We start from the raw sequence: 41,599 nt of genomic DNA, 5'->3' as shown, positions 1-41,599 counted from the left end.
CTGCGCCCGACCGGCCTGCGCCCGACCGGCCTGCGCCCGACCGGCCTGCGCCCGACCGGCCTGCGCCCGACCGGCCTGCGCCCGACCGGCCTGCGCCCGACCGGCCTGCGGCCGCCCCTGACGGGCGCGGCGCCGACGGGGGCCTGCCGGCCGCTCCGGCACCCTGGCCGTGGGACGAGGAGGACCAGGATCCGCTGGACGCGGACGACGACACCCCGCCCTCCACCCCGGTCCCACCAGGAACCGTCCCGGCCGACCCACCGCCCCCGACCCGCGCTCAGCCGCCCGTCCGCCCCCCGGAGCCGCCCTACTCGGCGCCTTACGCCGAGGCTGCCCCGGTGCCGTCACCGGTCACCCCGGACGATTCGTGGCCCGCGACACCGGCTTCGCCGCCCGCAGTTCCGGCAGAGCCGCCCTCCTCGGCTCCGGGCTCGGCTCCGTCGTCACCCCTCGCCGCCTCCGCCCCTGCCTCCTCCGTCGAGTACGTCGGTTCCGGGCCGCCCACCTATGACGCGGAGCCCACCGCGATGCCCGTCGCCGATCCGGACGGGCTCGGCGATCTGGTGGCCGACACCGTGCTGGACGGTGCCCGGTACGGCGCCTGCACCCTGCGGGCCGTCTCCCAGCGCGGCGACTCCGCCCGGTACCGGGGCGAGCCGCGCCGCGACGCGCTGCTCACCGCCCGGTTCGGGTCCGGCGACCAGGCCCTGATCCTCGTCGCGATGGCCACCGGCGCCCGGGCCACCCCCGGCGCGCACCGGGCCGCCGCCGAGGTGTGCGAGCTGATCGCCCGAGCGGTGGGCCGCAGCCACCAGCGGCTCACCGAGGACATCCAGGCCGCCCGCCGCGGCGACCTCAAGTCCGGGCTGCACCGGCTCACCGACCGCAGCCTCGGCAAACTCCGCGCCAGCGCGGCCGAACAGGGCGTCGCCCCCGAGGAGTACACGGCCAGCCTGCGGTGCCTGCTCCTCCCCGGCCACCCCCAGTGCCGTACCCGCGTCTTCTTCGGCGTAGGCGAGGGCGGGCTGTTCCGGCTCCGGGACGGCGAGTGGCAGGACATCGAACCGCGGACCGACACCGACGCCTCCGGCGAACCCGTGCTCGGCTTCGGCTCGCCGCCCTCCGAGACCCCCTCGGGCGACCGGCTCACCATGGACCTCGGCATCCCCACCCCGCCGAGCCCCTACGAACCGGCCCCCGAGCCGCCCCGTGACCCGTTTCTCTTCCGGGCCTCGGTAGCCCGCCCGGGTGACGCCCTCGTGATGTGCACCGGCGGCCTCGCGGAGCCGTTGCGCGGGGAGCCGGCCTTCTGCGCCTACCTGGCCCGACGCTGGTCCGGCCGCACCCCGCCGGGTCTCGCCGCGTTCCTCGCGGACGCCCAGGTGCGGGTCAAGGGCTATGCCGACGACCGTACGGCGGCGGCCGTCTGGGAGGCGTGACCGCGGCCGCTGTGGATACATGGAAGGGCAATCGCCGGGGAGTACCGGAGATCCGCGGAGCCGAAGGGTGCCCGACCGCCATGGCCAAGCAGAACGTCGCCGAACAGTTCGTCGACATCCTCGTCCGCGCCGGGGTGCGCCGCCTCTACGGCGTCGTCGGCGACAGCCTCAACCCGGTCGTCGACGCCGTGCGGCGCAACTCCGCCATCGACTGGATCCACGTCCGCCACGAGGAGACCGCCGCCTTCGCGGCCGGCGCCGAGGCCCAGATCACCGGCACCCTCGCGGCCTGCGCCGGCTCCTGCGGCCCCGGCAACCTGCACCTCATCAACGGCCTGTACGACGCGCACCGCTCGATGGCCCCGGTGCTCGCCCTCGCCTCCCACATCCCGTCCAGCGAGATCGGCCTCGGCTACTTCCAGGAGACCCACCCCGACCGGCTCTTCCAGGAGTGCAGCCACTACAGCGAGCTCATCTCCAGCCCGAAGCAGATGCCCCGGCTGCTCCAGACCGCCATCCAGCACGCGGTCGGCCGCAGCGGGGTGAGCGTGGTGAGCCTGCCCGGGGACATCGCCGACGAGCCCGCCCCGGAGCGGTCCGCCTCCGCCGCCCTCGTCACCTCCCGTCCGACCGTCCGCCCAGGTGACGACGAACTGGACGAGCTGGTCCGGATGATCGACGCGGCGGACAAGGTCACCGTGTTCTGCGGCAGCGGCACGGCGGGCGCGCACGCGGAGGTCATGGAACTCGCGGAGAAGCTCAAGTCCCCGGTGGGCCACGCCCTGCGCGGCAAGGAGCACATCCAGTACGACAACCCGTACGACGTCGGCATGAGCGGGCTGCTCGGCTACGGCGCCGCCTACGAGGCCACCCACGAGTGCGACCTGCTGATCCTGCTCGGCACCGACTTCCCCTACAACGCCTTCCTCCCCGACGACGTGCGCATCGTCCAGGTCGACGTGCGCCCCGAGGTGCTGGGCCGGCGCTCCCGCCTCGACCTGGCGGTGTGGGGCGACGTACGGGAGACCCTGCGGTGTCTCGTGCCGCGGGTACGGGCCAAGGAGAACCGGCGGTTCCTCGACCGGATGCTGAAGAAGCACGCCGACGCGCTGGAGGGCGTGGTGAAGGCGTACACAAGGAAGGTCGAGAAGCACGTCCCGATCCACCCGGAGTACGTGGCCTCGGTCCTCGACGAACTCGCCGACGACGACGCGGTGTTCACCGTGGACACCGGGATGTGCAACGTCTGGGCCGCCCGCTACATCTCGCCCAACGGCCGCCGCCGCGTGATCGGTTCCTTCTCGCACGGCTCGATGGCCAACGCGCTGCCGATGGCGATCGGCGCCCAGTTCACCGACCGGCGACGGCAGGTGGTGTCGATGTCCGGGGACGGCGGGTTCAGCATGCTGATGGGCGACTTCCTGACCCTGGTCCAGTACGACCTGCCGGTCAAGGTCGTCCTTTTCAACAACTCCTCCTTGGGCATGGTCGAGTTGGAGATGCTGGTCGCGGGCCTGCCCGCGCACGGCACCCACAACATCAACCCCGACTTCGCCGCCGTCGCCCAGGCCTGCGGCGCCTACGGGGTGCGGGTGGAGAAGCCCAAGCAGCTGGCGGGTGCGCTCAAGGACGCCTTCCGGCACAAGGGCCCGGCCCTGGTCGACGTCGTCACCGACCCCAACGCGCTCTCCATCCCGCCGAAGATCAAGGCCGACATGGTCACCGGCTTCGCGCTCTCCGCGTCCAAGATGGTCCTGGACGGGGGCGTGGGCCGGATGGTCCAGATGGCCCGCTCCAACCTCCGCAACGTGCCGCGGCCGTGATCCCGTGACTCAGTCGTCGGTCGGCACCCACTGGCGGACCCCGTCCACGAACCCGTACCAGTAGTGCGGCAGGCCCTTGATGGAGCTGGTGCGGAACGGCTGCCCGTGGTCGTCGATCCGCACCGTGCCGGAGCGGCCCTGTGAGGACCAGTCGAGTTCGAGATACCAGCGGCAGTCGCAGCCGACGGTGCTCGCCTGCACCCGCAGCACCTCCGGGTCGGTGGCGGAGACCCGGTAGGGCAGGTGCATGGTGGAGACGGTCTTCCCGTCCGGGCCCTCCCCGGCCACGGGGCGGGCGATCGGCCGGTCCTTGTCCAGGTCCACGTCGAAGTAGCGCGGGGTGAGTCCGCCGCCGCAGCCGTCGGCCATGGAGTAGGCGATGCCCGGGGCGGGCGTCGTCCGGCCGACGACCCGTACCCGCAGGTCCTCCAGGACCACGGCGGTCGACGAGCGGCCCTGCACCGAGACCTCCACGATGGTGTCGCCGCCGTGCACCGCGTTCTGGGTGGCCGCCCAGGTGCCCGCGTCCTGCGGGGCGGGCGGCGGCGGGACCTGCGCAGGCTGTTTGTCGATGACGTAGTGGTGGAGGCAGCCCAGCTCCCACAGCTGGGAGTTCGCGGTCCAGGTGAGCGGGACGCCGGTCGCGCCGCTCGGCGCGGAGGGGGTGGTCCCGCCCGAGGGGGACGCGGAGGGCCGCGCGCCGCCCGCTGTGCGGGACGGCGAAGGGGCGGCGGAGGTGGTGCGGTCGGGGGACGGACCGGTGGACGCGGTGGTCGTGGGGCGCCCGGTGTGTCCGGCAGGGGGCGTGGGCGTGGCGGAGCCGGGGTGTCCGGCGCCGGCGTCGGCGGGCGGCCGGTCCTCCGGGAGCGCGGCCAGGGTGCCCCACGTCGACAACAGGACGGTGGCCACGGCGGCGGCGACCACGGTGCGCCGCCGCCGGTACCAGCGCCGCGAGCCGCCGGCCACCACCGGAGCCACCACTCCGGCGTTCGAGTCGGAGTTCGGGGCGGCGTCGGTGGCCGTGCCCGAGGGCCCCGGCCCGCCTCCCGCCGAGCGCGCCGCTGCGCCCTCCGCCGAGCGCGCCGCTGCGGCCTCCGCCGAGAGCGCCGCTGCGGCCTCCGCCGCGAGGTCGGTCTCCGGGTGTGCTTCCCGCGTGGGTGCCGGGGGTGGCTGTTCGTCGTCCGTGCCGCGCGGGCGTCGGCGGGCCGCCACCGCTCGCAGCCAGCGTTCGTGGAGGTCGAGGCGTTCCCGGGGGGTCGCTCCGCAGAATGCCGCCAACCGCTCGACCGGGGCGAAGTCCAGCGGCACCGCCTCGCCCGCGCAGTAGCGGTGCAGGGTGGAGGTGTTCATGTTCAGCCGACGGGCCAGCGAGCCGTAGCTCCGGTCCGTACGGTCCTTCAACTGCCGCAGCAGCGCCGCGAACTCCTCGACGTCGTCCACATCGTCGCCCACGCGCACCGTCCCCCGCTCGTCGCCGTCCCAGGCACTCATATACCTGCACGTCAACAGGGCTGGGATGGTTCCAGGGCGGGGAAACGGGCGCCCGCCGTTGCGGTCGCCGCCGGTGACGCCCGATGCTCTTGGTGTCGCACCGAGCGGGGCCGGACCGACCAGTCGGCCGCGTCGGCGACAGCCCACACCCATGCACCGACCCACGGGGGATCACCCATGCCCAAGCGCACCCGAGCAGGCGCGCTCACCGCACTCGCCGGCGCCGCACTCGTCGCCGGCACCGCGCTCGCCGCTCCCGCGGCGGCCGCACCCAAGGCGCCCGGCTTCCTCAAGGCGGCCGACCTGCCGCCGCGGGCCGGCACGTCCTGGACGGCCGGCAAGGTCACCGCCGGCATTCCGGAGGAGGTCAAGGAGGACATCTGCATCGGTGTCGGGCTCGGCGGCGGCCAGGACTCCTGGTACCGGAAGTTCCGGACCGACCTCGACACGAGTGCCCGTCAGGTCACCGCGGTCCTGCCCAGCGTCCGCCTCGCGAAGGGCCGGTTCGCGAAGCTCGACGAGGACATCGTGTCCTGCGCGGACCGGATCGAGATGGCGGACCCGCAGATGCGGGCCACGTTCCAGGACCACGGCACCCTGCCGGTCGGGGACGGCGCCCATGTCTACGCCCTGCGCACCATCACCGCCTGGGGCACCAGCGACATCCGGCTGATCTCCCTCGGCCGGGAGGGGCGCACCGTCACCGTCGTGGACTGGGGACAGCTCGGCGGCTTCGTGGACGCGCCGGTGAAGGCGTTCAAGAAGACCACCGCCACGGCCGTGAACAAGCTCCACTGACCCACGGCCACCACGTACGACCACCCGGCACGACCACCACACCAACCGGGGCCGTCCTCTCGCTCGGGGGAGGAGAGGACGGCCCCAGACCAAGGAAACGGGGAACAGACATGAGCAGCAAGACCCGCGCCGTCCTCACCGCCGGCGTCCTCGCCGTGGCCCTCGGCCTCGGCGCGACCGCGCAGGCCTCGGCCGGCGCTCCGCGCAGCGTGAGCGGCAACCCGTCCGACAACATCACCCGCATCTCCGACTTCTACGGCGCCTACATCGACGCCGAGAGCGACCTGGACGGCAGCGGCAAGCTCCCCACCGCGCTGCGCGCCTACTACATCGCCCCGGCCTACCTGAAGAAGCTGCGGGCCTGGGAGGAGCGCGAGCACGCGGACGGGGTGCTGCGCGCCCAGAACACCCCGCTCAAGTGGAAGGTCACGGACAACGGCACCAGGAAGTACACGGAGGCCGTCATCACGCTCACCTGGAGCCGCAACACCACCACGAAGCTGGTCGTCGACATGACCCGTGACACCCACAAGATCGTCAACATCGGCACCAAGGGCCTCGGGAACAAGTAGGCGGAAGGTCAGGTTTCGGCCAGGTTCGCCGGTGCCGCGGACCGCGTGAATCAGCTCGGGGGGTTGTGCGAGGGGCTGATTCACGCCGGGTCCACGGCACCGGTGGCGCGTACGGGACGGTCCTGGCGGCGGCGTACGTGCCGGGGCCGATCCGGGACATGGCCGAACACCCGGTCGTCATCGACGTGACATGACTGGCGCGTGCCCGAGCGGGCATGGATCCCCGTGAACCTGTTCGATCAGGAGGGGAACCGGATACAGCGTGCGGGCGGGGGTCATGAACAGTCAGGCACGAGGGGGCGGTCCCGTGGCCATCGGGGCCTCCTCGGCGCAGACGGCGGGGGAAGAGACCGACACGACGGAACGGGGACACCCGCCGCAGCTCAGACGGCGGCTGGGACGGTCGGACCTGCGGGCGGTGCCCGAGGCGCGCAGGGAACTGCGGGAACTGCTGCGGCACTGGGGGCGGCCCGGCCGCTCCGAGATCGCGGAACTGCTCACCAGCGAACTGGTCACCAACGCGCTCGTCCACACCGACCGCGAGGCGGTCCTGACGGCCGTCGTGGAGCCGGGCCAGCTGCGGGTGGAGGTCCGCGACTTCGTGGCCCGCAGGCCCCGGGTGTGCGCCCCGGAGACCGGGGACGGCACCCACGGCCGGGGCATGGTGCTGGTGGACTCCCTCGCGGACGCGTGGGGAGTGCAGGCGCACGAGGTCGGCAAGTCGGTGTGGTTCGAACTGGACGCCGAGGCCGCCTAGCAGCCCCACGACAGACGGGACGGGGGCGTGACCTTCGAGGTCACGCCCCCGTCCCGAGGTGTCTTCGCGGCAGCGGGCGATCAGCCGAACTGCTGCTCCAGGTCCTTGAGCTTGCGCTCCAGGGAGTCAAGGCGCGGCAGGGCCATTGTGTCGTCCTCCGCGGTCAGGTCGACGGTGATCTCAGACCCTTTGCGGGCGGGCTGAAGGGACGGCCGAGAGCGCACGGGCAGCTGTTCCGGCGCCGCTATGGCAGGCTCCGCGGAGGCCTGGGCGGGCGCCCGCTCGACCTGGTGCACCTCGTCCTGCCGGCCGGCCCGTCCGACGAAGCCCCGGTGGCCGCGGCTTATGGCCTTGAGCTGGGCCCGCTCCAGACGGTCCTGCTCGCGGCGGCGCATGCGGTTCTCCTCCTTCTGCCGCTTGTCGTCGCGCACCTCCTCGACCGCCTCGTCCAGGCTGCGCACGCCCTCCAGGAGCATCAGCGACCACGCCTTGTAGGTCTCACGGGGGGCACGCAGCCAGCGCACGATGCGGATCTGCGGCAGCGGACGCGGCACCAGGCCCTGCTCGCGCAGGGCGGCCTTGCGGGTCTGCTTCAGGGCGCGGTCGAAGAGGACGGCCGCGGACAGCGACATGCCGGCGAAGAACTGCGGAGCGCCGTCGTGGCCCCCGCCCCTAGGCGCGTGCACCCAGTTGAACCAGGCGGATGCGCCCGCGAACGTCCACACGAGGATCCGGGAGCCGAGCGCGGCGTCACCGTGGCTCGCCTCGCGCACCGCGAGGACGGAGCAGAACATCGCGGCGCCGTCCAGACCGAACGGCACCAGGTACTCCCAGCCGCCGGAGAGGTTGAGGTTCTGCTGGCCGAAGCCGACCAGCCCGTGGAAGGAGAGGGCGGCGGACACCGCCGCGCAGCAGAACAGGAGGACGTAGGCGGCGGTGGCGTAGATGGCCTCCTTGCGCCGGCGCCGCTCCTCGCTGCGCTCCCACGAGTCGTCCTTCGCGTGCTCCCCGCCGGACCGCTTGGAGCGCGTCAGCACCGCCACCGCGACCAGCATGCCCAGGAGCAGTACGGCGCCGGGAAGCAGCCAGTTCAGCGATATGTCGGTCAGTCTCATCTAGGGGTCCCTTGCATTGGGATAGGGCGTAACGCCCGCCATAGTGGCCCAATCCCAGCGGCCCTCAAGGGGTTTCGGGGCAAGAGGCCGCCAAGGAAGTGCAAGGGGATGCTCCAGGGCAGCATTCTGCTCGAACTGCCGCGTGAGGGGCGGGAGTTGAGTTCGAGTAAGACTACCCATACGGGTGGTTCCTCGGAAAGTTCCTGCGGCAAGTGGGGAAGTTGTGAATTCCCTGTCGACGCAGCGGTGCTCCCGTTCCCCGCGATCTTAGTGGATGCGGGGCGGTGCTTCGCACCCTGGGCGCCCCTGAGGGCGCATCAGGCCGCCGCGGCCGACGTGAGTTTGGCGATCCGTTCGTCGTCGCGGGTCCGCGGGCAGGTGACGCAGGTGTCCTCGGGGCGCAGGGTGTAGTACATGCAGCAGCTCACCCGGTCCCGGGTCGGCAGTGGCTCGCCGGCCGGCCCGGTCAGCACCCGGAAGGCCGCGGAGCCGGCGTACGGCCCGGTGGTCCCGGGGAGCAGCGCCGCCAGCTCCCGGACGGCCCGCTCCTCCTCGCCGAGCAGGCCGGCGACGTACCAGAGCCCCTCCACGATCTCGTCGGTCGCCATGCCCCACAGGGCGCGACCGCGCCGCCGCATCCGGGGGCCGAAGCCGCCGAGCACCGGTTCCAGGTGCTCGGCCAGCGCCGCCCTGACCTCGGCCCGCAGCGCCTCCTCGCCGCCGACGACGACCGCGCCGGGCAGCGCCGCGGCCGGGTCCTGCGGGAGGCAGGCGAAGGAGGCGACCTGCACGGCCATCCGGCCCGCCGTGCGGTCGTACGACACCTCGGTGACGGGGAGGCGGGGGACCCGGCGGTCCAGGAACCAGGGGAGGGTGATCAGCAGGCAGGCGGCCCAGCCGTAGCGGTGCAGGCCGAAACCCGCGACCACGTCGGGGCGGCCGGGCCGTCCGTGATCCCGCAGGATCTGGTCCGCGTCCCAGGCGAGGAAGGTGTCCAGGGCGGGGCCGCCCGCCGCGAGCTCGGCCGCGCCGACCCAGCCGCCGCCCCTGGGTGCCGCGTCCCCGGGTGCCAGCTCCGTGACCGCCAGGCCGGGGCAGACCTCGGCGAGGCGGGCGTAGGCGGCGGAGACGGGGGAGGGCATGGGTGACCACCGATCGGATGCGGCCGCAGGCCGACTGCCGGATAAGTAAGGCTTACCTTACTCGTTCGTTCGTGAGTTTGAACCAGCGCCTTGTGCGCCTAAGGTGCTTGACGGACAAGTAACAACCCGCCGTTAATGACCCGAGTGCCGACGACCCGAGGAGGGCCCGTGGACCAGCGCGCGCACGCGGCTCCCGCCGAGACGGCCCGGGTGCCCGCGCAGTCGCGGTCCGGGGAGACGCGGCTGGAGGCGGTGGTGCGGGAGGCGGGTGGACACCCCGCCGGTACGTCGGCCGTGCGCGGTGAGCACACGCACGGCGAACGGCCCGTCCCGCAGCCCCGGCCCGCCGTGCAGCGGGCGTCCGTGCGCGGGCAGATCCTCGACGCGCTGCGCACCGCGCTGATGGGCGGGGAGCTGCTGCCCGGCGAGGTGTACTCGGCGCCGGTGCTGGGGGAGCGGTTCGGGGTGTCCGCGACGCCCGTGCGCGAGGCGATGCAGCAACTGGCCCTGGAGGGCGCGGTCGAGGTCGTGCCCAACCGGGGCTTCCGGGTCGTGGAGCGGGGCGCGCGGGAACTGGCCGAACTGGCCGAGGTGCGGGCGCTGATCGAGGTGCCGGTGATGATGCGGCTGGCGCGCAGTGTGCCGGCCGAACGGTGGGCCGCGTTGCGGCCGTTGGCCGAGGAGTCGGTGCGGGCGGCGGCGACGGGGTGCAGGGCGACGTACGCGGAGGCCGACCGGGCGTTCCACCGGGCGGTGCTGGGGCTCGCGGGCAACGAGCAGCTCGTGCAGATCGCGGAGGACCTGCGGCGGCGGGCGGTGCCGCTGCGCGGGGCGCGGGCCGAGATGATGTCGGACGCGGCGGAGCACTCGGCGTTGCTGGAGGCGCTGGTCGCGAGGGATCTGGAAGCGGTGCGGGCGCTGGTGGCGGGGCATTTCGCCGACGCGTGGTGAGTTGGCGGGGGCGGTTGCGGAGTCTCGCCGTGGGGGTGCGGGTGACGTCCGGGTGCGGGTGCGTCGTGGCTCGTCGCGCAGTTCCCCGCGCCCCTGAGGGGGTTGCTCGGCTGGTGTGTCGGGTGGGGGTGGGCGGTGGCTGGTTGCGCGGTTTCCCGCGCCCCTGAGGGGGTTGCTCGGCTGGTGTGTCGGGTGGGGGTGGGGGGTGGCTGGTTGCGCGGTTTCCCGCGCCCCTGAGGGGCTCGTCTCGGCTGTGGGCATGCGTGCCGCCTGGGGCGGCACGGGTGGGCGCAGCGGCACCCTGTCGGCGCCGGTGAGCGGTCCTTGCCTCAGCTGTCACGCCGTTGCCGCGCCGGGGGCCGGTGGGGTCAACTGTTGTGCCAGCCAGGTCGGGACGCCGCCCAGCAGGCGGAAGAGTCGGCCCGCCTCCTCGCGCAGCCGTGACGCCTCCGGCTCGGACTCCGTTTCGGCCAGGGACGCCAGCGCGGGGGCCGTGCCGACCAGGTAGCCCAACTCCTCCCTGATGCGCAGGGACTCGGCGAAGCCGTGCCGGGCCTCGGTCAACTCGCCGTCGCGCAGGGCGAGGCCGGCGAGGTGCCGCCAGGTGAAGGAGAGCAGCAGCGGGTCTGCGTGCGCGGTGGCGGCCGCGTGCGCCCTGCGGTAGGCGGCACGGGCCGCCTGCGGGGACAGGGTCAGGTTCTCCGCCAGCAGCCCCCGGCGGAAGTCCAGCAGGGCGCGTCCCGGCGCCCCCGGCGGGATCAGCGCCGCCGCCCTGCCGAGCGCGGCCCGCGCCTCGTCGGCCCGGTCGCGGACCCCGTGCAGGGTGGCCGCGTAGGCGAGGTGGCCGCGTTCACAGGCGGCGGCGCCCCGCTCCTCGTCGGTACGGGCCTGTGCCTCCGCCGTGCGCAGCGCGTCCTCCGCCGCTTCCCAGCCCCGCTCGGTGTACAGGCACCGCTCGACCATCAGCCCGGCCCGTTGCAGGGAGTACGCCGGGGTGTCCGACGGCAGCAGGGCCGCCGCGTCGGCCCAGCAGGCCCGCGAGCGCAGCCGCCACACCGCGGTCTGGAGCGGATCGTCACCGGCGGTCGTCCCGTTGCCAGACATGGCGGAGTACGCCACGTTGCCCTCCCCTAGCGCGCCGTCGAGCAGTGAAGTGGTGGCCGCATTCCAGCACCGATCGCCGCGCGGGGCCAAGAGGGTGGGTGAATAATTTCACAAAGTCGTGGGACGGCGACGGCACTTGGCAGGAGCCCGTCGCACGCCCGCGTGACCTCAGCTCATCCGCAACGCCAGGAAGAAGTCGAGCTTGTCCTCCAGCCGCGCGAGGTCCCGGCCCGTCAACTGCTCGATCCTCCCCACGCGATAGCGCAACGTGTTGACGTGCAGGTGGAGACGGGCGGCGCAACGGGTCCAGGAACCGTCGCAGTCGAGGAACGCCTCCAGGGTCGGAATCAGTTCGGCGCGGTGCCTGCGGTCGTAGTCCCGCAGGGGGTCCAGCAGGCGGGCGGTGAAGGCCCGTCGGACGTCGTCGGGGACGAAGGGCAGCAGCAGGACGTGCGAGGCCAGTTCCTGGTGGCCGGCCGCGCAGACCCGGCCCGGACGGGCCGCGGCCACCCGGCGGGCGTGCCGGGCCTCCTCCAGGGCGCCGCGCAGCCCCTCGGCCGAGTGCACGGCCGCGCTGACGCCGAGGGTGACCCGGCCGTCGCCGTCGAGGCCCGCCGTCAGCGGCCCCCGTACGGCCGCCAGCAGGGCGTCGGCGTGGACACCGGACCCGGCGCCGTCGTGCTCGGTGGTGACGGCGGGCAGCGGGACCAGGGCGATCGCCTCGTCGCCGGTGTGGGCCACCGCTATGCGGTCGGACGGCTCGGGCCCGGTCGCCAGCGGGTCGACCAGGATCTCCTCCAGCAGGGACTGCGCGACCGGACCGCCCTCGACCTCCGCGCCGTCCCATTCGACGCGGGCGACCACCACCTGCCAGTGCGGGGCCGCGCCGAGGCCGGGCACCAGGACCGGGGCCGCCACCCGCAGCCGCGCGGCGATCTCCGCGGGCGCCGCGCCCGTCTGCACCAGTTCGAGGACCTCCTGGGCGAGCCGGCGCCGTACCGTGCGTGCCGCGTCCCGGCGGTCGCGCTCGACGGAGATCAGCTGGGTGACGCCCTGGAGCAGGTCGAGCCGCTCCGCGGGCCAGTCGCCCGCGTCCGCCTCGACCGCGAGCAGCCAGTCCGACAGCACCGACTCGCGCACGTCCCGGCCGCCCCGTGGGGAGCCGCCCCCCGCGGTCGCCGCCGGGAGGTGCCCCCAGCCGATCGGGAAGAGCGAGTACGTGGTGGCGCCCAGCAGCACGCGATGGGGGCCGCGGCGGCCGGTGCGGGTGGCCGCCAGGTGCTCGGCGGCCAGCTCGGCGCAGGCCTCGGCGGGCAGCGCGGGCCCCGACACCTTGGAGCCCGCGATCAGCCGGCCGGTCGGGGAGAGCACCCAGGCGCGCAGGTCGAGGTCGGAGCCGAGCAGGTCCAGGACCACGTCCGGGCCGCCGCCCGCCGGGCCCGAGGTCATCATCCTGCGGTGCCGGTCGACGACGGCCGCGAGGTCCCCGGCCCGCTCGCCGCTGACCTGCCGCACCACATGCTCGGTGATCGTCGCGAAGGCCACCGACTCGTGGACCGCGAAGAGCGGCAGCCGGTGCCGGGCGCAGGCCACCACCAGATCGTCGGGGACGTCGCCGAGTTCCGCCTCCCCGGCCGCCAGCGCCACCACCCCGGCCTGCACGAGCAGTCGTACGAACGCCTCGGAGTCCGCCGCGTCCCGGCGCCAGGCCAGGCCCGTCAGCACCAGCTCACCGCCCGAGAGGTAGCGGCTGGGGTCGCGCAGGTCCGTGGTCATGACCCCGCGCACGGTGCGGTCCAGCTCGTCCTCGCCGCCGAGCAGCCGCAGGCCCAGCGCATCGGTGTCCAGCAGTGCGCGCAGCCGCATCTCGTCGCCGCCGTTCTGTGTCTCGAAATCTATGATGAATCTCGGGGGGTCCGGGCCGGGGTGCCGGGCGCACGCGGTGACGGGCCGTTACCGCGTGGCACCTGAGCGTTTCCTGTGTTTCCGCAGGAAAACCAAGAGGTTACCGAGGACCTCTGTTCATACGAATCTACAAGATGCCCGTGCTGGCCAGCCAACTCCTTCATGGTTTCGGTGACTGACCCCGCTGGAGTACGGGGCGGTGTACTGACCTCGTCCCGCGTGAACAGGACATGAACGAGCCGGGCCCGCCGCACACGGATTGGCTCAATCCGCACGACTCACGAGACTCAACGAGACGGAGAAAAGAGCCGGTCATGGACTTCCTTCGCCCCGCCAGCTGGGAGGAGGCGCTCGCCGCGAAGGCCGAGCACCCCACCGCAGTGCCGATCGCGGGTGGCACCGATGTGATGGTCGAGATCAACTTCGACCACCGTCGGCCCGAGTACCTCCTCGACCTCACCCGCATCGGTGATCTCTACGAATGGGAGGTCGGCGAGGAGAGCGTCCGGCTCGGCGCCTCCGTGCCGTACACCCGGATCATGGAGCGCCTGCGCGCCGAGCTGCCGGGCCTCGCCCTCGCCTCGCACACCGTGGCCTCCCCGCAGATCCGCAACCGCGGCGGCGTCGGCGGCAACCTCGGCACCGCCTCCCCGGCCGGCGACGCCCACCCCGCGCTGCTCGCGGCGGGCGCCGAGGTGGAGGCGGAGTCGGTGCGGGGCACCCGGCTCATCCCGATCGACGACTTCTACACCGGCGTGAAGCGCAACGCGCTCGCCCCCGACGAACTGATCCGCGCGGTGCACGTGCGCAAGGCCGGAGGACCTCAGCAGTACTCCAAGGTCGGCACCCGCAACGCCATGGTCATCGCCGTGTGCGCGTTCGGGCTCGCCCTGCACCCCGCGACGCGAACGGTCCGTACCGGCATCGGCTCGGCCGCCCCGACCCCCGTACGGGCGAAGGCCGCCGAGGACTTCTTGAACGCCGCGCTCGACGAGGGCGGCTTCTGGGACAACGGGAAGATCATCACCCCGTCGGTCGCCAAGCAGTTCGCGGACCTGTGCGCCGCCTCCTGCAACCCCATCGACGACGTCCGGGGCACCGCGAGCTACCGCCGCCACGCGGTCGGCGTGATGGCCCGCAGGACCCTCACCTGGACCTGGGAGTCGTACCGCGGCACCACTCAGCAGAAGGGGAGTGTCGCCTGATGCGCGTCAACTTCACCGTCAACGGACGCCCGCAGGAAGCCGACGACGTCTGGGAGGGCGAGAGCCTGCTCTACGTGCTGCGCGAGCGGCTCGGCCTGCCCGGCTCCAAGAACGCCTGCGAACAGGGCGAGTGCGGCTCCTGCACGGTCCGCCTGGACGGCGTGCCCGTCTGTTCGTGCCTGGTCGCGGCCGGGCAGGCCGAGGGCCGGGACGTCGTCACGGTCGAGGGTCTCGCGGACCACGCCAGGCAGCGTGACCACGGCACCGCGTGCGGGACCTCGCTCGACCAGGCCCGGCGCTGGGCCGCCAAGGGGCAGGACTCGGGGACCGGCGAGGGTGCCGAACTCTCCCCGGTGCAGCAGGCGTTCATCGACGCGGGCGCCGTCCAGTGCGGTTTCTGCACGCCCGGCCTGCTGGTCGCCGCCGACGAGATGCTGGAGCACAACCCCAACCCGACCGACGCCGACATCCGCGAGGCGCTGTCGGGCAACCTGTGCCGCTGCACCGGCTACGAGAAGATCATGGACGCGGTCCGCCTCGCGGCCGCCCGGCAGTCAGAGGCGGTCTGAGCCGATGCCCACCAACGGCGCCCCCACGAAGATCACCCAGGGTTCCCCCACCAAGGGCGGCATCGGCGAGTCCACGCTCCGCCCCGACGGCACCCTCAAGGTCACCGGCGAGTTCGCGTACTCCTCCGACCTGTGGCACGAGGACATGCTCTGGGGCCAGATCCTGCGCTCCCCGGTCGCCCACGCCGAGATCGTGTCGATCAACACCGCCGAGGCCCTCGCCCAGCCCGGCGTGTACGCCGTCATGACCTACGACGACCTGCCCACCGACGTGAAGAACTACGGGCTGGAGATCCAGGACACCCCGGTCCTCGCCCACGGCAAGGTGCGCCACCACGGCGAGCCGGTCGCGATCGTCGCCGCCGACCACCCGGAGACCGCCCGCCGCGCCGCCGCCAAGATCAAGGTCGAGTACCGCGAGCTGCCCGTCATCACCGACGAGGCCTCGGCCACCGCGCCCGGCGCGGTCCTCGTCCACGAGAACCGCGCCGACCACCACATCGGCCACGTCCCGCACCCCAACATCGTGCACCGCCAGCCGATCGTCCGCGGCGACGCCGACGAGGCGGCCAGGAGGGCCGATGTCATCGTCAAGGGCGAGTACTACTTCGGCATGCAGGACCAGGCCTTCCTCGGCCCCGAGTCCGGTCTCGCGGTGCCCGAGGAGGACGGCGGCGTCCACCTCTACATCGCCACCCAGTGGCTCCACTCCGACCTGCGCCAGATCGCGCCCGTGCTCGGCCTGCCCGAGGACAAGGTGCGGATGACGCTGGCCGGTGTCGGCGGCGCGTTCGGTGGCCGCGAGGACCTGTCGATGCAGATCCACGCCTGTCTGCTGGCCCTGCGCACCGGCAAGCCGGTGAAGATCGTCTACAACCGCTTCGAGTCCTTCTTCGGCCACGTCCACCGTCACCCGGCCCGGCTCTACTACGAGCACGGAGCCACGCGCGAGGGCAAGTTGACGCACGTCAAGTGCCGGATCGTGCTCGACGGCGGCGCCTACGCCTCCGCCTCCCCGGCCGTGGTCGGCAACGCCTCCTCACTGGGCATCGGACCGTACGTCGTCGACGACGTCGACATCGAGGCCATCGCCCTCTACACCAACAACCCGCCGTGCGGCGCGATGCGCGGCTTCGGCGCGGTCCAGGCGTGCTTCGCCTATGAGGCCCAGATGGACAAGGTCGCCAAGCAACTCGGTATGGACCCGGTGGAGTTCAGGAAGCTGAACGCCATGGAACAGGGCACGATCATGCCGACCGGGCAGCCGGTGGACTCGCCCGCCCCCGTCGCCGAACTCCTGCGCCGGGTCGTCGCGATGCCGCTGCCGCCCGAGCAGCAGTGGCTCTCGGCAGGCGAGGAGCCGGACGTACGGCAGCTGCCCGGCGGGCTGTCCAACACCACCCACGGCGAAGGTGTCGTCCGCGGCGTCGGCTACGCCGTCGGCATCAAGAACGTCGGCTTCTCCGAGGGCTTCGACGACTACTCCACCGCGCGGGTGCGCCTGGAGGTCGTCGGCGGCGAGCCCGTCGCCGTCGTGCACACCGCGATGGCGGAGGTCGGGCAGGGCGGGGTGACCGTCCACGCGCAGATCGCGCGCACCGAGCTGGGCGTGGCACAGGTGACCATCCACCCGGCCGACACCCAGGTGGGGTCGGCGGGTTCGACCTCGGCCTCCCGGCAGACCTACGTCACCGGCGGCGCCGTGAAGCACTCCTGCGAACTGGTCCGGGAGCGGGTCCTGGAGCTGGGCCGCCGCAAGTTCGGCACGTACCACCCGGCCTGGGCCACCGCCGAACTGCTCCTGGAGGGCGGCAAGGTGGTCACCGACGGCGGCGAGGTGCTCGCCGACCTGGCGGACGTGCTCGGCGAGGAGAGCGTGGAGGTCGAGGCCGAGTGGCGGCACCGGCCGACCGAACCCTTCGACCTGCGCAGCGGCCAGGGCAACGGCCACGTCCAGTACTCCTTCGCCGCGCACCGCGCGGTGGTCGAGGTCGACACCGAGCTGGGCCTGGTCAAGGTGGTCGAGCTGGCCTGCGCCCAGGACGTCGGCAAGGCGCTCAACCCGCTCTCCGTCGTCGGCCAGATCCAGGGCGGTACGACCCAGGGCCTGGGCATCGCGGTGATGGAGGAGATCATCGTCGACCCGAAGACCGCGAAGGTCAGGAACCCGTCCTTCACGGACTACCTGATCCCGACCATCCTCGACACGCCGACCATCCCGGTCGACGTCCTCGAACTCGCCGACGACCACGCCCCGTACGGACTGCGCGGCATCGGCGAGGCACCGACGTTGTCGTCGACTCCGGCGGTCCTCGCGGCGATCCGCGACGCGACCGGTCTGGAGCTCAACCGGACGCCGGTACGCCCGGAGCACCTGACGGGCAACGCCTAGGCACCTGAAGGGCAACGCCCAAACACCTCACCACCGTTCGTCTCGGGCCGTCCCCCGGGTCGTGCACATCCCAACCCCCTGTGAACCTTGGGAGACGGCACCATGACCCAGCAGTCAGTGGAGCCCAGGACCACGGCCGACGACGCGGGAGCAGGCACCCGCGTCCCGGCCGGCCGCTCCTGGCTCGACCGCTACTTCCACATATCCGCAAGAGGCTCCTCCGTCGCGCGTGAAGTGCGCGGCGGCGTCACCACCTTCATGGCGATGGCGTACATCCTGCTGCTCAACCCCCTGATCCTGTCCGGCAAGGACGTGGCGGGGGACACCCTCGGCCAGCGGGCGCTGATCACGGCGACCGCGTTCGCCGCGGCCTTCACCACGCTCCTGATGGGCTTCGCCGGCAAGGTGCCGCTCGCGCTGGCCGCCGGCCTCTCCGTCTCCGGCGTGCTGTCCTCGCAGGTCGCCCCGCAGCTGACCTGGCCGCAGGCGATGGGCATGTGCGTGATGTACGGCGTGGTCATCATGCTCCTGGTCGTCACCGGCCTCCGTGAGATGATCATGAACGCGATCCCGCTCGCGCTCAAGCACGGCATCACCATGGGCATCGGCCTGTTCATCGCCCTGATCGGCTTCTACAAGTCCGGCTTCGTGCACCAGGGCAGGGCCACCCCGGTCACCCTGGGCCCGGCGGGCGAACTCGCCGGCTGGCCGGTGCTGCTCTTCGCCGGCACCCTGCTGCTGATCTTCGCCCTCCAGGCCCGGAACACGCCGGGAGCCATCCTGATCGGCATCGTCACCGGCACCGTCGTGGCCGCCGTGCTGAACGGCCTCGGAGTCGTCGATCCCAGGCAGTGGGCCGGCGGCGCCGCCCCCGCGCTGCACGGTTCGGCCGTCTCCCTGCCGGACTTCTCGCTCTTCGGGCACGTCGAGTTCGGCGGCTGGGGCAAGGTCGGTGCGATGACGGTCGCGCTGATCGTCTTCACGCTGGTGCTGGCCGGGTTCTTCGACGCGATGGCCACCATCATCGGCGTCGGCACGGAGGCGGAGCTGGCCGACGACAAGGGCCGGATGCCGGGTCTGTCCAAGGCGCTGTTCATCGACGGCGCGGGCGGCGCGATCGGCGGGCTGGCCGGGGGCTCCGGCCAGACCGTCTTCATCGAGTCGGCCACCGGCGTCGGCGAGGGCGCCAGGACCGGTCTCGCCTCCGTCGTCACCGGCCTGTTCTTCGCGGCCTGCCTCTTCTTCACGCCGCTCACCGCGATCGTCCCGCAGGAGGTCGCCTCCGCCGCCCTGGTGGTCATCGGCGCCATGATGCTGATGAACGCCCGGCACGTGGACTGGGCCGACCGGGCCACCGCCGTCCCGGTGTTCCTGACGGTCGTCCTGATGCCCTTCACCTACACCATCACCACCGGTGTGGCCGCGGGCGTGATCTCGTACACCGTCATCAAGGCGGCGCAGGGCAGGGCCCGTGAGGTCGGGGCGTTCATGTGGGGCCTGACCGTCGTCTTCCTCGTCTACTTCGCCCTCCATCCGATCGAGAGCTGGCTGGGCGTCCACTGATCCGTGGCCCCCGCCCTCCCGCGCAACCGCCGTTCAAGGAGACCGAGACATGCTGGACATCGCCGAGGAGCTGCACCGGTGGGTGGCGCACGGCCGTGACTTCGCCGTGGCCACGGTGGTGGCGGTCGGGGGCAGCGCGCCGCGCCGGCCCGGGGCCGCGCTCGCGGTGGACGCCGACGGCACCGCCCTCGGCTCGGTCTCCGGCGGGTGCGTGGAGGGCGCCGTGTACGAGCTGTGCCGGCAGGCGCTGGAGGACGGGGAGACCGTCCTCCAGCGTTTCGGCTACAGCGACGCGGACGCCTTCGCCGTCGGCCTGACCTGTGGGGGAGTCATCGACATCCTGGTCACCCCGGTCCGGGCGGAGGATCCCGTCCGGCCGGTGGTGGCCGCCGCGCTGGCCGCCGCCGCCCGAGGGGAGGCGGCGGCGGTCGCGCGGATCGTCACCGGGCCGCCGGAGCTGACGGGCCGGGCCCTGCTGGTGGCCCCCGACGGCTCCTGGCAGGGCGGCTTCGGCGCCCACCCGGAACTGGACCGCACGGTGGCCGCCGAGGCCGGTGCCTTCCTGGACGCGGGCCGCACCGGCACCCTGGAGATCGGAGAGCAGGGCTCACGCTGCGGAGCGCCGCTCACGGTACTGGTGGAGTCGTCCGTCCCGCCGCCCCGGATGATCGTCTTCGGGGCGATCGACTTCGCCTCGGCGCTGGTCCGCGTCGGCAAGTTCCTCGGCCACCACGTGACCGTGTGCGACGCGCGTCCCGTGTTCGCCACGAAGGCCCGCTTCCCGGACGCCGACGAGATCGTCGTCGAGTGGCCCCACAGGTACCTGGAGCGGACCCGGACCGACGGCCGTACCGTCCTGTGCGTCCTCACCCACGACGCCAAGTTCGACGTCCCGCTGCTCCGGCTCGCGCTCCGCCTCCCGGTGGCCTACGTCGGCGCGATGGGCTCCCGACGCACCCACCTGGACCGCACCGCCCGGCTGCGCGAGGTCGGCGTCACCGAACTGGAGCTGGCCCGCCTCAGGTCCCCCATCGGCCTCGACCTCGGCGCCCGCACCCCCGAGGAGACCGCCCTGTCCATCGCCGCCGAGATCGTCGCCGCCCGCCGGGGCGGCTCCGGCATCCCCCTGACCGGCGCCCACACCCCGATCCACCACGACGCGACCACGACGCCGCCCCCCGCACGGCGGATCGGTTCGGTGGCCTAGCTCTCCCCCTGCTGGGCCACCGGGTGGGCTCCCCCGGTGGCGCCCGGTCCGTTTCCCCCGATCTGCCGAACCGGTCCGGGCGCCAGGGGACGATGGAAGCGCCTTCGCGGGCGTCGTACAGCGTCAAATGACGCATTCGGCAAGGGGAGTTCCGTTCCCGTGCGCCGGCGGTGCAAGAGGGTCCCGGCGCGGGCGGGCGCTCACTCCTCGGCCCAGCGTCGTAACCCCGCCAGGTCGAGCACGACCGTCCGGCCCCGGCCGGTCACCACCAGGCCCTCCTGCTGCATCGCCCGCAGACAGCGCACCACGGACTCCCGGGACGCCCCCGTGGCGGAGGCCAGTTCCCGCTGGTTGACCTGGACGGCGACGGCACCCGGCGGTGCCTCGGAGGCGGCCGAGCCGTACTGGACCGCGAGTTTCACCAGCAGCCCGGCGACCCGGGCCCGGGTGGTACGGGCGCCCTGCTCGGCGCGCAGCCCGTCGGAGTCCCGCAACCGGCCCACCACACTGCGCAGCACCGCGAGGCACAGCGCCGAGTCCCGCTCCAGCAGCCGCAGGAAGGCGTCCCCGGCGACCACCACACCCGCCGAGCGGCGCATCGCGGTGACCGTGGCGCCCCGGGGCCCGCCGTCGATGCAGGCCAGCTCGCCGAGGAGTTCACCGGGGCCGCGCAGGGCGAGCAGGCTGGTGTAGCCGTTCGCCGAGTCGACCGTCGCCTTCACCAGGCCGCCGGTGAGCAGGACGACGGAGTCGGCCGGGTCGCCCTCCCGCATCAGCACCTCGCCACGCCCCCAGCCGCGCGGGTGCCCGGCCTCCCGTATCAGCTTGACCGCCTCGGGCGAGAAGAGCGCCACCTCCGAGCCTCCCGGCCGCGTCGACCCACGGCGACCGTCCGCCACCGGAGAGCCACTGTCCATCGTGCGGCCGGGATCTGCCAAGTGGGCGCCGACCGCGTGGCATCGGCCTCGGCTACGGAGTGCGCAGCAGCGTGTTGAGCGTCCGGCCGAACACCGCGCGGGACGTACGGCGCACCAGCGGGTCGAGGGCCGACGGCAGGCCCCGGATGCGCAACTCCTCCTGCCAGAGCACCCGGGTACGCCCGCCGGGGCCAGGACGCACCTCCAACTCGGCCCAGCCGAGCACGACCCGGCCGTGTTTGACCAGGCGGCACCGGCCGGAGCCGCCGTCCTGCGGCGGCTCCCAGACGGTCACCTCCATCGGATCGTCGAACGACAGCGGCCCGAGGCCCGAGCGGGCCACGAAGACGGTGCCCTCGCGGGTCGGGGGATCGGTGCGCACGGTGACCCGGGTCAGCGGGACCGCGCCGGCGTGCCGGGGCCACTCGGTGAGCCGGCGCCACGCCTCGTCGATCGGCAGCGGAACCGTCCGCTGGAGGAGGAAATTGACCACGGCACGATCGTAGGGAACCGGCGACCGTGAAGGGGCCGGGCACCGAGTGTTCACATGAGCTGCAGAATCGTCCCGCCGGGCGGACAGGGGGCTCGTCCCCGGCTCCGCGGTGTGACCATGGACGGAGGGGGCCGATCTCACCCCCCGGAGGACATCCCATGCGCTACCGGGACCGCACCCGGGCAGGACGGGAACTCGCCGCCGCGCTGCGGGAGGTGCGGGACGAGGGCGCCCTGCCGGAGCCGATCGTGCTGGCCCTGCCCCGGGGCGGCGCCGCCGTCGCCGTGGAGGTCGCCCGGGAGCTGTCGGCGCCGCTGGACGTGCTCGTCGTACGCAAGATCGGCGCGCCCCACCACGAGGAGTTCGGCGTCGGCGCGATCGCCGGGGACGACCCGCCGCTCCTCGACCGGGCGACCCTGGCCCGGCTGGGCCTGAGCGCGCGGGCGCTGGCCCCCGTCGTGGAGCGGGAGCGGCAGGAGCTGCGCCGACGCGAGCGCCGGTACCGGGAGGGCCGCCCGCCGCCCCGGCTGCGCGGCCGTACCGTGATCGTCGTGGACGACGGCCTGGCCACCGGTTCCACCGCCCGCGCCGCCCTGCGCCACGTACGGGGCGCAGGGCCCGCCCGGACCGTGCTGGCCGTCCCCGTCGGCGCGCCCGACGCCCTCGACGCGCTCGCCGCCGAGGCCGACCTGGTCGTCTGCCCGTTCCGGCCGGCCGTGTTCAGCTCGGTGGGCCAGTGGTACGACGACTTCGGGCAGCTGACGGACGCCGACGTGCTGGACGCCCTGCGCGGGGCCTGACCGGGGGCCGGTCGGGCGCGGGCGCCGTGGCGGACCGCTGGATACGATGGGGGCAGGTTCGGGACGTCACGGGGTGATGTGTGATGGCGACGCGCATCGCGGGCTACGAGGTCCAGGGCGAGATCGGACGCGGCGGCATGGCCGTCGTCTACCGCGCCAGGGACCTGCGTCTGGACCGCACCGTCGCCCTGAAGCTGCTCGCCCCCGAGATGGCCCGCAACGACACCTTCCGCCGTCGTTTCACCCACGAGTCCCGGGTGGCGGCGGCCCTGGACCACCCGCACATCGTGCCGATCTTCGAGGCCGGTGAGACGGACGGGGTGCTGTACATCGCCATGCGGTACGTGTCCGGCCCGGATCTGCGCGTGCTGCTGGACGAGGAGGGGGTGCTGCCGGTGGCCGCGACCCTGCGCATCGCCGGCCAGGTGGCCTCCGCGCTGGACGCGGCCCATCAGCACGACCTGGTGCACCGGGACGTGAAGCCGGGCAACGTCCTGGTGGCGCAGGGCACCGACAGCGACCACCCCGAGCACGTGTACCTCACCGACTTCGGGCTGACCAAGAAGTCGCTGTCCCTGACGGGGTTCACGACGGTCGGCGAGTTCGTCGGGACGCTGGACTACGTGGCGCCGGAACAGATCTCGGGCCGTCCCGTGGACGGGCGGTGCGATCTCTACAGCCTGGCCTGCGTGGTCTTCGAGATGCTGGCCGGCGGCCCGCCGTTCGTACGGGACGAGGACATCGCGCTGCTGTGGGCGCACCAGTACGACCTCCCGCCCGCGCTGAGCGAGGTGCGGGCGGGGCTGCCGACGGCGTTCGACGACGTGTTCGCCAAGGCGCTGGCCAAGACCCCCGAGGACCGTTACGGCTCCTGCCTGGAGTTCATCGGCGCGCTGCGGCTGGCCGCGTACGGCGCCGGACCGGTCGCGCCGAACCCGGCGGACCGCTCCGCCGACCCGTCCCGCACGATCGGCCGGCCCACCACGGCCCCTCCGGCCCCACCGGCCTGGGCCCGCCCGGTGCTCACCCCCCACCCCGCCCCCTGACCCCTGCGGGGGAATCCGCCTCAGTCCTCCGTCAGGAACTGTTCGGCCCAGACCGTCTTGCCGGTGCTGGCGTGGCGGGTGCCCCAGCGTTGGGACAGCTGGCCGACGAGCAGCAGTCCGCGGCCGCCCTCGTCGTAGGTGTGGGCGCGCCGCATGTGCGGTGCGGTGCTGCTGGAGTCGAAGACCTCGCAGGTGAGGGCGTGGTCGTCGTGGATGAGCCGGAGCCGGACCGGCGGGCGGCCGTACCGGAACGCGTTGGTGACCAGTTCGCTGACGATGAGTTCGGTGATGAACGCGGCGTCCTCCAGCCGCCAGGCCACCAGCTGGTCGGTGGCCCGCTTGCGGGCCTCGGCGACCGCGGCGAGGTCGAAGGGCAGCTGCCAGGTGGCGACCCGGTCCGCGTGCAGGGCGCGGGTGCGGGCGACGAGCAGGGCGATGTCGTCGTCGGGGCGGTGCGTGAGCATGGACGTCAGGATCCGGTCGCAGACGGTGTCCAGGCTCTGCGCGGGGCGGGCGAGCGCGGCGACCATCTTGTCCAGGGCGTCGTCGATGTCGTGGTCGCGGGGTTCCAGCAGACCGTTGGTGTAGAGGGCGATCACACTGCCCTCGGGCAGCTCCGTCTCGAACGACTCGAAGGGCAGCCCACCGAGGCCCAGCGGGGGACCGGCGGGGACGTCGAGGAAGGTCACGGCGCCCTCGGTGACCACGGCGGGCGGCGGATGGCCGGCGCGGGCGACGTCGAGGCGCCGGGTGACCGGGTCGTACACGCCGTACAGACAGGTCGTGCCCACGCCGCCGGCGGCCTCCTCACCGTCGCCGTCGCCCTCCTCCGCGGACAGGTGGACGACCAGGTCGTCGAGGTGGCTGAGGAGTTCGTCGGGCGGCAGGTCGACGTCGGCCAGCGTCCGCACCGCCGTACGCACCCGTCCCATGGTGGCGGCGGCCCGGATGCCGTGGCCGACGACGTCGCCGACGACCAGCGCGACCCTGGTGCCGGACAGCGGGATGACGTCGAACCAGTCGCCGCCCACCCCGGCCTGGCTGACCGAGGGCAGGTAGCGGGTGGCGATGTCCAGGGCCGACTGCTCGGGCAGCGTGTGCGGGAGCAGACTGCGTTGCAGGGTCATCGTGGTGGTGTGCTGCCGTTCGCTGCGTGCGGTGCCGTGGATGCTGGTGGCCGCCCGGGCCGCCAGCTGCTCGGCGATCCACAGGTCGTCGGCGTCGAACGGCTCGGTCCACCGGTTCCGGCCGAACAGCGCCACGCCGAACGTGACACCGGCCGCGGTGAGCGGCACCGCGAGCAGCGAGTGCGCCCCGCTCGCCCGGATCCACGCGGCGGCCTGCGGGTCCTCCTGCGCCCAGCGCCCCACCACCTCGTCGTCCCCCGCGTACACCGCGCCCCGCCCGTCGGCCAGGCACCGGCCCGAGGGCGACCAGGGCGGGCAGCGCAGCACGTCGCCCGACGGGTGCGGTGGTGGTGGCGCGTCGGGCACCGCGCGGACGGCCGCCCGGCGCAGCGTCGGGCCGCCGGACGGGGGCCCGCCGTCCCGGCCGGGGGGCCGGTGCGCGGGCCCGGTCGAGCGCGGCGGAGTGTCCAGCAGGTCGACGGCGCACGCGTCGGCGAAGGCGGGCACGGCGACGTCGGCCAGCTCCCGCGCGGTGCGCTGCACGTCGGGAGTGGTGCCGATGTGTGTTCCCGCGTCGCTCAGCAGCAGCATCCGCTGCCGTACCAGCCGCTCGGACGGGTCGGAGTGGGCCGTCAGGGCCACTGCGCGCACCCGGCCGCCCGGGTCCGTCAGCGGCACGATCCGGGCGTGCCAGTCGCGCACCGGATCGGCCGGGTCCAGGTGCAGATGGACGTCCTGCGGGGCGCCGCCGTCGAGGATCCGCCGCATCCCCGCCTCGGCCTCGGCGCTGCCCTCGTACGGTGCGATGTCCGTCAGCCGCAGCCCGCGCATCGTCCCCTCGGCCAGGGACAGCGCCCGCTGCATCCCCGCGCTGGCCCGTACCAGCCGCAGCCCCGCGTCGAAGACGGCGGCGACGCACGGGGACTGGTGGAAGGCCCATTCCCCCATTTCCTGGCCGGTGGTCGGCGGCAGCCCTGTGACGGCGGACACCACCAGCCACTCCGTGCCGCCCAGCGGTTCGCCGACGGGCCTGCGGTGGACCAGCACGTCGTGGTCCAGCCGGTGCCCGTCGTGGTGGCGCAGGGCCACGGTGCCGCTCCAGCGGGCCCCCGCGGCGGCCTCCCGCCAGGTGTCCCCGTCCGGCTCGGCGAGCAGCTCGGTCGCCTTGTGCCCCAGGATCTCGGCGGCCGGATAGCCCAGCAGCACCCCGGCACCGTCGCTCCAGCCGGTCACCACACCCCGCTCGTCGACCGTGACCGCGGCGGTGCGGCCCCCCTGGGGTACGGCGTGGGTCCCCGCGGGGCTGCTGGGAGAGGTGGGAGGTCGTTCCATCGCCGCTCTTCCTTCGCGGAACCTGCACGGCCGCTTCTCCTCCCCAGGATGATCCCGGTCGGCACGGAGCACCAATCCGCTGCGGTCCCGAGCACCGCTCACCGGGTGCCTGTGACACGCCTGTGACGGTCGGCGGACACCGTCATGACGTCGGCTTGTGAGGGTTTTCTAAACGGACAAAACGCACTTATCGGCTATGTGAAGGACTCCTCATGAGCGTCGCCGTCACCGAGCACACCGAGACCGCCGCCGTCGCGCTGGCCCCGCGTGAACGCGAGACGCTCCGGCACATCGCCGCGGGCCGCACCTACCTCCAGGCGGCCCGCCAGATGGGCCTGTCCCGGCACACGGTCGACGCCTACCTCCGCCGGATCCGCGCCAAGCTCGACATCACCACCACCGCCGAGCTGACCCGGCTGGCCGTCTCCCTCGGTCTGTGATCCCGCTCCGCCCGACAGATCCGCCTCCGGCGTGACAGCGTGGGAGCAGCGGCGGTCATGGCGTTCCTGGAGGCGGAGATGACGGTGAACGGGCTGGGACTGGTGGTGCACGGGGGCCGTGCGGAGGCGGTGGACGCGGCCCGTGCGGTACGGGTGTGGGCCGCGGAGCGCGACGTGCGGTGCACCGACATCGACGTGTGGCACGACGGCGGACGGCACAGCTCCGGCGAGGAGGTCGCGGCCGCCGGCGATCCCGATCTGATCGTCACCCTCGGCGGCGACGGCACCTTCCTGCGCGGCGCCCGGCTCGCCGCCCGCAACGACGCGCTGGTCCTCGGCGTCGACCTGGGCCGGGTCGGCTTCCTGACCGACGTGCCGGTCCGCTCGGTCACCGAGGCGCTGGACGCGGTGCACGAGGACCGGTTCGACGTCGACAGCCGGCTGCTGCTCACCATGCGCTCCTCCCGGAGGCTCGAAGTGCCCGCCCGGATGGGGGACCTGATGCAGTACGGCCGGGGACCGCTGCTGCCGCCGCCCCAGGTGCGCACCGACTGCGAACAGGACCCCGACTGGGGCGTCCCGCTGCACATCACCGCCGTCAACGACGTCGTCCTGGAGAAGCTGTCCCGGGACCGCCAGGTGTCGGTGGGCGTGTACATCTCCGGGCGCCTGCTCGCCTCGTACTCCGCCGACGCGCTGCTGGTGGCCACCTCCACCGGTTCGACCGCCTACAGCTTCGCCGCCGGCGGACCCGTCGTCTCGCCCCGCGCGGAGGTGCTCGTGTTCACCCCGGTCGCCCCGCACATGGCGTTCGACCGGTCCGTCGTCACCGCCCCCGACGAGGCGGTCGGCCTGCGCGTCCTGGAACGCTCGGGACCGGCCGCGGTCAGCGTCGACGGACAGGTGCGGGGCGTCGTGGAGCCGGGTGACTGGATCGGCGTGTACGCCGCCCCGAAGCGGCTGCGGGTGGTCCGGCTGGCGCCCATGGACTTCTACGGCCGGCTGCGCGAGCGCATGAACCTGACCGACGCGCCCGCCGCGGTCGCCGACGGCACCCCGGCCCCCCTGTGGTCGCTGACCGCACCCCCGCCGGGCGACCTCGCCCACCTCTCCTTCCCGCTCCTCGCCGAGCAGCGCGCCCAGGCGGACGAGGCGTGCGCCGACGCGCAGGACGGCGCCGTCCCCGCACCGCAGGAGCCGTCCCTCCCACGGCCCGCGCGGAAGGCCGACCGCTCATGACCGCCGCCCCGCGGTGCGGGCGGGGGCCGGTCAGTCCCCGGGGCGCACCGCGGGGATGCCGAGGGCGACCGGGCCGGTCTTGCAGGAGTCGTGGCAGTCCTTCTCCAGGCTGCAGCACAGCGAGCAGACCGGCCCCGAGTGGAACGGGCAGCCCGCCACGTCCGGCCGCTCGAACCCGGTCGCGCACACCGTGCAGGTCAGCACGGCCGCCGACGGCAGCCCGTCGGCGCCGAGCAGCGGCTCGGCGAGGTCGTCGACGCGGGCGATGTAGTACCTGCCCCTGGTCACCACCGCGAACAGCGGCGACAGCACCATCGCGAGGAACAGCGCGACGAACGGCGAGTACGCCTTGGCGTACGCGCCGAAGGCGTCGAAGTACGCGGCGATCGAGACCGCGGACGCGATCAGCATCGAGCCGAAGCCGACCGGGTTGAAGTGGTGCAGATGGGCCCGCTTGAACTCGATGTACGACGGGCTCAGCCCCAGCGGCTTGTTGACGACCAGGTCGGCCACGACCGCGCCGATCCAGGCGATCGCCACGTTGGAGTAGAAGCCGAGCACGGTGTTCAGGAAGCCGAAGACGCCCGCTTCCATCAGGGCCAGCGCGATGCCCACGTTGAGGAAGATGTAGACCACCCGGCCGGGGTGACGGTGGGTCAGCCGGGAGAAGAAGTTCGACCAGGACAGCGAACCGGAGTACGCGTTCGTCGAATTGATCTTCACCTGGGACAGGATCACGAAGAAGGTGGCGAGACCCAGCGCGAGGGGCGCCGCGAACGTCCCGAAGCCGTGCACGTACTGCTGGATCGGCTCGTTCGCCTTGGCCAGGCCCACGCTGCCCGCGATGAAGAAGGCGAGGAACGCCCCGCCGATCTGCTTCGCCGCGCCGAGCACCACCCAGCCGGGACCGGCGCAGAGCACCGCCGCCCACCACTTCTTCCCGTTCTCCGGCGTCCGGTCCGGCATGAACCGCAGATAGTCGACCTGCTCACCGATCTGCGCGATCAGCGACAACGCCACCCCGGCGCCGGCGCCCACGCCGAGCGCGCTGATGCCCGACCCGGTGGGGGAGTCGCCGGCGAAGTGCGTGAACTGCGAGAACTTCCCCGGCTCCTGGATCGCGACGGACACGAACGGCGCGACCATCAGCACCAGCCACACCGGCTGGGTCCACACCTGCATCTTCGACAGCGCGGTCATGCCGTAGACGACCAGCGGCAGGATGACGAGCGAGCAGATCAGGTACCCCACCGCGAGCGGGATGTGCAGGCCCAGTTCCAGGGCCTGCGCCATGATCGAGCCTTCGAGGGCGAAGAAGATGAAGGTGAAGCTGGCGTAGATGACCGAGGTCAGCGTCGACCCGAGGTAGCCGAAGCCCGCGCCCCGGGTCAACAGGTCCATGTCGATGGAGTACTTGGCCGAGTAGTAGGAGATCGGCACACCGGTCAGGAAGATGACCACCGCGGCCGTCAGGATCGCGACCATCGCGCTGGAGAAGCCGTTGGACACGGCGATCGAGCCGCCGATCGCGAAGTCCGCGAGATAGGCGATGCCGCCCAGCGCGGTCGTCGCCACCACGTAGGGGCTCCAGCGGCGGAAGGACTTCGGCGCGTAGCGCAGCGAGTAGTCCTCCAGCGTGTCGTTCTTCGCCCAGGCGCCGTAGGTCCGTGTGCCGTCCGTGCGTTGGCCGTCCGTCCGGCCCTCCGCCGCGGCGGGCGGCGTCTCCTTGCCGACGATCTCCGTCACGACTCTGCCCTCTCTCGTCCCCGGTCGTTTTCAGGGAAGAGTCGCGGGGCGCTGTTTCCCGGGCGTTGCACCGGCTTTAAAAGACCGGCCCTTGATGGCCTTGTGACCGGCAACTCCCGGCCGGGCGGCGCGGGTTCACCAGCCGGTGAGCAGCAGGTGGTTCAGCAGCAGCGCGAGCACCGCCTGGGCCGGGAGCCAGCCCCGCCGCCGGGGCAGGAACGCGGCGGCGGCCGACAGCCACACCGCGAACGGCAGCCAGATCCGCTCCGTCTCCGCCTTGCTCATCCCGGACAGGTCCGCGATCAGCAGCGCGAGCAGGGCCACGCCCACCAGAAAGGCGAGGCGGAGCTCGGGACCCGGCGCGGTACGGCGCCGGGCCAGGACGGCACCGGCCCGGCGCAGCCCCGCCACCGTCGCAGGACCGGTGACGAGCACCGTGCAGGCCAGGTTCGCCCACACCCAGTAGCCGTACGGCCGGATCCCGCCGATGCCCTGGTAGTAGCGGGTGACGAGCAGCCGGTACCCCTGCCACCAGTCGAACCCGGCGAGCGTGAACACGCACGGCACGACGGCCGCCCCCGCCACCAGCAGCGCCGCGAGGACCGGCCGCGCCCGCACTCCCCGTCGGCCGAGCAGCAGCACCGCCGCCAGGAGCAGCGCGAAGAGCGCCAGACCGTACGACAGGTAGCAGGTCAGGCCGTACAGCAGTCCCGCACCCACCGCCCACCCCGGGGACCGCCCGGTCACCGCGAGCGCGAGGAGCGCGACCGCCCAGGCGGCGACCGCCGCGAAGTAGCCGTCGGCCGAGACGCCCACCCACACCGCGGCCGGGGTCAGCACCAGGAAGGGCGCGGCCCGCCGGGCGAGCCGCTCCTCCGTGAGCGCCCGCACCGCCACCAGAACGGCGACGCAGGCCGTGGACCCGACGGTGACGCACCAGGCGCCCGCCCAGCCGCCGCCGTGCAGCCCCACCCGGTCCAGCAGGACGAACGTGAGGGTCGCCGCCGGGGGATGCCCGGCGACATGCACGGGCCAGGGCGCCGCGGTGCCGTCGACGATGTGGTGGGTGAAGCCCCGCAGGGCCGCCGGGATGTCGTGGAAGCGCCCGACGGCGGTGAGGTACTCGTTCGGCCTGGTGAGCCGGCCCGCCACACCCCGCTGCCAGCCGTCGACCAGCGCCAGCGACCACGTCCAGGCCAGAGCGCAGCCCCAGACCGCGCCGAGCAGCCCGCGCCACGGCAGCCGTACCGCGAGGGCGGGCCCGTACACCACCACGGCGGCCCCGACGAGCACGGCGGCCGGGGTGCCCGGTCCCAGGTGCGGGGCCCAGTCGGCGAACAGCGGCGGCCAGTGCACGAACAGGACACGGTAGGTGTCCTGGAGATGTCGGCCGACCAGGACGGCGGCGAGCACGAGCAGGGCGGCGGCGAGGACGGCGGCCGGATCGGCGTACCGGCCGCGAAGGGGAGAGCGGGTCACACCGGAACGCTAGGGCCGCGACCGGGTGACACCGGGGATCAGTGCGCCGACGTCAGACTTTCGTCATGGGCCGGCTACCCGTCGCGGGCGCGGTCCCGGCCTACGGTCGGAGCATGCGAGACGACGATCCACGGCTCCCCACCTCACCCGGCTTCTGGCGCAGCCCGCTGCGCGGCACCTGGTTCACCTCGGTGCTCGGTCTGGTGCTGCTCGCCGGTGTCACCGTGCTGTTCCTGACCGGACTGGTGTCGTACGCCGCGTACAACCCGGACCTGGCCCCCGTGAACGACCAGACCCCGGACAAGGGACTGCTCGGCTTCTACCTGTTCTCCTGGCCGACGGACCCGTACTGGCTGTACCGGCTCACCCAGGGCCTGCACGTCACCCTCGGGATCACGTTGATCCCGGTCCTGCTCGCCAAACTGTGGTCCGTGGTGCCGAAGCTGTTCGCGCTGCCCCCGGCCCGCTCGCTCGCCCACGCCCTGGAGCGCCTCTCGCTGCTGCTGCTCGTCGGCGGCGGCCTGTTCGAGTTCGTCACCGGCGTCCTCAACGTCCAGCTCGACTACCTCTTCCCCGGCTCCTTCTACCCCCTGCACTTCTACGGCGCCTGGGTGTTCTTCGCCGCGTTCCTGGCCCATGCGGCCCTGAAGACCCCGACGGCCTTGCGCGCGGTCCGCGGGCGGCACACCGAGGAGCGCCCACCGGTACCGGCGCCGCCGGGCGCCGGGCAGTCGGCGGCGGTGCCGGCGGACGAGGGCGGGTTGGCCTCCCCCCTGCCGGACCCGCCGACCGTGGACCGGCGGGGTGCCTTGTGGTTCGTCGGGGGCGGGTCGCTGCTCCTGCTCGTCACGACGGCCGGGCAGAGCATCGGGGGTGCGTGGCGGCGTACCGCCCTGCTCGCCCCGCACGGCTGGGCCGACCCCGGCGGCGGCCCGAACGGCTTCCAGATCAACAAGACGGCCGGGTACGCCGGCATCGACCCGGGACAGACCGCGGAGGGGGCCTGGCGGCTCGTCGTCACGGGGCGGGGCGGACGGACGGTCCGTCTCAGCCGCGCCGAACTCCTGCGGCTTCCCCAGCACAGCGCCGCGCTGCCCATCGCCTGCGTGGAGGGCTGGTCGACCGCCGACCAGTGGTGGCGCGGGGTGCGGCTGCGCGACCTCGCCGCCCTCGTCGGCCACGACGGCGACCCGCCGGACGTCCTCGTCGAGTCCCTCCAGCTGCACGGCGCCTTCCGCCGCGGGGCGCTGCGCGCCAACCAGGTCGCCGACCCGCGCTCCCTGCTCGCGCTGCGGGTCAACGGTGAGGACCTGTCCCCGGACCACGGCTACCCGGCCCGCGTGATCGTGCCGGCCGCGCCCGGTGTGCTCAACACCAAGTGGGTGGCCCGGCTGACCTTCGGGGAGCTGTGATGCGCCCCCGTCCCGTCGTCGGCAGCCCGTTCCAGCTCCTCCTGCTGGTCTGCTCGTTCGCGCTCGCCGCGTATGCCGGCGTACGGCTGCTGGCCGGGGACTGGTTCGGGGTGGCGCTGTGGATCGTGGGCGCCGCCCTGCTGCACGACCTGGTGCTGCTGCCGCTCTACACGCTGGCCGACCGGGCGGTGGTCCGGGGGCTGGGCGCCGCGGGTCACCGGGATTGGACGATGTACGTCCGGGTCCCCGCCGCGCTCTCCGGGCTGCTCCTGCTGGTGTGGTTCCCCCTGATCAGCGGGTCGGTGGCCGGTCCCTACCGGTCGGCCACCGGCCTGTCCCCGGACGGCTTCCCGGCCCGCTGGCTGCTGATCACGGCCGTGCTCTTCGGTGGTTCCGCGCTGCTCCTGGTGGTGCGGGTGCGCAGGCAGACGAAGCGGCGCCCGCCGGCCGCCCACTGACCGGCCGGCGCCCAGCCCCGGGCGTAGCGCAGCAGGGCCGGGGTGCCGAGCCGTGCCCAGAGGAAGGGCTCCCCGACGGCTCCCCGGGCGTCGGTGAGGTGGACACGGGCGCGTTCGTCGACGTCCGCGGGCATGGTCTCGGCGATCAACAGGCCCCCGGGCGCCAGGAGTTGACCGACACGCTCCAGGAGCAGGGCGGGGTCGCCGCCGATCCCGACGTTGCCGTCCATGAGCAGCACGGTGCCCCAGCGGCCCTCGCCGGGCAGTGGCTGGAAGACCGAGCGGCGCAGCGCCTGGCCGCCGAGGTGCACGGTGTGGTCGACGGCGGCCGTGCTGACGTCCACGCCGAGGACGGTACGCCCCCGGGCGGCGAGTTCGGCCACGAGCCGTCCGGGGCCGCAGCCGACGTCCAGGACGGCACCCTCGCAGCGGTCCAGTACCGCACGGTCCACCGGATCGGCCCGTGCGCACCAGCGCTCGACCTCCAGGGGCAGCAGCCGGCCGTCGGTACGGCGCAGGAACAACGGGCCGTGCCCGGCGCGCAGGGCGGCCGCGTAGGGATCGGCGCCGGTCCAGGCGACGGACGGCGAGGTGGTCACCGGCGGCCCGTACCGCTGTGCGGCGTGCACCGGGCCAGCCGGGCGGCGAAGCGGCCGCTCGGGACGAGCGCCGCGACCGCCGCGGCGTCGGCGGCGGTGTCCACGTCCCGCAGCCGCGGCAGGTCCCGCACCCGCAGTCCCGCGGCGACGAGCCGCCGCCGCTGGACGGCGCCCGTCCGCGGGGTGGACATCGGCACCCCGAGCAGCAGGGCGGGGTCCGGATCGGCCAGCCCCAGCGCCCAGAACCCGCCGTCCTCGGCGGGACCGAAGTACGCGTCGCTCCCCGTGAAGTCCACCGTGAGCAGGGCCGGGGTGACCTGCGGAGTGTCCATGCCGATGAGCAGGGTGGGGCCGGCACAGTGGGCGAAGGCGTCGGCGAGACGCGCGTCGAGGCCGCCCGGGCACTGCGGCACGACGTCGAAGCCGGGCGGCAGCCAGGGTCCCGGGCTGCCGTCGAGGGCGAGCACCCTGCGGGTGGCGGGGGTCCCGGCGACGGCGTGCAGCGTGTCGGCGAGTGACGCCTCGGCGAGGGCGGCGGCCTGCTCGGGCGAGAAGGGCGGGGTGAGCCGCGTCTTGACCCGGCCGGGGCGGGGTTCCTTGGCGATGACGAGGAGGGTGGTCATGGGACTTCCTTGGGCGCGGCTCGGTGGGCGGGCGGGGGAGGGGGGAGAGGGCGGCCGGCTCGGTCAGTCCCCTCCCGCGCCCCGGGCCCGCGGCGGTTCGTTGAGCACCCGGCTCATGTCCCGCACCGCCTGCCACGTGCCGCGCCAGGTCCCGGTCACCTTGGACCGGCCGGTGCGCGGCAGGTAGGCCACGTCGTGCTCGGTGACACGCCAGCCCGCGTCGGCGGCCCGCACCACCATCTGCAACGGGTAACCGCTGCGCCGGTCGTCGAGGGACAGGGCGAGCAGCGGTTCCCGGCGCGCCGCCCGCAGCGGTCCCAGGTCGTGCAGCCGCAGCCCGGTCCGGCGCCGCAGCATCCGCGCCAGCGCCAGGTTGCCCGCGCGGGCGTGCGCCGGCCAGGTGCCGCGCCCCTGCGGACGCCGTCGGCCGAGCACCAGGTCGGCCCGCCCGTCGGCGACTTCCCGCACGAACGGCACGAGGAGTCCCGGGTCGAGGGACGCGTCGCAGTCGCAGAAGCAGACGATGTCGGCGCTCGCGGCGGTCAGCCCCGCGTGGCAGGCCGCGCCGAAGCCGCGCCGCGCCTCGCGCACGACGGTCGCCCCGAGCGCCCGCGCGATGTCCGCCGAGCCGTCGGTGGAGCCGTTGTCCACCACGAGGGCCCGCCAGCCCGCGGGGATCCGGCCGAGCACCCAGGGCAGCGCCTCGGCCTCGTTCAGACAGGGGAGGACGACGTCCACGTCCGTCGACGATGAGAGGGGTGAGGTGGTCACGGTGTCACCCTACGAACGCGAACCGGACATACCGGACCCAAGGCCCTTACGAAACGCGGACGTCGGGGCCGCGCCCCGGGCGCCCGGCATTTCTTACGGAACGCGGACGTCGTGCCCGTCGCCGTCGTCGGGCGCGACACCCGCGCGGGCCCGGTGCGAGGGTGGAGGCATGCAGCAGCCGTACGAGCTCACCGAGGCCAGGGCCACCGCCGGGGCCGCCCGGATCCTGGTGGTCGACGACGATCCCACCGTCGCCGAGGTCGTCGCCGGATACCTCGACCGCGCCGGCCACCTCGTGGACCGCGCGGGCGACGGCCCCACCGCCCTGACCCGGGCCGCGGCCCACTGGCCCGACCTGGTGGTGCTCGACCTGATGCTGCCCGGCATGGACGGCCTGGAGGTCTGCCGGCGGCTGCGCGACCGGGCCCCCGTCCCGGTCATCATGCTCACCGCGCGCGGCGACGAGGACGACCGCATCATGGGCCTGGAGGTCGGCGCCGACGACTACGTCACCAAGCCCTTCAGCCCCCGCGAACTGGTGCTGCGGGTGGAGTCCGTGCTGCGCCGCAGCCATCCCGCGTCCGCCGCGCACCCCCTGACCGCCGCCGGGCTCACCCTCGACACCGGCGCCCGCCGCGCCACCAAGAACGGCACCGAACTCGCCCTCACCCTGCGCGAGTTCGACCTCCTCGCGTTCTTCCTGCGGCACCCGGGACGGGCGTACGGCAGGGAGGACCTGATGCAGGCGGTGTGGGGCTGGGACTTCGGCGACCTGTCCACGGTCACCGTCCATGTCCGGCGGCTGCGCGCCAAGGTGGAGGACGATCCGGCCCGGCCGCGCCTGATCCGGACGGTGTGGGGCGTCGGCTACCGCTTCGAACCGGGCGGAACGCGGGAAGGGGCCTGAGATGCGCGACACCCTCCTCATCGCCCTGTACGCCTTCGCGGGCGCCGCCGCCACCGGGCTGCTCGGCGCGGCGGCGTTGCGCCTGCTGCGCCGCCGCTCGCTCACCGCGTCCCTCACGGTGGTCGCCGCCGTCGGCGTGGTCGCGATGCTCGCCGGGACCCTGGCCGTCGCCTGGGCGATGTTCCTCTCCTCGCACGACCTGTCGGTGGTGACCACGGTCGTCGCGATGGCGGCCGCCGTGTCGCTCGCGACGGCACTCGTGCTGGGCCGCTGGGTCGTCGCACGCAGCCGTGAACTCGCCCTCGCGGCCCGGTCGTTCGGCGAACACGGCGACTTCGCCGCACCCGAGGTCCCGGCCACCGCGGAACTCGCCGCGGTGAGCCGCGAACTGGCGGCCACCAGCGCGAAGCTCGCCGAGTCCCGGGAGCGCGAACGCGCGTTGGAGACCTCGCGCCGGGAGCTGGTCGCCTGGATCTCGCACGACCTGCGCACCCCGCTCGCCGGACTGCGCGCCATGTCCGAGGCGCTGGAGGACGGTGTCGCCGCCGACCCGGACCGCTATCTCAAGCAGATCCGCGCCGAGGTCGAACGCCTCAACGACATGGTCGGCGACCTCTTCGAACTCTCCCGCATCCACGCCGGCACGCTGTCGCTGAGCCCGAGCCGGATGTCGCTGTACGACCTCGTCGGCGACGCCCTCGCGGGCGCCGACCCGCTCGCCCGTGAGCACGGCGTACGGCTGGTCGGCGACCGGGTGGAACCGGTGCCGGTCGAGGTGGACGGCAAGGAGATGAGCCGGGTGCTGGGCAACCTCCTGGTGAACGCGATCCGCCGGACACCCCCGGACGGCACGGTCGCGGTCGCCGCCGAACGCGGTCCCGACGGTGTCGTCCTGTCGGTCACCGACGGCTGCGGCGGCATCCCCGAGGACGACCTGCCCCGGGTCTTCGACACCGGCTGGCGCGGCAGCCACGCGCGGACGCCCCCGGCGGGCGCGGGCCTCGGTCTCGCCATCGTCCGGGGAATCGTGGAGGCCCACCAGGGGACGGCCACCGTGCACAACATCCCCGGCGGCTGCCGCTTCGAGGTGGTGCTGCCCACCACCGCTTCCTGATCGCGGGCAGCACCACCGGTCCGTCCCGGGACCCAGGGCGCTATGCGTCCCGCATCCCGGCTCGCGCGAACTCCGCCACCCCGTCCGCGAACCCGACCTCCGGCTTCCAGCCCAGCTCGGCCCGCAGTCGCGCCGAGTCGGCCGTGATGTGCCGTACGTCGCCGAGCCGGTACTCGCCGGTGACCACCGGCATCGGGCCGCCGTGGGCCTCGGCCAGCGCACGGGCCATCTCCCCGACGGTGTGCGGCTCCCCGCTGCCGGTGTTGTACACGGTCAGCGCGCCCGTCGCCGACCGCGCCTCGAGGGCCGTCGCGTTGGCGGCGGCCACGTCCCGGACGTGCACGAAGTCCCGGCGCTGCGCTCCGTCCTCGTACACCCGGGGGGCCTCGCCGCGGGCGAGCGCCGAGCGGAAGAAGGAGGCGACGCCCGCGTAGGGGGTGTCCCGGGGCATCCGGGGGCCGTACACGTTGTGGTAGCGCAGCGACACCGCCGAGCCGCCCGTCGCGCGGGCCCAGGCGGCGGCCAGGTGCTCCTGGGTCAGTTTGGTGGTGGCGTACACGTTGCGCGGGTCGGCCGGGGCGTCCTCGCCGACCAGACCGGGGGCCAGGTCGGCGCCGCACACCGGGCAGACCGGCTCGAACCGGCCGGCGTCCAGATCGGCGACGGCACGCGGGCCGGGCCGTACGACGCCGTGCCGCCGGCATTCGTACCGGCCCTCCCCGTACACGACCATCGACCCGGCCAGCACCAGGTGCCGTACGTCCGTGTCGGCCATCGCGGCGAGCAGCACCGCCGTACCGAGGTCGTTGTGGGACACGTACTCCGCCGCGTCCCCGAAGCCGGCCCCGAGCCCGACCATGGCGGCCTGGTGGCAGACCGCGTCCACGCCCGCCAGCGCCCTTGCGACCGCCGCCGGGTCGCGGACGTCGGCGCCGGGACCGTGCCGCACGTCGTACACGACCGCCTCGTGCCCACGCGCCTGAAGCGCCTCGACCACATGGGACCCGATGAACCCGGCACCGCCGGTGACCAGTACACGCATACGGCCACGCTAGGTCTCCCCAACCCCCGGACCACGCGCCCACGCCCTCAGGTCACCACTCCGTAAGACCCGCACCGGGCCGCGGCCCCGTCACCGGGACGCCCGTCCGGGGCGTTCGGGGCGGCGGAGCGGGCGGCCGGCCTGTGCGGCTCTGCGGAGCACGGCCGTGTCCAGGGCGCCGCGCACCTCCTGCGGGAGCCATCCGCAGCGCGGCCACTGGACGACGTGCTCCGCGATCTCGCGCAGCTTGGTGTTGGTGTGCTGCGAGACATCCCGCAGGATCTCCCAGGCCGTGTCGGGACCCACCCGGGCGTACGCGACGACGACGCCCATCGCCTGGTCGACGACGGCGTGCGCGGTCACGGCGCGCCGGAGCTGGGCGACCTCCTCTTCGAGGGCCGCGATCCGGTCGGCGCTGGTGGGGGGTTCTGGCATCGAGGGCGGGCCTTCTGGTCGGGCGGACGATCCGGTCCATATGACTGCTGCCCGCTGCGGGCGCCCGTGAAGGTCCTGTGTGCGAAGAGTCGTCCGGGAGGTGTCCAGAAAACGAAAGGCGGCGTTCCGTGGACGGCCGCGCGAACCCGCCCGCCCTCCCGTCGGTGGCGTGCCTGCTGCCAGAATCGGCGTCATGGACTCGCTCTTGTTCGAAAGCGACGACCTCGCTGTGACGGAGGACTTCCTCTGCCGTGCCTATGCGGACATGCGCATCGGCAGCGCGACCCCCACCGCGAGCCGGGCCCGGGTACGTCGCGACAGCGCCCCGTCGATCAGCGTCGACGAACTCGACCTGAACTTCGAGATGTCGTACTCCGTCAGCCCGCTGGGCAGGATCTGCCTGTGCGTCGTCCATGAGGGCACCGTCCAGGACCACGCCTTCCGCGGCGTCCAGGACGCCTTCGGACCCGGTGACGCCGTCCTGTTCGCGCCCCACGACGAGCCGTACTCGGGGCGTATCGGCAGCGCCCGGTACAACATCACGATGATCGATCCCGGTCTCCTCGACCAGGTCGCGGCCACCGAGCGCGGTCCGCTGCGCGAGTCCGTGCGGCTGACCGGCCACCGGCCCGTCAGCCAGGCGGCGGCCGACCGGCTGAAAAGCACCATCTTCCACCTGCGGGACCACGTGCTGGCCGCCCCGGACGCCGAGGCGCATCCGGTGATGGTCTCGGCGGCCGGCCAGCTGCTGGCCGCGAGCGTCCTGGCGGCCTTCCCCAACACCGCGCGCACCGACCCCACCGCCCAGGACCGCACCGATGCGCACTCCGCCACCCTCAGGCGCGCCGTCGCCTACATCGACGACCACGCCGACCAGCCCCTCACGGTGGCCGCGGTCGCGGACGCCGTGCACGTCACGGTCCGCGCCCTGCAGTACGCCTTCCGCCGTCACCTCGACACGACACCGCTGGCCTACCTGCAAAGGGCCCGGCTCGCCCACGCCCACCGGGACCTGCTCGCCGCGCACCCGCGCGACGGCGCCACCGTCGCCGGCATCGCCGCCCGCTGGGGATTCGCCCACCCCGGCCGCTTCGCGGCCCGCTACCGAGCGGCCTACGGCACCAGCCCCGCGACCACGCTCCGCGACTGACCCGGGCGGCACGGACGCGCCCCGACGATCCCGCGCTCAGTCCGCCCCGGGGCTGACGGCCGGGTCCGGGCCGCCGCCGTGGCGCTCCGTCTCCACCTCGACCAGCATCGCCAGCAGGGAGGCCACGGTCAGGCCGGCCTCCGCCGGGTGGCGCAGCACCTTGCTCGGGTCGATCCTGTACTGGTTGGCGCGACCGATGCGGGTGTGGGAGAGGTAACCCTCCTCCTCCAGATCCGCGATGATCTTCTGGACGGCGCGTTCCGTGAGCCGGCAGCGGGCCGCGATGTCCCGGATCCGCGCGTTGCGGTCGTCCGCGATGCTGGCCAGGACGCGCGCGTGGTTCGTGACGAACGTCCAGCCGGTGTGCGGCTCGGGAACTCCTCCGGATCCCACCATGAGCACATCGTACGCCGTGGTTTTCGCGAAGGCAAAAACATGAACCACGTTTCACGTATGTATTGACGTATCGCAGGGGCCGTACAACCCTGAGGAGAGGGACCACGGAGGAGGCGATCATGTCGGAACCGTCCAACGAGCAGCTCTCGGTGCAGGTCGGGCCGACCGGGAAGCGGGTGTCCGTCGCCGTCCGCGGTGAGTACCGCCTCGACGACAGCGGAGACCTCCGGCACGCCCTGCACGACGCCCTGGGCCGCGCCGGTGACGGGGTGGACCTGGACCTCTCCGGACTGACGTTCGCCGACTGCTCCGCGCTCAACGTGTTGCTGGCCGTGCGTGGCCAGGCCGCCGCGATGGACAAGACGGTCACCCTCACCGCCGCCAGCCCGGCCGCCGAACGGTTGCTGACGTACACCGACACCTATTCCCTCTTCGCGGACCCGGGCGCCGCCTGCGGCCCGGTCTGCGTCGAGTTCGACGGACTGCTCCAGACCGAGGTCGTCCAGCTCAGACGGGCCCTGCGGACGCGTCCCGACATCGACCTGGCCCGCGGCATCCTCATGGCCGGCTTCGGGCTGAACGCCGAAGAGGCGTGGGAGGTGCTGGTCACGGCGTCACAGCACACCAACATCAAACTGCACCGGCTCGCGAGGGCCGTGGTGACGACCGCGGAGGGGGCGTCGCTGCCGGACCGGGTCCGGCGGGAGCTGACCGCCGCCGTCTCGCGGGTCCGCGGGACACGCGCAGAAGCGGACTCAGTCGTCGCCCCGGACGATGTTCCACTCGGCGCTGGTGCGCGCGGCCGGTGAGGCGCTCTCGTCGGCCACCGCCGCGACGCAGGTACGCACCCCCCTGCGCGGGAGACGACGCGCCTTGGCCCAGCCGGTCTGCGCCACTCGGAGGGACTGCTTCTCGTCGGTTCGCCTGGTCACGGCGTCTCATCTTCTCTCTGTGCGTTGCCTGTCCAGCGGGTTGCCCCCCGCCCCACGGCCAAACATCGGCCACCGTGGTCACCCGGCCAGCAGCCGCAGCACCGCCTGTTCGACGGCCCCCTGGGTGGCCGGACTGCCCGGCACCGCGCCGGCCCCCGGCGAGCCGAGGGCCGGGGCGTGGCAGAGCCCGCGCCGGGCGAGGTCCCGGGTCACGTGCTCACGCAGTCTCGGCAGGGTCCCGGCGACGGCCAGGACGTGGTCGTGCTTGGCCCCTCCTGCTGCTCGCGGAACCGCCGGTGGTAGAGGTACTGCCGACGGCCGGCGGCATCCGTGCCGGTCGCCTGGATGTGCCCGTTGGGGGCGGGACTGATCCAGACGTCCGTCCAGGCCGGGGGGATCACCAGGTCCCTGATCCGCTCCCGCCGCGCCGGGTCGGTGATCGTCCTCCCCTCGCTGTCGAGGTGGCGAAAGCCCCGGCCGCAGCGCAGGCGGGTGAATCCCGGGGCGTGCGGGTCGCTCGTTCTCAGGCGCATGACCGGCCCGTTCTCAGACCCATGGCCGGTCCCGACGCCCGCTGTCGCGGCTCGCGCGGCACAGCAGCCGTGCCCCCTGGAGCAGGGTCAGCGGCCACACCGCCGCGAAGCACCACAGCACCACCGGGTCCGAGGTGCGGATGCCCACGACCGCCAGGACCACCGAGGCCACCGTCAGCAGGGCGACGGCGGTCCGCAGCCAGAACCGGGCCGGCGGCCCGCCGCCCCCGCGCCGCATCCGCCGCGCGAAAAGACGGTCGCGTCGCAGGTCCGCCTCGATCCGCAACCAGGCGAGCCGCTCCACCCACGAAAGCCGAACGTCGTTCGAAGGACCCGTGCTGTCCGCCACGATGACGGAACCTCCCTGTGCCTGCCTGTGCCTGTGGACGTGTCGGCACCCGTGCCCGACCGCGGCAGGTGATGCCGGCAGCCGAGTGCCCGCCTTCCCGCGGGCGATGCCCCCTCCGGACGGCTCGGGCTGGACGGCTCGGGCCGCGACCGCTCGGGCCGGGACCGCCTGGACCGGGACCGCCTGGACCGGGACCGCCTGGACCGGGACCGCCTGGACCGGGACC

The 41,599-nt window shown here is 73.6% G+C and carries 38 protein-coding genes and 1 pseudogene; 20 read left to right on the top strand and 19 right to left on the bottom strand.

The features are described 5' to 3' along the window. Nucleotides 1-194 precede the first annotated feature (194 nt). Both AB0958_RS05900 and AB0958_RS05895 read left to right on the top strand, forming a co-directional pair. On the top strand, nucleotides 195-1,439 hold the full coding sequence (locus tag AB0958_RS05900; protein WP_366889186.1) for a protein phosphatase 2C domain-containing protein: 1,245 nt from the start codon (nucleotides 195-197) through the stop codon (nucleotides 1,437-1,439). Between the two features lie 80 nt (nucleotides 1,440-1,519). Continuing rightward, nucleotides 1,520-3,262, top strand: coding sequence for a pyruvate dehydrogenase (locus AB0958_RS05895; RefSeq protein WP_366889059.1), 1,743 nt, complete (start codon nucleotides 1,520-1,522; stop codon nucleotides 3,260-3,262). Between the two features lie 9 nt (nucleotides 3,263-3,271). Here AB0958_RS05895 and AB0958_RS05890 read toward each other — a convergent pair whose 3' ends face one another. Further along, nucleotides 3,272-4,753, bottom strand: a complete 1,482-nt coding sequence (locus AB0958_RS05890) for a helix-turn-helix domain-containing protein (protein WP_366889058.1) — start codon at nucleotides 4,751-4,753, stop codon at nucleotides 3,272-3,274. 177 nt (nucleotides 4,754-4,930) lie between these two features. On the opposite strand from AB0958_RS05890, the gene AB0958_RS05885 reads away from it, so the two are divergent. The 3 genes from AB0958_RS05885 to AB0958_RS05875 all read left to right on the top strand — a co-directional run bounded on the left by AB0958_RS05885 (nucleotide 4,931) and on the right by AB0958_RS05875 (nucleotide 6,880). Continuing rightward, a complete protein-coding gene (locus AB0958_RS05885; RefSeq protein WP_366889057.1) occupies nucleotides 4,931-5,551 on the top strand; it encodes a hypothetical protein in 621 nt (206 codons plus the stop codon). Nucleotides 5,552-5,661: 110 nt separating this feature from the next. Then, a complete protein-coding gene (locus AB0958_RS05880) occupies nucleotides 5,662-6,123 on the top strand; it encodes a hypothetical protein (RefSeq protein WP_366889056.1) in 462 nt (153 codons plus the stop codon). A 307-nt stretch (nucleotides 6,124-6,430) separates the two neighbouring features. After that, a complete protein-coding gene (locus AB0958_RS05875) occupies nucleotides 6,431-6,880 on the top strand; it encodes an ATP-binding protein (RefSeq protein WP_366889055.1) in 450 nt (149 codons plus the stop codon). Between the two features lie 80 nt (nucleotides 6,881-6,960). On the opposite strand, the gene AB0958_RS05870 is transcribed toward AB0958_RS05875, so the two are convergent. Together AB0958_RS05870 and AB0958_RS05865 are read right to left on the bottom strand one after the other, a co-directional pair. Beyond that, entirely contained in the window at nucleotides 6,961-7,995 is a 1,035-nt protein-coding gene (locus AB0958_RS05870) for a DUF2637 domain-containing protein (protein WP_366889054.1), read from the bottom strand. Nucleotides 7,996-8,312: 317 nt separating this feature from the next. Next, nucleotides 8,313-9,137: a (2Fe-2S)-binding protein gene (locus AB0958_RS05865; protein ID WP_366889053.1), complete on the bottom strand. Its 825-nt coding sequence runs from the start codon at nucleotides 9,135-9,137 to the stop codon at nucleotides 8,313-8,315. A 168-nt stretch (nucleotides 9,138-9,305) separates the two neighbouring features. Here AB0958_RS05865 and AB0958_RS05860 point away from each other — a divergent pair, with 168 nt between their 5' ends. Then, nucleotides 9,306-10,088 (top strand): GntR family transcriptional regulator, encoded by a 783-nt coding sequence (locus tag AB0958_RS05860; protein ID WP_366889052.1) that lies wholly within the window; start codon nucleotides 9,306-9,308, stop codon nucleotides 10,086-10,088. A 336-nt stretch (nucleotides 10,089-10,424) separates the two neighbouring features. Here AB0958_RS05860 and AB0958_RS05855 read toward each other — a convergent pair whose 3' ends face one another. Together AB0958_RS05855 and AB0958_RS05850 are read right to left on the bottom strand one after the other, a co-directional pair. Then, entirely contained in the window at nucleotides 10,425-11,192 is a 768-nt protein-coding gene (locus AB0958_RS05855; RefSeq protein ID WP_366889185.1) for a hypothetical protein, read from the bottom strand. Nucleotides 11,193-11,360: 168 nt separating this feature from the next. Beyond that, nucleotides 11,361-13,058, bottom strand: coding sequence for a PucR family transcriptional regulator ligand-binding domain-containing protein (locus tag AB0958_RS05850; RefSeq protein WP_366889051.1), 1,698 nt, complete (start codon nucleotides 13,056-13,058; stop codon nucleotides 11,361-11,363). Nucleotides 13,059-13,411: 353 nt separating this feature from the next. Here AB0958_RS05850 and AB0958_RS05845 point away from each other — a divergent pair, with 353 nt between their 5' ends. The 5 genes from AB0958_RS05845 (at nucleotide 13,412) to AB0958_RS05825 (ending at nucleotide 20,033) form a co-directional block, all read left to right on the top strand. Further along, nucleotides 13,412-14,302 carry a xanthine dehydrogenase family protein subunit M gene (locus tag AB0958_RS05845; RefSeq protein ID WP_366889050.1) on the top strand — a complete coding sequence of 297 codons (891 nt, stop codon included), beginning with the start codon at nucleotides 13,412-13,414 and terminating at the stop codon, nucleotides 14,300-14,302. Further along, nucleotides 14,302-14,871, top strand: coding sequence for a (2Fe-2S)-binding protein (locus AB0958_RS05840; protein WP_366889049.1), 570 nt, complete (start codon nucleotides 14,302-14,304; stop codon nucleotides 14,869-14,871). The genes AB0958_RS05845 and AB0958_RS05840 overlap by 1 nt, the downstream gene beginning before the upstream one ends. 4 nt (nucleotides 14,872-14,875) lie before the next feature. Then, on the top strand, nucleotides 14,876-17,263 hold the full coding sequence (locus AB0958_RS05835) for a molybdopterin cofactor-binding domain-containing protein (protein ID WP_366889048.1): 2,388 nt from the start codon (nucleotides 14,876-14,878) through the stop codon (nucleotides 17,261-17,263). Nucleotides 17,264-17,365: 102 nt separating this feature from the next. Next, the gene (locus AB0958_RS05830) at nucleotides 17,366-18,826 is read left to right on the top strand and encodes an NCS2 family permease (RefSeq protein WP_366889047.1); all 1,461 of its coding nucleotides are present in this window, start codon (nucleotides 17,366-17,368) and stop codon (nucleotides 18,824-18,826) included. A 49-nt stretch (nucleotides 18,827-18,875) separates the two neighbouring features. Continuing rightward, complete coding sequence (locus AB0958_RS05825) at nucleotides 18,876-20,033, top strand: XdhC/CoxI family protein (protein WP_366889046.1); 1,158 nt, start codon at nucleotides 18,876-18,878, stop codon at nucleotides 20,031-20,033. Between the two features lie 200 nt (nucleotides 20,034-20,233). On the opposite strand, the gene AB0958_RS05820 is transcribed toward AB0958_RS05825, so the two are convergent. Continuing rightward, nucleotides 20,234-20,887, bottom strand: coding sequence for a Crp/Fnr family transcriptional regulator (locus AB0958_RS05820; RefSeq protein WP_366889045.1), 654 nt, complete (start codon nucleotides 20,885-20,887; stop codon nucleotides 20,234-20,236). Nucleotides 20,888-21,002: 115 nt separating this feature from the next. Then, nucleotides 21,003-21,443: an SRPBCC family protein gene (locus AB0958_RS05815; protein WP_366889044.1), complete on the bottom strand. Its 441-nt coding sequence runs from the start codon at nucleotides 21,441-21,443 to the stop codon at nucleotides 21,003-21,005. A 158-nt stretch (nucleotides 21,444-21,601) separates the two neighbouring features. Here AB0958_RS05815 and AB0958_RS05810 point away from each other — a divergent pair, with 158 nt between their 5' ends. Further along, entirely contained in the window at nucleotides 21,602-22,243 is a 642-nt protein-coding gene (locus AB0958_RS05810) for a phosphoribosyltransferase family protein (RefSeq protein WP_366889043.1), read from the top strand. Between the two features lie 83 nt (nucleotides 22,244-22,326). Continuing rightward, complete coding sequence (locus AB0958_RS05805) at nucleotides 22,327-23,289, top strand: serine/threonine-protein kinase (protein ID WP_366889042.1); 963 nt, start codon at nucleotides 22,327-22,329, stop codon at nucleotides 23,287-23,289. Between the two features lie 20 nt (nucleotides 23,290-23,309). Here AB0958_RS05805 and AB0958_RS05800 read toward each other — a convergent pair whose 3' ends face one another. Then, on the bottom strand, nucleotides 23,310-25,748 hold the full coding sequence (locus AB0958_RS05800; protein WP_366889040.1) for a SpoIIE family protein phosphatase: 2,439 nt from the start codon (nucleotides 25,746-25,748) through the stop codon (nucleotides 23,310-23,312). A 212-nt stretch (nucleotides 25,749-25,960) separates the two neighbouring features. On the opposite strand from AB0958_RS05800, the gene AB0958_RS05795 reads away from it, so the two are divergent. Together AB0958_RS05795 and AB0958_RS05790 are read left to right on the top strand one after the other, a co-directional pair. Next, complete coding sequence (locus AB0958_RS05795; protein WP_366889039.1) at nucleotides 25,961-26,188, top strand: helix-turn-helix transcriptional regulator; 228 nt, start codon at nucleotides 25,961-25,963, stop codon at nucleotides 26,186-26,188. Between the two features lie 78 nt (nucleotides 26,189-26,266). Continuing rightward, on the top strand, nucleotides 26,267-27,427 hold the full coding sequence (locus AB0958_RS05790; RefSeq protein ID WP_366889184.1) for an NAD(+)/NADH kinase: 1,161 nt from the start codon (nucleotides 26,267-26,269) through the stop codon (nucleotides 27,425-27,427). A gap of 30 nt (nucleotides 27,428-27,457) precedes the next feature. Here AB0958_RS05790 and AB0958_RS05785 read toward each other — a convergent pair whose 3' ends face one another. Together AB0958_RS05785 and AB0958_RS05780 are read right to left on the bottom strand one after the other, a co-directional pair. Then, nucleotides 27,458-29,173, bottom strand: coding sequence for a hypothetical protein (locus AB0958_RS05785; protein ID WP_366889038.1), 1,716 nt, complete (start codon nucleotides 29,171-29,173; stop codon nucleotides 27,458-27,460). Between the two features lie 135 nt (nucleotides 29,174-29,308). Continuing rightward, nucleotides 29,309-30,652, bottom strand: coding sequence for a hypothetical protein (locus AB0958_RS05780; RefSeq protein WP_366889037.1), 1,344 nt, complete (start codon nucleotides 30,650-30,652; stop codon nucleotides 29,309-29,311). Nucleotides 30,653-30,765: 113 nt separating this feature from the next. On the opposite strand from AB0958_RS05780, the gene AB0958_RS05775 reads away from it, so the two are divergent. Next, nucleotides 30,766-32,064, top strand: coding sequence for a molybdopterin-dependent oxidoreductase (locus tag AB0958_RS05775; protein ID WP_366889036.1), 1,299 nt, complete (start codon nucleotides 30,766-30,768; stop codon nucleotides 32,062-32,064). Nucleotides 32,065-32,377: 313 nt separating this feature from the next. Here the strand turns inward: AB0958_RS05775 and AB0958_RS05770 are convergent, their stop codons facing one another. The 3 genes from AB0958_RS05770 to AB0958_RS05760 all read right to left on the bottom strand — a co-directional run bounded on the left by AB0958_RS05770 (nucleotide 32,378) and on the right by AB0958_RS05760 (nucleotide 34,515). After that, nucleotides 32,378-33,121 (bottom strand): methyltransferase domain-containing protein, encoded by a 744-nt coding sequence (locus AB0958_RS05770; RefSeq protein WP_366889034.1) that lies wholly within the window; start codon nucleotides 33,119-33,121, stop codon nucleotides 32,378-32,380. Then, entirely contained in the window at nucleotides 33,118-33,744 is a 627-nt protein-coding gene (locus AB0958_RS05765) for a DUF2064 domain-containing protein (RefSeq protein ID WP_366889033.1), read from the bottom strand. The genes AB0958_RS05770 and AB0958_RS05765 overlap by 4 nt, the downstream gene beginning before the upstream one ends. Before the next feature lie 63 nt (nucleotides 33,745-33,807). After that, nucleotides 33,808-34,515 carry a glycosyltransferase family 2 protein gene (locus tag AB0958_RS05760; RefSeq protein ID WP_366889032.1) on the bottom strand — a complete coding sequence of 236 codons (708 nt, stop codon included), beginning with the start codon at nucleotides 34,513-34,515 and terminating at the stop codon, nucleotides 33,808-33,810. 169 nt (nucleotides 34,516-34,684) lie between these two features. Here AB0958_RS05760 and AB0958_RS05755 point away from each other — a divergent pair, with 169 nt between their 5' ends. Continuing rightward, on the top strand, nucleotides 34,685-35,422 hold the full coding sequence (locus AB0958_RS05755) for a response regulator transcription factor (protein ID WP_366889031.1): 738 nt from the start codon (nucleotides 34,685-34,687) through the stop codon (nucleotides 35,420-35,422). A gap of 1 nt (nucleotide 35,423) precedes the next feature. Further along, nucleotides 35,424-36,536: a HAMP domain-containing sensor histidine kinase gene (locus AB0958_RS05750; protein ID WP_366889030.1), complete on the top strand. Its 1,113-nt coding sequence runs from the start codon at nucleotides 35,424-35,426 to the stop codon at nucleotides 36,534-36,536. 40 nt (nucleotides 36,537-36,576) lie between these two features. Here AB0958_RS05750 and AB0958_RS05745 read toward each other — a convergent pair whose 3' ends face one another. Continuing rightward, complete coding sequence (locus AB0958_RS05745; RefSeq protein WP_366889029.1) at nucleotides 36,577-37,578, bottom strand: NAD-dependent epimerase/dehydratase family protein; 1,002 nt, start codon at nucleotides 37,576-37,578, stop codon at nucleotides 36,577-36,579. 90 nt (nucleotides 37,579-37,668) lie between these two features. Next, the gene (locus AB0958_RS05740) at nucleotides 37,669-38,013 is read right to left on the bottom strand and encodes an ANTAR domain-containing protein (RefSeq protein WP_366889028.1); all 345 of its coding nucleotides are present in this window, start codon (nucleotides 38,011-38,013) and stop codon (nucleotides 37,669-37,671) included. Nucleotides 38,014-38,206: 193 nt separating this feature from the next. On the opposite strand from AB0958_RS05740, the gene AB0958_RS05735 reads away from it, so the two are divergent. After that, nucleotides 38,207-39,163 (top strand): helix-turn-helix domain-containing protein, encoded by a 957-nt coding sequence (locus AB0958_RS05735; RefSeq protein WP_366889027.1) that lies wholly within the window; start codon nucleotides 38,207-38,209, stop codon nucleotides 39,161-39,163. A 36-nt stretch (nucleotides 39,164-39,199) separates the two neighbouring features. Here AB0958_RS05735 and AB0958_RS05730 read toward each other — a convergent pair whose 3' ends face one another. After that, nucleotides 39,200-39,559: a helix-turn-helix domain-containing protein gene (locus AB0958_RS05730; protein ID WP_366889026.1), complete on the bottom strand. Its 360-nt coding sequence runs from the start codon at nucleotides 39,557-39,559 to the stop codon at nucleotides 39,200-39,202. Between the two features lie 119 nt (nucleotides 39,560-39,678). On the opposite strand from AB0958_RS05730, the gene AB0958_RS05725 reads away from it, so the two are divergent. Further along, nucleotides 39,679-40,368: an ANTAR domain-containing protein gene (locus tag AB0958_RS05725; RefSeq protein ID WP_366889025.1), complete on the top strand. Its 690-nt coding sequence runs from the start codon at nucleotides 39,679-39,681 to the stop codon at nucleotides 40,366-40,368. On the opposite strand, the gene AB0958_RS05720 is transcribed toward AB0958_RS05725, so the two are convergent. From AB0958_RS05720 to AB0958_RS05710, 3 genes and pseudogenes are all read right to left on the bottom strand, one after another. Continuing rightward, nucleotides 40,315-40,491, bottom strand: a complete 177-nt coding sequence (locus AB0958_RS05720) for a hypothetical protein (protein ID WP_366889024.1) — start codon at nucleotides 40,489-40,491, stop codon at nucleotides 40,315-40,317. The two genes, AB0958_RS05725 and AB0958_RS05720, sit on opposite strands and share 54 nt — an antisense overlap. A 183-nt stretch (nucleotides 40,492-40,674) precedes the next feature. After that, nucleotides 40,675-41,024: pseudogene (locus AB0958_RS05715) on the bottom strand (DNA topoisomerase IB); the annotation flags it as partial. A gap of 13 nt (nucleotides 41,025-41,037) precedes the next feature. Then, entirely contained in the window at nucleotides 41,038-41,373 is a 336-nt protein-coding gene (locus AB0958_RS05710; protein WP_366889023.1) for a DUF3040 domain-containing protein, read from the bottom strand. Nucleotides 41,374-41,599: the final 226 nt, after the last annotated feature.

The organism is Streptomyces sp. NPDC006655 (assembly GCF_040703965.1).
In the GTDB taxonomy this organism is placed as follows: domain Bacteria; phylum Actinomycetota; class Actinomycetes; order Streptomycetales; family Streptomycetaceae; genus Streptomyces.
This window is presented reverse-complemented; position numbering and strand designations above follow the sequence as displayed.

Coding starts and splice junctions, on each gene's coding strand:
- AB0958_RS05895 (WP_366889059.1), top strand. CDS start 1,520: ATGGCCAAGCAGAACGTCGCCGAACAGTTCGTCGACATCCTCGTCCGC.
- AB0958_RS05890 (WP_366889058.1), bottom strand. CDS start 4,753: ATGAGTGCCTGGGACGGCGACGAGCGGGGGACGGTGCGCGTGGGCGAC.
- AB0958_RS05885 (WP_366889057.1), top strand. CDS start 4,931: ATGCCCAAGCGCACCCGAGCAGGCGCGCTCACCGCACTCGCCGGCGCC.
- AB0958_RS05880 (WP_366889056.1), top strand. CDS start 5,662: ATGAGCAGCAAGACCCGCGCCGTCCTCACCGCCGGCGTCCTCGCCGTG.
- AB0958_RS05870 (WP_366889054.1), bottom strand. CDS start 7,995: ATGAGACTGACCGACATATCGCTGAACTGGCTGCTTCCCGGCGCCGTA.
- AB0958_RS05865 (WP_366889053.1), bottom strand. CDS start 9,137: ATGCCCTCCCCCGTCTCCGCCGCCTACGCCCGCCTCGCCGAGGTCTGC.
- AB0958_RS05855 (WP_366889185.1), bottom strand. CDS start 11,192: ATGTCTGGCAACGGGACGACCGCCGGTGACGATCCGCTCCAGACCGCG.
- AB0958_RS05850 (WP_366889051.1), bottom strand. CDS start 13,058: ATGCGGCTGCGCGCACTGCTGGACACCGATGCGCTGGGCCTGCGGCTG.
- AB0958_RS05845 (WP_366889050.1), top strand. CDS start 13,412: ATGGACTTCCTTCGCCCCGCCAGCTGGGAGGAGGCGCTCGCCGCGAAG.
- AB0958_RS05840 (WP_366889049.1), top strand. CDS start 14,302: ATGCGCGTCAACTTCACCGTCAACGGACGCCCGCAGGAAGCCGACGAC.
- AB0958_RS05835 (WP_366889048.1), top strand. CDS start 14,876: ATGCCCACCAACGGCGCCCCCACGAAGATCACCCAGGGTTCCCCCACC.
- AB0958_RS05830 (WP_366889047.1), top strand. CDS start 17,366: ATGACCCAGCAGTCAGTGGAGCCCAGGACCACGGCCGACGACGCGGGA.
- AB0958_RS05825 (WP_366889046.1), top strand. CDS start 18,876: ATGCTGGACATCGCCGAGGAGCTGCACCGGTGGGTGGCGCACGGCCGT.
- AB0958_RS05810 (WP_366889043.1), top strand. CDS start 21,602: ATGCGCTACCGGGACCGCACCCGGGCAGGACGGGAACTCGCCGCCGCG.
- AB0958_RS05805 (WP_366889042.1), top strand. CDS start 22,327: ATGGCGACGCGCATCGCGGGCTACGAGGTCCAGGGCGAGATCGGACGC.
- AB0958_RS05800 (WP_366889040.1), bottom strand. CDS start 25,748: ATGGAACGACCTCCCACCTCTCCCAGCAGCCCCGCGGGGACCCACGCC.
- AB0958_RS05795 (WP_366889039.1), top strand. CDS start 25,961: ATGAGCGTCGCCGTCACCGAGCACACCGAGACCGCCGCCGTCGCGCTG.
- AB0958_RS05790 (WP_366889184.1), top strand. CDS start 26,267: ATGACGGTGAACGGGCTGGGACTGGTGGTGCACGGGGGCCGTGCGGAG.
- AB0958_RS05775 (WP_366889036.1), top strand. CDS start 30,766: ATGCGAGACGACGATCCACGGCTCCCCACCTCACCCGGCTTCTGGCGC.
- AB0958_RS05765 (WP_366889033.1), bottom strand. CDS start 33,744: ATGACCACCCTCCTCGTCATCGCCAAGGAACCCCGCCCCGGCCGGGTC.
- AB0958_RS05755 (WP_366889031.1), top strand. CDS start 34,685: ATGCAGCAGCCGTACGAGCTCACCGAGGCCAGGGCCACCGCCGGGGCC.
- AB0958_RS05750 (WP_366889030.1), top strand. CDS start 35,424: ATGCGCGACACCCTCCTCATCGCCCTGTACGCCTTCGCGGGCGCCGCC.
- AB0958_RS05745 (WP_366889029.1), bottom strand. CDS start 37,578: ATGCGTGTACTGGTCACCGGCGGTGCCGGGTTCATCGGGTCCCATGTG.
- AB0958_RS05740 (WP_366889028.1), bottom strand. CDS start 38,013: ATGCCAGAACCCCCCACCAGCGCCGACCGGATCGCGGCCCTCGAAGAG.
- AB0958_RS05735 (WP_366889027.1), top strand. CDS start 38,207: ATGGACTCGCTCTTGTTCGAAAGCGACGACCTCGCTGTGACGGAGGAC.
- AB0958_RS05730 (WP_366889026.1), bottom strand. CDS start 39,559: ATGGTGGGATCCGGAGGAGTTCCCGAGCCGCACACCGGCTGGACGTTC.
- AB0958_RS05725 (WP_366889025.1), top strand. CDS start 39,679: ATGTCGGAACCGTCCAACGAGCAGCTCTCGGTGCAGGTCGGGCCGACC.